This window comes from Mycobacteriales bacterium (assembly GCA_040902655.1).
In the GTDB taxonomy this organism is placed as follows: Bacteria; Actinomycetota; Actinomycetes; order Mycobacteriales; family SCTD01; genus SCTD01.
The window spans coordinates 59,298-116,071 of the sequence record JBBDWV010000028.1; the positions used below are offsets into that span (position 1 = coordinate 59,298).

Below are 56,774 nucleotides of genomic sequence, written 5' to 3' on the forward strand. Positions count from 1 at the left end.
GGGAGCGTCGGCCGCAAAGCCGTCCAGCGGCCAGAAGGGCACCATCCCTACCCGCATCATCCAAAGGACCTACGTCCCCACCTGCAGCGGTAATTCGGGTGCTGCTTCGGGGGACTTGTGTCGTTCGGCGGTGGAGAGCTGTCCGGTGGAGGGGGAGGTGCGTTTTTGGGTGTTCACCCGTGAGTTCGACGTGGTGGCCGCTGCGCCGGTGACCGGGTGGAGGCGGGTGGCGGAGCCGTCGACGGTCTGTTTGGGGCCGGAGGATCCGGTGGTCGATCCGGTGGTGGCGATTCCGGCTCTGGTGCAGCGGGAGTTCCGGCGGGTCGTGGTGGTCAAGGGTGTGGCGGAGGTGTCGCCGAGGCCGCAGACGTTGGTGAACATTGCGACGGTGTTCACGACGAGTACGCCGGGCAGCTATGACATTCCGTTGACGTTGTTGGGCCGGTCGGTGGTCATCACGGCGATGGCGCAGCGGTGGACGTGGCATTTCGGGGACGGCGGGTCGGCGGCCACGTCGGTGCAGGGGTCGCAGGGATGGGTGGAGCATGAGTACCGGCGTGCCGGTGACGTGCAGGCGTACGTGGTGATCGACTGGTCCGGTAGCTACCGGGTCGGCGGTGGACCTTCGCGGTCGATCGCGGGTGTGGCGACCACGACGGGTGAGCCGGTGCCGGTGCAGGTCCGGCAGGCCCGCGCCGAGCTGGTGCGCGAGTAGACGGCCGCGTCGCTGGTCTGCCAGTAGCCCGGATGCGCTGGACCGCGGTCAGGTAGACCAGGGCCGTGTGACCCCGGACATGCACCCGGCGACGCAGCCGCCTTCTTCCGTCGACGCTACGACGTCTGGCCGCTTCCCGCGAGCTACCACCGTGATCACGACAACCCGAAGTCGGCTGGATCATGCTTGGAGCTCGCGGGAAGTGCGGACGCGGCCTGGCGATGCGGCGCTGTTGGTGGCTGCTTGTCCACAGCGGCCCTTGCGGCGGGCGATCCGCCGCTACCCTCCCGGTCGTGAGGATCCGGGCCGCTGCTGCCGCGCTCGTCATGTCGACCGCCGTCGTGGCCTGCAGCAGCGATCCTGCGCCCAGTCCGCTGCCGGTGCTGCCGACGTCGTCGCCGACGCCCAGCGCGCTGTCGGTGCCGCCTGAGGCGCTGGCCGAGACACCGCATGGTGCTGCGGCGTTCACCCGGTACTTCTTCGACCTGCTGAACCAGGCTTTTGATAACGCTGACGCCTCTGCGGTTCGGCGCATTAGCGACTCGGCGTGCGGTGGCTGCAACAACCTGATCGAAGCAATCGAACAGGAACCAATTCCAGGTGAACGAGTAGAGGGAGGTGATTTTCAGGTGGTCTTTGCCGAGGCGCCGCCTGTAGAGGACGGTGAAGTCGTCGTTGACCTGCGCTACGCACTGGCGGAGGGTCGTGTCGTCGCTGGTGACGGCCGCATACGCGAAGTCACTCCCGCCAACCCAGGGATAGATGCGCAACTACGGCTCGGGACTGGTCCGGTAGCTACCGGGTCGACGGTGGACCTTCGCGGCTGATCGCCGGTGTGGCGACCACTACGGGTGAGCCGGTGCCGGTGCAGGTCCGGCAGGCCCGGGCCGAGCTGGTCCGCGAGTAGCCGGCCTGCGCCCGAACTGATCCGGGACGAGCCGACCGCGCCGCTGGTCGGCCGTCAGCAGGTCCGCGCCGAGCCGGTCCGCCGGCCGTCGGCGCCACCACGCCGTACGGCCTCCGACCTCTGTCACACCTTGCGCAGCACCGTGACGACCCGACCCAGGATGACGGCGTCGTCGCCAGGGATGGGGGAGTAGGCCTCGTTGTGCGGCATCAGCCAGATGTGGCCGTCGCGCTTCTTGTAGGTCTTGACGGTGGCTTCGCCCTCGATCATCGCCGCGACGATGTCGCCGTTCTCGGCATCGGGCTGCTGCCGGACCACCACCCAGTCGCCGTCGGCGATCGCTGCGTCGACCATCGAGTCACCGATCACCTTGAGCATGAACAGCGTGCCGGTGCCGACCAGCTCGCGAGGCAGCGGGAAGACGTCCTCGACGGCCTGCTCGGCCAGGACCGGGCCGCCGGCGGCGATCCGGCCGATGACCGGGACGTACGCGGGGACCGGGTGGGCGGCCCGCGCGGCGGCCTCGTCCTGCAGCTGGTTGGCGGCTGCCGTCTCGCCGGGCAGCCGCACGTCGACGGCGCGCGGACGGGACGGGTCGCGGCGCAGGAAGCCCTTCTTCTGCAGCATGGCCAGCTGGTGCGACACGCTGCTGGTGCTCGCGAGGCCGACCGCCTCACCGATCTCCCGCACGGTGGGCGGATAGCCGCGGCGCTCGACGGAGTCGCGGATCACCTCGAGCACCTTGCGCTGCCTCGGGGTCAGCCCCGCCTCGTCCGGCGGGCCGTCGGGAAGGTCGCGGACCACGCCGCCGTCGTTCGCGGCTGCCTGCTTGCGCGCCATGGGATCTCCGTCTGCTCGTGGGCCTCGCCGCCCGGGTGACGGTTGGGACGTTAACCCTCCCGAGGTCACGAATCAAACACGTGTTCGAGCGTGTCTGGTCTTTTGTCGGAGCACCTGGGTATGGTGCCGCTCAGACGTTCGAATCGAACACCTGTTCAGTCTCGATACCCGGGGAGCCCTGATGACGCCCACCACCTCCGCCCACAGCCTCCGCCTCACCCGCCGGGGCCGCGCGCTGCTCGTCCTGCTGCTGGCCGGGCTGTTGCTCGCCGCCTTCTCCCTCGGCTCGCAGGCCAGCCAGGCCTCGGACGTCGTGGCGGGTGGCGTCGACGACCGGTTCGAGCAGACGACGGTCCAGCCGGGTGAGTCCCTGTGGTCGGTCGCTCAGCGCATCGCGCCGGATCACGACCCGCGGGAGGTCGTGACCCAGATCCGGCGGCTGAACGACCTGTCGAGTTCGCAGCTCCAGGTGGGCCAGCACCTGCTCCTGCCAACTGCCGGCTGAGCGGGACGAACGATCTTGCGCCGGGTGCTACTGCTTGACCGCGCTGAGCAGCTTCAGCGTCTCCTCGAGCAGGAGGTCACCGGTGCAGCGATCGATGGCGTAGCTGTCCTCGTAGTTGACGAAGAAGTAGCCGCCGGCGAAGAAGCCGAGCCCCTGCTGGCCCACCGGGTGGATCTCGAACGATTGCGGCATGTAGCCGAGTGCGTCGTTGGTCTGCGCCAGTGGGAAGGTAATCCTACCGGTGTTCTTCTCCTTGACGGTGTTCGTGTAGTTGGCGAACACCTCGCCGGGCGCCGCGGTCAGCACGATGTCGTTGCCGATCCGGGCGGCGCTCACTGGCAGCTCCACCGACTGCGGCGACGCCGACAGGCACGGCGCCTCGGCACTTTCCCCGACGCTGACGACGGCCGGCGTCGTGCTGAACTTGCGGTCGAACAGACCCGGCGTCCCCAGCGCCGTCAGCGGGACGTTCGTCAGCGCCGAGGTGGTCGTCGTCTGCGTGACCTTGACCGTCGTGTCGTCCACCTGTCGACCGGAGCCGACAGGCGGGACGAGGTTTGCCAGGTTGGTGCCCATGGTCCGGCCGCCGGCGTTGGACAGGTTGCCCAGGCCGGTCATGAAGTGCAGGCCGATCCCGCCGAAGCGCTCCTCGAGCCGCTTCTCGAACTGGCCGGGCCAGTCGGGGTGCGCGATGCCATCGTTGGTGCCCCACGAGGTGGGGTGCGCGGCGTAGGCGCCGAGGGTGGCGATGACCCGCGGTGTGGCCGGCTCCGTCGGCTCGGTGGACGGAGTCGGGGAGGGCTCGTCCTTCCCGCGCGGCGCCCCGTCGCTGCGACCTGGTGCGGCCGGCCCAGCGGCCGGCCCAGCGGTCGGCCCCCCAGCGGTCGGCCCCCCGGCGATCGGCCCCCCGGTCGTCGTGTCATCCCCGGCCGCCGTGTCGTCCGCGGTCGCCGGGCTCGACACGGCCACCGCCCGCAGCCAGCTGAGCTGCGCCTCCTCTGCCGCCCGGTAGGTGTCCCGCCGCTCGGAGTTGAAGGCGCGCGCCTCCTGCTCGCCCGCCTCGAGCGTGGCGGGCTCCATCGTGATGACGGCCTGCTTGGCTGTGGCCTTGATGGCTTCGGTGACCTGGGCCATGTACCAGTTCGGGACGAAGCCCCAGCCGCCGATGAAGTCCGGGGCGGCGTGCGAGTGGGTGGCGTGCAGGATGTGTGAGGCGGCGGTGACGCCGCGCTGCTTCAGCTCCGGGTCCGCGGCCAAGGCCGCGTTGATCTGCTTCGCGCCGCAGTCGGTGCACTTCCTCTCGTAGTCCCACAGCCAGCCCTCACCGTCGAGGACGGTGGTGACGAGGGTCTGCGTCCCATCGCTGAAGGCCATGCTGCGTACCCAGAGCCCGTACTCCTCGTCGAAGGCCCGTACCGGGTTCACCGGGCCGAGGCTGAAGCCCCCCTGGTAGATGCAGTCCGGGTTCTCCGGCCACACCGAGCCGGGATTGGCGATGCCGTCGAGGGCATTGACAGCAGCGGTCGGCAGGTCCTGGAACCACGCCGGCTGGGTGGTCTTGCACGCGGCCGGGTCGGTCTCCCAGCGCGCGTCCGGGAAGCCCTTGCCCTGCATGAGTTCCGGCTGCGGGAGCATCGAGGTCTTGGCCGCACCGACGAGCAGCTGGCCCGCCCCCAGCGCCGCAAGATCGACACCGGCGCTCGCCGCCGCGACCGCGTCGGATTCCTCCCCGCCGGATTCCTCCCCGACGGGATCCGACTGCGACACCGCGCCGGCCGTCGGCAGCGACGGGACCGGGACCGGGACGATGCCGATGCCGGCCCAGGCCGCGGAGACCATGAGCGTGCCGGTGAGACCGGCGAGCAGGGTGGAACGGACGACGGTGCGCATACGGGCTCCAGGCTCGGTGGGTTGCTGTCGTGGTGTTCGCCGCCGCCGCGGGCCGCCCTGCTGGGCGGGGTCCGACGTCGGTGCGGCCGGGTTGTGGCAGGCCACTACTGCAGCCTCAACTCGCGCGCGTTCGTCTCGCCGTACTCGTCCCGGACGGCACCCGCGGCCACCGAGGCGGAGTCTCCGTCGGTGAGCGCGGTCCGGGCGAACCAGCGGCCGGCGACAAGCTCGGCCCGCACCTGCTCGACGGTGCCGTCGGCGCGTGTGACGGACACGAGCGCGGACACGGGTGAGCCGGTGGCCGCCCACGGCCGGAACGAGCAGGTCCGGCAGAACGCGCTCCTGCCGCCGTTGTCACCGTCGTCGCGGATCGTCCGGAAGACCGACCCGTAGCTTCGTGGATAGCGGCTGTCCGGCACCACGAACGAGACGTCACCCGCGGCGTCCACCTGCCCGTCCGTCACCTGTACACCCGTCCACGGCGTCACCCGGAACGGCTCCGAGCTGAGCGAGTACGGCGCATCCGCTCCGGTCGTACGGGAGAGGCCGTCGACGACGAACCGGTAGCTCCCCGTCGGCGTCGACCCGAGCCGGGCCGGGAACGCGTCGTACGCCTCGAAGCCTGCGGTCCACAGCCACTCCTGTTGCCCGGTGTGGGCGTCGGCAATGCCCTGTACCCCTCGTGGGAAGGCGACCTGGGTCTGCACTTCGCCGGTCATGTCCGCGAAGGCCTCCCACTGGCCGCCGACCTGCCGCTCCACGCGCACGACCGGGTTGTCGACAGCGTTGCTGCCGCCGCGCCAGGTGAACGTCGCCGCGTCGAAGCGGGAGATGTCCTTCGGTTGCTGCACCGGCTCGACCGGCCCGACGTCTGCCGGGAGCGAGGCGCGCCAGGCGTCGTAGGCAGGGCCGGAGATCTTGCCGATCGCCCTGGCCAGCGACTCCTGCCGAGCCTCGTCGGCCTGCGCGGTCGCGTCGTGCAGCTCGGGCGCCAGCTCCGGACCGCCCTTGAGGGAGCTGGCCATCCGGACCAGCCGGGTCGCCATGTAATCCGCGGTGTGCGGTCCGTACGCGGTCAGCGCCTTGCGGTAGTGGTCGCGGCTCTGGTACTCGCGATAGGAGACGGTGTAGCCGTTGTAGTCGCCGGCGTGGCCGATGCCGACCGGCAGCGCGAAGCCGCGCTCAGCCGGCAGCTCCTGCTTCGTGAAGTTGCCCAGGATCTGCGCGGGATCGGCCGGCTCGCTCGTCGCCCGGTCGAGGTTCTCCGGCGCGTCCCAACCCGCGGCGTCGTTGTGCACCTGGGCCTTCATCCGTACGACCGCTGGGTCGTCCATCGGCTTGCCGCCGCAGGTCGTCCGGCCGTCGTCGGGGCACCAGTCGTAGCCGTCGAAGATGTCGCCCTCGACGTCGTTGGCGCGGCTCTCCAGGTTGAGGATCAGGTCGACCTGCGCCTCGCAGGCGCAGGACGCGAGCAGCACCTCGCCGAAGCGGAACACCTGCAGCTTCATGCGGGTGTTCTCCTCGACAGCGGGGTAGCCCGGGGCGCCGTAGCTGTCCGGCACGGGGACGCCGTGCAGCTCGAGGTTGTTGACGACCGGGTTCTCCGACGTCGGGCTGCCGGCTCGCTCGCAGTCCGGCGCGACGCCGACGCCGGGATTGCCCTCGACCGTCGGCTCCGTCCGGCAGTTCCCGACGGACGGGTACGGGTGTGACAGCGGCCCGGGGACCCAGGCGGTGAGCGCCTGCACCTCGAAGCTGCTCGACCACGGCACCTGCGCGGCATCGCTGTCCGCCAGTTCGAAGCCCTCGACGACGGCGTCGGCCATCAGCTTGGCGCCGCGCTCCATCTGCGCGTAGTCGGCGTGCGCGAAGGCGCGCAGCGTCCCGTCCGGCAGCTCCTCGAACGTGTCCGGCCGCTCGTACGGCCCCTCGGCCGAGCCGACGTCCCCCTGGCTGAACACCAGCGGCGCGCCGACCTCGCGCTCGACGAATCGCTCCAGCGGGCCGAGGAAGTCCGAGGTGGTCAGGCCGTAGCCGTCCAGGCTCTCGGGGTGCTCGCCGAAGTTCATCCACACCGCGATCGGGGCGCCGGGGCGCAACCGGCCGCTCTCGCCGGCGGGCACCAGCGCGTCGAAGCGCATCACGACGAGGCCGAGGTCGCCGAACTCGCGCGGATAGCCGGCGGGGGAGCCGTCGTCGGCGGTGGCCGGCCCGACGACGTTGGCCTTCATCGCGCTGAACGGCACCGTCGTGGCGGCCATCCGGGCGGGCTGCAGGTCGGCCTCGGCCGCGACGACCGCGTCGCGGATGGCCCGCGCCTGGTACTCGAACATGCGCTGGTCGACGACGTCCTGGAAGATGAACACGCCCGGCGAGGTCGTCGTGTAGTACGGCGACGAGTGGTTGTGCGTGGCCATGTGCAGGATGTCGTCGTAGCCGACGCCGCTGCCGGACTCGGCGAGCAGCTGACCGGCCCGGCGCAGCAGCAGGTCCTGGGCCAGGTAGTTGTCGCTCTTGAGCAGGGCCACCCGGCGGCCGTCCAGCGCCTCGACGACGATCGCCCGTACGGACAGCCGCGAGTGCGTGCCGTAGCTCTTCTCCTTGATGCGGGAGTGGGCGTGCGGGTCGACCTCACCGCCGCCGGCGAGGTTCTCGGCCAGCGAGCTGTTCTCCGCGGAGTACTGCCCGGCCGCGGCACCGACGTTCCAGGTGGCGTCCGCGACGCCGTATCCGGCGCGGATGATGGGTTCGAGCGCAGGCGGGCCCTTGATCGCGGCGACGGCCGGTACGGCCCCGGCGACGAGGGCGACGGCGGACAGGACGGCGGGCAGACGGCGCAGGCGCATGCTGAGGACTTCGACGTCGTGCGCGTGACCTCCCGTCGGACGTCCTACGAAGTGGCGGCCGCCCGGTTGTGACGTGTCACGACTGGCCGCGCAGCACCAGCACCTGCGCGGTCTCCTGCGCCGGTCGCGGCGTAGATGCTGCCGGCCCGGTGCTCCGGCCGGCCGGTCCGGACCACGCCGGCGTGGTGCCGGCGGGGACCCGGAATCTCAGCACCTTCGTTGTGACGGCTCACGAGCCCGCGGGCCGCGTAGGGCAGAGTGCATCCCGTGCCGAAGGGGTTGTACGAGCGGGTGCAGCAGCGGCTGCCCCTGCTCGCCCGCCGGATGATCGCCACCTTTCTGGAAGAGATCCCGCTCTACGCGCTCCTGCCGCGCGAGCAGCTCGAGGGTGAGGTGCTCGCGATCTGCGAGGACAACCTGCGGATCTTCTTCGCCACCCTCATCGAGGACCGGCCGCCGACCGACGACGAGCTCGGCGAGCCGCGTGCCTCGGCGGCTCGCCGTGCGCAGGAGCGGGTGCCGCTCGCCTCGGTCCTGACGGCCTATCACGTCGGCGGCCGCATCGGCTGGGACGAGCTGGTCGCGCAGGCCCGCCCGGAGGAGACGCCGGAATTGCTGGCGGCAGCCGACCGGGTGCAGCGCTACATCCAGGCGGTGACGGCCGTGGTCGCCACCTCGTACCTGCAGGAGCAGCAGGCGATCATCGGCGAGGAGGGCGACGCGCTGCGGGCGCTCGTCGCGGCGCTGCTGGCCGGTGAGCCCGCGGAGGTGCTGGCCGAGCGGGTCGGGCGCCGGCTCGCCGGCAGCTGGGTCGTGCTCGCGCTCGACCTGGGCGTGCACCCGGACGAGAAGACGGCCGGCGCCGTGGCGGCACGGCGCAAGGTGCGGCGGGTGCAGGCCGAGCTCGACGAGCAGGCGGGCGAGCGCGTGCTCGGCCGGTTGGACGCCGCCGGCGGCCTGGTGCTGCTGCCGAACCTGCCGCGGTGGCGCGATCAGTTGCCGGAGCTGGTCCGCCGGCTGCAGGTGGCGGCCGGCACCCGGGTGCGGGTCGCCGCCGCCGAGGCCGCCGCGACCGGCGACCTGGCCGCGGCGGGGACGCTGTCCAGCGACGTGCTGCGCCTGGCCGGTACCGAGCCCGGGCTGTATGAGCTGCGTGACGTGCTGCTGGACTACCAGCTGAGTCGCCCCAGCCCGGCGCAGCCGCAGCTGGCGGGGCTGGTCGACCCCCTCGAGCGCTTCCCGGACCTGATGACGACGCTCGAGGTGTACCTCGACCAGGACCTCGACCGGCGGCGTGCGGCCGCGGCGCTGCACGTGCACCCGAACACGCTCGACTACCGGCTCAAGCGGATCGTCGAGCTGACCGGCCTGGAGCCGGGCACGACCCTCGGGCTGCAGCTGCTCGCCGGAGCCCTCGCGGTGCGCCGGCTCGCGGCCCGCTGACCGCCGGCTGGCTACCGGCTGACCGCCGGCTGGCCACTTGATGATCCACGTGAGGTTGCAGGTGGATCCGAGCTGCGGAGCCACCTCGAACCTCGCGTGGATCAAGGACGTGCGGCCGAGACAGGCGTGCGAAGGGGACGCGGTCGCGCAGCGGTGTTGTGACGGCTCACAGCACGGACCGCCAAGCTTCGGAGCCGGACCTGCAGGGGTGGCGTGCGTACGTGCCGAAGTCCGCCGGCATGAGACGTCGCGCGGTCCTCGCCACCCTTGCCCTGCTCGTCGGTCTGGTGCCCTTCCTCGGCACGGCCCAGGCTGATCCGCCCACCCACGAGCAGGGCTACATCCCGGTCGCCGTCGGCACCACGGACGAGGCGCTGCTGCACTACAAGGTGATGCTCCCGGCGGGCCCGATGCCCGCGGGCGGCTACCCGACCGTCATCGACTACTCCGGCTACGTCCCGGCGATCAACGTCTACGACGGCCTCGATGACCGCTTCATCGACCAGGGCTACGCCGTGGTCGGGCTCAACATCCGCGGTAGCGCGTGCAGCAGCGGCTACTTCGACTACTTCGAGCCCCGCCAGGCCCTGGATGGCGTCGAGGCGATCGACTGGCTGGCCGAGCAGGACTGGTCGAACGGCACGTTCGCCATGGTCGGCAAGAGCTACCCCGGCATCACGCAGCTGTTCGTCGCCGGCGCTCAGCCGGTGGACCGCGTGACGCCGCTGGTGCCGGTCCCGGAGCCGGGCGAGACGCGCACCCAGGCGTGGATCGACCAGGTCCTGGAGGACCATCTCGCCGCGATCGTCCCCGGTCACGTCTTCGCCGACCTCTACCGCGACGTCCCGTACCCGGGCGGGATCCAGAACGTCACCTTCGCCGGTGGCTGGTCGGCCCAGCGCGTCTACGAGGGGTACGCGGCCGGCCCGGAGGCGTACGCCGGCGGCACGGTGGACGAGCAGTGCCTGATCAATCAGGCGCAGCACGCGGCCAACGGGCCGTTCAACCCGTTCGTGCAGGCGCTGCAGCCGCAGAACAACTTCGACAACGAGTTCTTTCAGGAGCGCTCGCCGTTCTGGTTCGCCCACGAGATCGAGACCCCGACGTTCCTGATCGAGGCGTGGCAGGACGAGCAGGTCGGGTCCCGCGCCACGCACCTGCTCGAGCGGCTGCCGGCCACCACGCCGTGGAAGTTCCTCGGCACCAACGGCGATCACGGCGAGTACTACGGGCCCGACGTCCTCCCGCACATCTACCGGTTCCTCGACTACTACCTGCGCGGCGTCGTGCCGGCCGGCGACGAGCGCGAGATCACCGAGACCAGCACGACCACGAAGCCCCAGCTGCTGCCGAACGGCATGCCGCACCCGGTCAAGACGGTGGAGACCACCGAGACCACGACGCGACCGGAGACCTTCCAGGAGGCCCTCGCCCGCTTCGAGGCCGAGGACGACGTCGTCGTCAACTGGGAGGTCGACGCGAAGCGCAACGCGCGCTGGACCGACACCTACGACACCTGGCCGCCCACCGGCCTGACCGCCGACCGGCTGTACGCCACGGCCGACGGCGCCCTCACGCCCACCGCGCCCGCCGAGGCCGGCAGCGTCAGCTACCTCTACGCCCCTGAGGTCGGCTCGCAGGAGCGTGGCGGCTACGACGTCGCCGGTGAGCCCGCGGCGAGCTGGGACGACCGGCCGCCGGCCGGCACCTCCGCCTCGTTCACCACCGCACCGCTGTCGGAGGACAAGGTCATCCTCGGCTCCGCCAGCCTGGACGTGTTCCTGTCGTCCACCGCCCCCGACACCGACCTGGAGGTCACGCTGTCCGAGCTCCGCCCGGACGGCAAGGAGGTCTTCGTCCAGCAGGGCTGGCTGCGGGCCGGCCACGCGGCGCTGAACGAGGAGCTGTCCACCCCGACCCGGCCGTTCCAGACGCACGAGGTGACAGATGTCCGGCCGCTGGTGCCAGGCGTCGCCACCCCGATGCGGGTGGAGATCTTCCCCTTCGGCCACGTCTTCCGCGCCGGATCGCAGATCCGGGTCACGGTCGCGGCGCCGCACGTGCACCCCGACCTGTGGGGCTTCACCGCGCTGCCGACGATCGCGCAGAACACCGTGCACACCGGCGGCGCGACGCCGTCCTCGCTCGTGCTGCCGCTGCTGCCGGCCCAGCCGGTCCCGGCGGGCGTGCCGGCCTGCGGTGACATCCGCCGGCTGCGCAACCAGCCGTGCCGGGACCTCGCGTGAGGCGCCTGTCGCTGCTGCTCGCGACGGGTCTGCTGGCGGGCACGGGGGCCGTCGCGATCGCCGACGTCGAGCCGCCGGTCCTGCACGCCCAGCAGCAGCGGGGCACCGCCGTGACCTCGCCGCTGCCGGCGGTCACGCCCATGGCGAAGACCGTGGACGGGCAGACCGACGACTGGGTCGGCGAGGCTGCCGGCTTCAGCGGCCTGTCGGCCTACAGCGCCGGTGAGCTGGTGCACGCCGACTACCTGTTCGACGCGTTCGGCGCCGACGACGGCGACGACACCGAGCGGGTCGCCCGCAACGACGCGCTGGAGGAGGCGCACCCGGGCTTCTACCGGCTCGAGCCCACCTACCAGTACGACATCGGCGGCCAGGTCGGCGCACCGACCGACGAGGTGGGTCTGGCCGGCGAGACCGTCTACGGCGACGCCCAGGACACCGATGGCGGCGGCCACGTCGCCGCAGCCGACCTGCGCGAGGTGCGCGTCGCCGCTGACGACACGACGGTGCACCTGCTCGTACGCACCACCACGATGACGGCCACGCGGTCCGCCGGCGTCGTGGTGCTGGCCGACACCGTCGAGGGCAGCCCGACCTACGACGTGCCGTTCGGCAGCGGGCTGCGCACCGACCGTGCCGACGTCGCGCTGCTCATCGCCCGGACCGGTGGCGTGGCGGTCGATCTCGCGACCGACACCCGGACGACGTTCCCGGTCGGGGCCGACGACACCGGCAACGTGCTCGAGGCGGGCATTGCGCGCGAGCTGGTCGCGACGCCTGCGAAGCAGCTGCCGCCGCAGGCTCGCGGCAAGGCCAAGGTGCACCAGCCAAAGCTGCAGCTCGCGCTGGCCGCCGGCGTCTCCGACGGCGGGGAAGGTCTTGTCGACCTGAAGAGCGACACGACAGACGTCGTGAACGTGGCCAACGTCGCCTTCCGCCCCGACGAGCCGGTGCGCATCCGGTTCGACAAGCGGCAGGCCTTCGCGCTGGCCGACGCCACGATCGACCCGTTCTTCGTCGACGTGGACCTGCCCGGCCTGGTCGACGGTCGGACCGAGTCGTTGCGACCGGGCCCGGGCTACCACGAGCGGCAGTTCGAGTCCTCCGAGTCGATCAGCAACGAGGGCGATCGCGACGGGATCTGGCAGCCGTACGGCGTCTACGTCCCGAACTCCTACGACGGAGCGACGCCGACCCGCGCGACCTACTGGATGCACTGGCGCGGCGGCGACACCCATGACGCGGCCGTCGTCTCGCCGCGCACGATGCGCGACTTCGGCGAGGACGTCGACGGTCTGGTCATCGCCCCGCGCGGCCGCGGCACCGCGTCCTGGTACCTCGGCAAGGCGCAGGTCGACTTCCGCGAGGTGTGGGACGACGCGCTGTCGACCTTCGCCGTGGACGAGGATCGGGTCTACGTGACCGGCCACTCGATGGGCGGCTGGGCGTCGTACCTGCTGTCGATCCTCTATCCGGACCGGTTCGCCGCGGCGCTGCCCTACGCCGGCGTCCCGACGCAGGGCCTGTGGGCCGGCTGCGAGTTCAACGACAACTGCTGGCAGGGCACCAACGGCGGCAACGCCAAGAACCAGTGGACGACCCCGCTGCTGGAGAACCTGCGCAACGTCCCGATCGCGATCAGCCACGGTGCGCTCGACGAGCTGGTGCCGGTCTCCGGTGTCACCCGGCAGGCGGAGAAGCTCGCGACGCTGGGCTATCAGTACCGCTACTACCTGTTCCCGACCTACGAGCACTACAGCCACCCGATCCACGACGAGTGGGCCGAGGGCGCGCGCTACGCCTCGCAGTTCATCCGCGACGAGAACCCGGCGCGGGTGACCTACCTGCGGTCGATGCCGTTCGAGCGCACCGTCGAGACCGGCCCGGACCAGGGGCGGCCGTACGCAGGGCTGTCCTTCGACTTCGACTCGGCCTACTGGATGAGCGGTCTGCAGCCGGTCGACGCCGAGCGCGGGGTCGCGAAGGTCGACGCGGTCTCGCTCGCCAAGCCGGCGGCTCCGGCGCTGACGGTGCCGGAGGCCGGCGGACCCGCGGCGCTCGGGCAGCTCGGGCCCTACGCGATGCAGGGCCTGCGCTGGCAGGCCGATCCGCTGGGTGCAGCGCCCGATGCGGTCAACGGCTTCACCGCGACCCTGACCGGAGCGAGCGCCGTCGGCTTCGACCTGGCCCGCATGTCCATCTCGACCGTCGAGCCGGTGACCGGCACTGTCACCACCGACGCGCCGCTGACCCTGTCGCTGATCGGCGAGTGGACGTCGCTGCCGACAGTGAGCGGGGCGACCGGCGCGGTGCTCATCGACGGCGTGCTGACGGTGTCGCTGCCGGCCGGGACGTCGACGCTGACGGTGGGCTGAGCGTCGTGAGCCTGGACCGTCGGCGCTTCCTACGGCTGGCCGCGGGAGTCGGCGCGCTGAGCGCAGTCGGCCTGCCGCGGGTCGCGCTCGCCGGCCCGGGCGGCGAGCGGCCGGTCGGGGAGTGGATCGCCGGGGACTTCCACTGCCACTCCACCTACAGCCACGACGTGTGGGGTGGCCCCGGCGACGACAACACCGGCCCCGAGGAGTTCTACACGCACGGCCACACACCGGCCGAGCAGATCGCGCTGGCTGAGCTGCGCGGCCTGGACTTCCTGGCGATCACCGACCACAACCGGGTGGAGTCCCTGCGGGACCCCGGCTACGTCTCCAGCCGGCTGACGCTGCTGCCGGGCTACGAGCACTCGCACCCGGGCTCGGACCACTGCGGCGTGTTCCTGCACTCACGGGACCTGCTGCCCGACGTCATCCCGGCCGACGCCGGTCTGGCCGCCTGGCTGGACGAGGTGCACGCCCGCGGCGGGATGGCCGTGGTGAACCACCCCTTCTACGGCAACGAGGACGCCGGCGACGCGCTGGCGTGGGACGCCTCGGTCGCCGACTCGCTGCGCTTCGACGCGGTCGAGGTCTGGAACAGCATGTGGCTGACCCGGCACGACACGGTCCCGCCCTACGACGCCGACAACTCGCTGTCGGTGCACTGGTGGGAGTCGACCTTCGCGCCGGCCGGCCGCGGGGCCGCAGTCGGTGGCAGCGACAACCACTGGAAGCTGCTCGACCCGATGGCCGGGGTCGGTCAGCCGACCACCTGGGTCTACGCCCCGGACCGGTCACCGGCCGGGATCATCGCCGGCGTCCAGGCGGGTCGCACGACCATCTCGTGGCAGCCCCCCGCTCTCGGCGGCCCCCGGCTGCTGCTCGACGTCGTCGAGGACTGGAGCGGCCGGGCGGCGATGATCGGCGGGTCGGTGCACGGCGACGGGCAGTTGCTCGCAGTGGTCACGGCGTCGAACGCGGTCGGGCAGGTGCTGCGCCTGGTGTCCGGTGGCGAGGTCGTGCACGAGTCGCGCATCCTGCTGCCGGACCAGCGGGTCGAGATCCCGGTGGTGCTGCCGAACGGCGGCTGGCTGCGGGCCGAGCTGCTCCTGCAGGAGCGCTACGCGCTGACGGCCCTCACATCATGCGTGTACGCCGACGGCCGGGCGCCGATGCCAGCCCGCCGCGAGGTGACACCCGGCCGGCCGGTGACCTACGACGGGATGGGCTTCGCCGGGCTCCCGGCGGGGGTGCAGGGGCTGCCGGCCTGCAGCTGCGCGCACTGATCAACCTCGGCGACTCCCAGGCGGACGGCGTACGAGGTTCACAGGTGCGCGCGCGGCAGCCGCCAGCCCGCCGCCGCCACGGCCACCACCGCGACGACCAGCAGCACCGCGACCGCCGTCCGCACCGAGACGTCGGCGACGGCGAAGGGCGCAGTGTCGAACGGCGCGCCCAGGACACGGCCGGCGTACGCGCCGAGGGACAGGTTGCGAAAGGCGGTCGTCGCCCCGGCCAGCAGCCCCTCCCACAGCACGAGGTAGGCCAGCCCGACGAGCACCGCCCGCCGCAGCAGCAGCGACAGCAGCACGAAGACCCCGGCGTAGGACACCGCGGCCAGCGCGCTGCCCAGCAGCAGGCTCCAGGCGGCGGTGCCGACCGGCAGCTCGGTCCTGGTCGCCAGCAGCAGGCAGCCGAGGGTGGCGGGCAGGCAGGCGAGCCAGCTGACGGCGGCGGCCGCCGCATACTTCGTCAGCACGATGCGGCGGTGGGACAGCGTCGTGGCGAGCAGCAGGCCCAGCGTGCCCTCGTCGCGTTCGTCGCCGAAGGCGTTGACACCGAGCACGAGGCCGACCAGTCCGAGAACGAGGACCAGCAGATGGCCGCTGAGGGTGCCGTAGGCACCGGTGCGGTCGGCGTCGCCGGCGGTCACGGTGAGTAGAACGGCGACCAGGCCGACGAGCAGCGGCAGGGCGACGACGAAGGCGACGCGCCGGCCGCGCACCACCGAGCGCAGGCTCAGCGCCAGCAGGCTCATCGGCCGGCTCCCCGGGCGGAGGCGGTCAGCCGGGTGAAGACGCTCTCGAGATCCTCACCGACCGGGACGATGCGGCGCAGCAGCACGTCCGCCTGCCTGGCCAGCTGCGGCAGCCGGACGGCGAGCTCGGCGCCGTCGGTGGTGTGCACGACGAGCGCGTCGGGCAGCAGCGACACCGCGTCCACGCTGTCCTCGCCCAGCAGCAGGCCGGCCAGCCCGCGCGGGTCGTCGGTCTCGACCCGTACCGTGCGGGCGGACTGCGCCAGCAGCTCCTGGACCCCCGCCGGTGTGCCCTCGGCCACCAGCCGACCGTTGACCATGACCAGCACCCGGTCGGCCATCCGCTCCACCTCCGCCAGGATGTGCGAGGACACCAGCACGGTGCGTCCCTCGCGGCCGAGTCGGCGGATCAGCTCGACATCCGCGCGGCGCTGCGCCGGGTCGAGCCCGTTGAGCGGCTCGTCGAGCAGCAGCACCTCCGGGTCGTGCGCGAGCGCCTGCGCGAGGCGGACCCGCTGGCGCATCCCCTTGGAGAAGCCGGCGACCCGGCGGTCGGCCGCGCCCTCGAGCCCCACCACCGACAGGGCCATGGCCGCGGCCCGTACGGGGTCGATCAGGCCGCGGTGCCGGGCCAGGAACTCCACCGTCTGTCGGGCGGTGAGGAACGGCCACAGCCCGTCGTTGTCCGGTACCAGTCCGAGCCGCGCGTGCACGGACGGCTCGCGCCGCGGGTCCTGGCCGAGGATGCGCACCGTGCCCTGGCTGGGCGCGGTGAAGCCGGCGAGCAGGTCGAACAGGGTGGACTTGCCGGCGCCGTTGTGGCCGAGCAGTCCGGTCACGCCCGGCTGCGAGCTGAACGACACGTCCGACAGCGCGACCGTGTCGCCGAACCACTTGGACACCGCCGAGACCTGCAGCGCCGCGGTCACGCCGCGTCTCGTCCGGTGTAGCGGCCGGCCAGCACGCCCCCGGACAGCATTAGCACGCCGCCGACGACCGACCAGACCAACGCGTCCGGCGGCTGCCCGTACGGCTCCTCGAGGCCCGGTCCGGGCAGCAGCTCGGCGGCGGCCCGCAGTGGTGTCTGCGCGAGGTCGGCGGCGAGCACCGCCGGCCGTTCACTGAGCGCCGCCACCAGATGGCTGACCACCGGGCTCACCAGCAGCACCGCCAGCAGGCCGCCGACGGCGAAGACCCGTTTGGCGGTCAGCGCACCGGCCAGCAACCCGAGCGCGGCGAAGTAGCCGGCCATGAGCAGGCCCGCGCCGACCACGGCCGGGAGGTCGCTGCCCTCCGAGCGCAGCGCCTGCATCGGTGCCTCCGCGGTGAGGATGGAGCCGGCGAGCAGCACCAGCAGCGGGCTGAGCGTCACCAGCGATGTCCTCCAGCACGTGGGAGGACAGCAGCACCTGGATCCCGAGATCGCGCGACAGGTGCCGCAGGATCGAAAGCATCTCGCTGCGCCCGGCCGGGTCGAGCCCGGAGGTCGGCTCGTCGAGCACGACCAAATCGGGGCCGTGCACCAGCGCCTGGGCCAGCTTGGCGCGCTGCCGCATACCGAGCGAGTAGGTGTCCACCAGCCGGTGTCGCTCCTCCGCGAGCCCGACCGCGAACAACACCTCAGACGCCCGCCGCAGCGCATCCCGCCGCGGCAGCCCGCGCAGCCGCGCCAGGTGGATGCACAGGTCCTGCGCCGACATGTCGGTCGGGAGGCAGGCGTGCTCGGGCAGGTAGCCCACCCGCGCACGGATCTGCCGGCGGTCGGTCAGCCCGAGCACCTGCACCTGCCCGGCATCGGGGACCAGCAGCCCGAGCGCCACCTTCATCAGCGTGGACTTGCCGGCGCCGTTCGCGCCGAGCAGGCCGGTGGCGGGCGCCGTCACGTCGACCGTCACGCCGTCTAGCGCGCGTACGTCGCCGAAGGTCTTGACCAAACCGTCGCAGGACAGTGCCGCAGGGATCATCGCGGCACCGTATCCGGCCGGGTGCGGGCAGGCGCTGTGTGCACAGGTCCGATCTCGGCCGTCGCCGGTGCCGTGCGGGGCAGGCTCTGACAGGCTGCCGGGATGGATGCGGACGTGATCGTCATCGGAGCCGGGCTGGCCGGGCTGGTCGCCACTGCCGAGCTCGCCGACGCCGGCCGCCGGGTGCTGCTGCTCGACCAGGAGCCTGCAGTCAATCTCGGTGGCCAGGCGCACTGGAGCTTCGGCGGGCTGTTCCTGGTCGACTCGCCGGAGCAGCGCCGGATGGGCATCAAGGACAGCCGCGAGCTGGCGCTGCAGGACTGGCTGGGCACCGCGGGCTTCGACCGCGACGAGGACCACTGGCCGCGGCAGTGGGCGCAGGCCTACGTCGACTTCGCGGCCGGTGAGAAGCGCGCCTGGCTGCACGCGCAGGGCGTGCGCTGGTTCCCGGTGGTCGGCTGGGCCGAGCGCGGCGGCTACGGCGCGATCGGGCACGGCAACTCCGTCCCGCGCTTCCACGTCACGTGGGGGACCGGCCCCGGGGTGGTCGCGCCGTTCGAGCGCCGGGTGCGGCAGGCGGTCGAGCGCGGGCAGGTCGAGCTGCGCTTCCGGCACCGCGTCGACGCGCTGGGAATGTCCGGCGGCGCGGTGACCGGTGTCCGCGGCGCACTGCTGGAACCGTCGGACGCGGCGCGCGGGCAGGCCACCTCCCGCGAGGTCGTCGGCGACTTCGACCTGTCGGCGCAGGCGGTCGTGGTGACCAGCGGCGGCATCGGCGGCAACCATGAGCTGGTACGGGCGAACTGGCCGTCGCGGCTGGGCGCCCCGCCGCAGCGGATGCTGTCCGGGGTCCCCGCGCACGTCGACGGCCGGATGATCCAGATCGCCCAGGACGCCGGGGCGCACGGCATCAACCCCGACCGGATGTGGCACTACGTCGAGGGCATCGAGAACCACGACCCGATCTGGCCGCGGCACGCGATCCGGATCCTGCCCGGGCCGAGCTCGCTGTGGCTCGACGCGACGGGCAGGCGTCTACCGGTCCCGCTCTTCCCCGGCTTCGACACTCTCGGCACCCTGGCGCACCTGCGCACGACCGGGCACGACCACTCGTGGTTCGTCCTCACCCAGAAGATCATCGAGAAGGAGTTCGCGCTGTCGGGATCGGAGCAGAACCCCGACCTGACCGGCAAATCCGTCCGGCAGGTGCTGTCCCGGGCGCGGGCCGGGGCTCCCGGGCCGGTGCAGGCCTTCATGGACAAGGGCGTGGACTTCGTCGTACGCAGGAGCCTGCGTGAGCTGGTCGACGGGATGAACGCGATCAGCCCCGAGGCACCCCTGTCCCACGACACGGTCGAGGCGGAGGTGGTCGCGCGGGACCGCGAGATGGCGAACGACTTCAGCAAGGACCTGCAGGTGGTGGCGCTGCGCGGCGCACGGAAGTACCGCGGTGACAGGCTGATCCGGGTCGCGACCCCGCACCGGCTGCTCGACCCGGCGGCCGGCCCGCTGATCGCGGTCAAGCTGCACGTGCTCACCCGCAAGTCGCTCGGCGGCCTCGAGACCGACCTGTCGGCGCGGGTGCTGCGGGCCGGCGGTGAGGTGTTCGAGGGTCTCTACGCCGCGGGGGAGGCGGCCGGTTTCGGTGGCGGCGGCATGCACGGCTACCGCTCGTTGGAGGGCACGTTCCTCGGCGGCTGCCTGTTCAGCGGCCGGGTCGCGGGCCGGGCGGCGGCTGCGGCGACCGGCTGACCGTCAGCGGCGCGCGTAGAGCTTGCGCGCCCGCACCGTCGTCACCCCGTGCGCGAGAGTGCTGGCGACGACGGCGAGGGTGCCGGCCGCGAACAGCCGCGGGTCGGTGGCGCCCTCGTGCGCGCTGTGCGCGAGGTAGAACACCGCGCTGACCCCGATCGGCCCGAACCAGCCGGTGAAGACGGCGTCGCGCAGGCGCAGCCCGAGCAGCCGGCCCAGTCCGACCACCAGGGGTGGGCGGCGCAGCAGCAGCACCGCGAGCGGGAACAGCAGCGCCCCGGCCCCGAGGTCGGCCCACGCCGACCACGGCAGGACCACGCCGACGAGCAGGAAGAACGGGATCACGAGGTAGCGGTTCGCGACCTCGTCGAGGGCGTCCTGCGCCTCGCGGTCCTCGTCGCCGATCATGGCGTTGTAGGCGAGCCCGGCGACAAAGACGCCGAGCACGCCGTCGGTCCCGAGCACCCGGCAGATCCCGAGCACGGCCACCGCCAGCACCAGTGTCAGGACCAGCTCCGACGGCCGCTCGACCTCGCGCCGACCCTCGACCCTGCGCAGCGCGGTGGCGGCGGCGGCGCCGACGGCCGCGCCGATCGCCGCCGCCACCACCACCTGGTAGACCGCGTCCGACGCCGCACCGCCGACGGCCTTGCCGAGTACGGGTGCCAGCGCCAGCAACACGAGCGGCAGCGCGAGCCCGTCGTTCGCCCCGGACTCCTCCGTGAGCACCTGGCGGGTCTGCGCCGGCAGGTCCTGCTCGGCCGGCGCGCCGGTGACGACGTCGGAGGCGAGCACGGGATCGGTCGGGCACAGGCACGCGCCGAGCACCAGGCCGAGCGAGAGGGGCAGGCCGAGTAGCGCCACCCCGAGCCCCGCGGTGGCCAACGCCGCCAGCGGCATGACCACTGCGACGAGCAGCAGGACCGGTCGCAGCACCGGCCGCAGCGCGCTCACCGGGAAGCGCAGCGCCACCCCGATCAGCGACACCGCCAGCATCAGCCGCGACGCCTCGAGCAGCAGCAGGTCGCGGTGCGTCTCCGGCACGGTGACGAGGTCGAGGACCTGTGGACCGGCCAGCACCCCCAGCAGCAGCGCCAGCAACGGGCCGCTGAACGGGAGCCGGCGGATGCTGGCGCTGAAGAGCACGAGGAGCAGCGACAGGGCTCCGGCGAACAGGTAGCCGTAGTGGAGGGCGGTCACGACCGGCGCTTTCCCGAGCCGACCCGCTCTCACACGGGAAAGATCAGCTGCCTCACCCTGCGGCGGTCGTGCACCCGCCACACTGTCTGCATGACCGCCACCCGCGTGGACCTCAACAGCGACGTCGGTGAGAGCTACGGCGCCTGGTCGTTCGGCGACGACCTCGCCCTGCTCGACGTCGTCACCAGCGCCAACGTCGCCTGCGGCTTCCACGCCGGCGACCCCCGCACGATCGAGCGGACGGTCGCCGCCGCCGCCGAGCGCGGGGTCGTGGTGGGCGCGCAGGTGTCCTATCCCGACCTTGTCGGTTTCGGCCGGCGCGACATGGACGTGGCGCCCGCCGACCTGACGGCGGACGTGCTCTACCAGCTCGGTGCGCTCGAGGGCTTCGCGCGCGTGGCCGGCACCTCCGTCCGCTACGTCAAACCGCACGGTGCCCTCTACAACCGGTGCGTCGTCGATGACGTGCAGGCCCGCGCTGTGGTGCAGGCGGTGAAGCTGTACGACCGCGCGCTGCCGGTGCTCACCCTGCCCGGTTCCGCCCTCGCCCGGGCTGCGCGCGCGGCCGGGGTGTCCGTGGTGGCGGAGGGCTTCGCCGACCGCGCCTACACCGCCGCGGGGCACCTGGTGCCGCGGCGCGAGCCGGGGGCGGTCGTCGTCGACGAGGTGGAGGTCGTCGCGCGGGCCGTGCGGATGGTCGACCAGGGCCGGGTCGCGGCGCACGGCGGGGGAGAGGTCGAGATCGGCGTGCAGTCGCTGTGCGTGCACGGCGACACCCCCGGCGCGGCGCGGCTGGCCCGGGCCGTGCGTGAGGGGCTGGAGGCGGCCGGGCTGACGCTGCAGGCGTTCGCGTGAGGTCGGAGGCGACCAGCCGGACGCCGCCGGCACTCGCGTGAGGCTGCGTACCGCCGGACCGCTCGGCGTACTGGCCGAGCTGGCCGATCTGGAGACGGTGCACCGGCTGGACGCGGCGGTCCGCGCCGCTCAGCTGCCCGGGGTGGTCGACGTCGTGCCCGGCTACCGGACGCTGCTCGTCACCTCGTGCTCGGCGGCCTCCGCCGCGCGGGTACGAAAAGCCCTGCCGCTGCTGGACCTTCCCGGCCTGGACCAGGTACGGCGGACGGTCGTCGAGATCCCGGTGGTCTACGACGGGGAGGACCTGGCGGAGGTCGCCCGGCTGACCGACCTGCCCGTGGCAGAGGTCGTGCGGCGGCACACCGCGCCCGAGTACCTGGTGGCGTTCCTCGGCTTCGCGCCGGGCTTCCCGTACCTGCTCGGGCTGGACCCGGCACTGCACGTGCCGCGGCGGGCGACGCCGCGCACCTCGGTGCCGGCCGGCAGCGTGGCGCTGGCCGGTGTGCAGACCGGGATCTACCCGGCGGCGACGCCGGGTGGCTGGCAGCTGGTCGGGCGCACCGACGTCGCGCTGTTCGACGGGGACCGTGAGCCGCCGGCGCTGCTGGCGGCCGGGGACCGGCTGAGGTTCGCCGCCGCGTGATCGTCGTCCGGCAGCCGGGGCCGCTGACGACGGTGCAGGACCTGGGCCGGCCGGGCCGGCGGCACCTGGGGGTTCCGTTGGCCGGTGCGGTCGACCGGCCGGCGCTGCGGGCGGCCAACCGGTTGGTGGGCAACGCTCCTGGCGCGGCGGCGCTCGAGACGACCCTGGCGGGGCCGGAGCTGGCGTTCGAGGTCGACGCGGTGGTGGCGGTGGCCGGCGGGCGGTGCACGGTGACCATGGGGGGAGAGATCGTCGAGGTCGGCGTCGCGGTGACTGTCCGGCGTGGCCGGACACTCGTGCTGGGCCTGGTGGTCACCGGGGTGCGCAGCTACCTCGCGGTCCGCGGCGGTCTGGAGGTGCCGGCCGTGCTCGGTTCCCGGTCCAGCTGCACGCTGTCCGGGCTGGGGCCGTCACCGCTCGCCGCCGGCGACCGGCTGCGGGTGGGGGAGCAGGTCGAGGCTGCCGTCGCGGACGGTCCGGCGGTCCTGCCCGAGATCGCCGCCGAGCCGGTGCTGCGACTGGTTCCCGGCCCACGGGAGGACGCCTTTGCGCCGGAGGCGTTACCGCGGCTGACCGGCGCGCCGTACGTCGTGACGCCGAGCAGCGACCGCAGCGGGGTGCGGCTGGCGGGGGCGGCGCTGCCGCACCGGACCACCGGCGAACTCCTGTCGGAGGGCGTCGTGCCGGGGGCGGTGCAGGTGCCGCCGGACGGGCAGCCCATCGTGTTCCTGGCCAACTGCCCGACGACCGGCGGCTACCCGGTGATCGGTGTCGTCGTTCCCGAGGACCTGCCGCACGTCGCGCAGGCGCGTGCGGGTAGTGCGGTCCGGTTCGCGGTCACCGCGTTCCGGCGGTGAACCGCATCTCCGCACCCGGGCAGACGAGCCTCTCGTGGCCGTTGTCCCACCGGATGAGGTACGGCGGTCCGCCGTCCGGGCCGCGGATCTCCAGCACCTCGCCGTGCCGCTCGGGGTCGCCCACGTGGCGCCCGGGGACGGTGACGTGGTCACCCTTGCCTGCGTGCATGGGACCTCCCTGACTGGTCGGGGGACAGACCCATCCTGCTCGCACACCGGGCGCCTGCCAAGAGGCCGCGTCAGCCGTGCAGCTGCCGCTCGGCCTCGGCCGCGTGCTCCTGCGAGACCATCACCTCGTAGCTCCCGGCGGTCAGCGACTGGACCGACGAGAAGTCGCGCCGTCCACGCAGCGCGGCGTGCCCCGCCGCGCCGAACACCGCGCCGAACACCGCGCCGATCACCAGGCCCACCAGCAGCGGGCCGAGGATCGAGGTGCTGAACAGGCTGAGGAGCAGCCCGACGAAAAGGCCCCACCAGGCGCCGGCGCCGGCGCCGAACAGCGCCGACCGGGCGGTGGTCACCCGCCCGGTCACCTGCTCGACGGTGCGTAGGTCGGTGCCGACGATGGCGAGGGTGGCGACGTCGAAGCCGTCGTCGGACAGCTGGTCGACCAGGCGCTGCGCCTCGGGATACGTCGGGAAGCGGGCGAGCGTGTGCCGGGCGGTCGTCGAGCCGGTGTCCTCACCGGGGTAGACGGCTTGGTTCAGCGAGATGTCCGGGGTCATGGTTCCTCCTCGTTGTGCGCGTCCTCTGGAGCGTGCCCGGTGGGCGGTCGGCGACACCGGGTGGACGGCTGGGGCCATGCGGGGCGGTGCAGGTCGCCTTGTCGCATGCAACGCTCGCCGCCGCGCCCAGGCGGGCTCACACACCAGGCCCCGTCAGGTAGCGGTCGAGCGTGCCGCCCACCGCCGGCGCCAGCACGTCGGCCGGTGCCGAGGCCACCGGCTCCAGGCGTACGACGTAGCGCGTCACGGCGATGCCCAGCATCTGGGAGGCGGCCAGCGCGGCGCGCAGCTCCGCGTCGTCGCGGGAGCCGGCGGCTTCGACCAGCGGGGTGAGGACGGCGCGGGTGAGGAAGTCGCGCAGCGTGCTGGCCGGCGCCTCGTCCGAGACGGCACTGCGCAGCAGGGCGAGCATCGGCCCCTGACCGGGGGTGGCGTCCCAGATCCCGAGAAAGGTGCGGACGACCCGCTCGCCCAGTCCCTCGAGGCCCTCGGCGAGTAGCCCGGCCACGACGGTCGACGGGTCGAACGGGAGCTCCAGCGCCGCGGCGAACAGACCGTCCTTGTTGCCGAAGAAGTGGTGCACCAGCGCGGGATCCACGCCGGCGGTACGGGCGATTCCGCGGATGGTGGTGCCGGCGTAGCCGGCGGTGCCGAAGCTGGACCGGGCGGCCTGGAGGATGGCTGTCCGGGTGCCGCTGTCACCCGGCCGGCGGCCGCCACGTCGCGACGCGGTCAATCGCTGCGCCGGGGGAGCGTCGCGGCGCCGAGGGCGATGAACAGCACGACGCAGCCGGTGATGACCCCCAGGTCGGTGAGCAGCCCAGAGGTGATGTCGGCCGACGCGCTGACCCGCTGCATCCCCTGCACGGCGTAGGTCAGCGGGAAGGCCTCGGACAGCCACTGCAGGGGCGTGGCCATCGCCTGACGCGGCACGAAGAGCCCGCACAGCAGCACTTGTGGCAGCACCACCGCCGGCAGGAACTGCACAGCCTGGAACTCCGAGCGGGCGAAGGCCGACAGCAGCAGGCCGAGGGCGGTGCCCAGCAGCGCGTCGAGAACGGCGAGCAGCACCACCAGTGCCGCCGAGCCGGCGACCTCCAGGCCGAGCGGCCCGAGCGCCGTACCGGCGGCGAGCGACGTCTGCACCACCGCCACCAGGCCGAAGGCGAGCGCGTAGCCGGTGAGCAGGTCACCCTTGCCGACCGGCATCGACAGCAGCCGCTCGAGGGTGCCCGAGGTGCGCTCGCGCAGCATGGCCACCGACGTCACGAGGAACATCGTCGTGAAGGGGAACAGGGCCAGCAGCGGGCCACCGATCCGGTCGAAGGTCGCTGGCTGGTCCTGGAAGACGTAGCGCAGCAGGGTCAGCAGCACGACGGGGACGACGAGCAGCATTGCGACGGTGCGGTGGTCTGCGCGCAGCTGCTGCAGGACCCGGCGTGCGGTGGCCAGGGTGGCGCGGGCGCTCATGCCGCGGTCGCGAGCTGGAGGAACGCGGCCTCCACGTCCGCGGTGCCCGTACGGTCGAGCAGGTCCGCGAGCGTGTCGTCGGCGACCAGGTGACCGTCGCGCAGGAGCAGCAGCCGGTCGCAGCGGGAGGCCTCGTCCATGACGTGGCTGGAGACGAGCAGGGTGGTGCCGGCCGCGGCGAGATCCCGGAAGAGCTGCCAGAGGTCGCGTCGCAGCACCGGGTCGAGGCCGACGGTCGGTTCGTCGAGCACGAGCAGCTCAGGGCGGCCCAGCAGCGCGGCGGCGAGCGAGACCCGCGCCCGCTGCCCGCCCGAGAGAGTGCCGACCGGCTGGTCCGCCTGGCCGGTGAGGTCGACGTCGGCGAGCACCTCCTTCGTACGGTGCCGGTCCGCGCCGAGGACGTCGGCGAAGTAGTCGAGGTTGGCGCGCACCGACAGGTCGCCGTAGACGGCGGGGCTCTGGGTGACGTAGCCGATGCGGGCGCGGTTCGCGCGTGCGCCGGCGGGTCGCTGCAGCACCTCGAGGCGGCCGGTGACCCCCGCCTGGACGCCGACCACGGCCCGCATCAGCGTCGTCTTGCCGCCGCCGCTCGGGCCGAGGAGCCCGGCGACGACGCCGGCGGGGACGTCGAAGGTGAGGCCGTGCAGCACCTCGCGGCCGCCCCGGCTGACGCGCAGTTCGCTGGCCGCGACCGGACAAGTCATCATGCGTTGATTTGTAGGCCTCTGGGGCGCCGCCGTCAACGGTGCGCCACCCGCTCGACCGAGCCCGCTGTCAGCTGAGCACGCTGACTGCACAGCGAATCCCCGGTGCCGCTGCGAGCCGACCGTCCGCGGTGACGAGCTCCACGCCCAGCACCTCGGCGAGCGCGACGTACGCCGCGTCGTAGGAGGTCACGTTGTCCCGCAGCTCCCAGCAGCGGGCCAGCAGAGGGAGGTGCGCGACCCGCTCGAGCGGGAGCTCGACCAGATCGGTCAGCGCAAGCTGGGCCCGGCGTACGTCCAGCCGGCCCGCTGCCAGCTGTCGGCGCAGCACCGAGAGCACCTCCAGATCGATCAGGTCCGGTGCGGTGAGAGTGCGCCCACGCAGGCGTGCGCGGGCCGTGTCGCCGGAGGCACTGTCGTCCGCCAGGGCAGGAACGAGGACGCTGGCATCAACGACGAGCACGGTCGTCCTGCAGGACCCGCACAGCCTCCTGGAAGGACACGGCACCTCCGGCGCGCCCGCCGGCGCGGTTCAGCACCTCGTCCACGGTGGGGCGCCGCGCTTCCTCGACGAGTCGGCTCCGCAGGTACTCCTGGAGCGACTGTCCCGCCTCGGCAGCTCGACGCCGCAACACGGCGTGCGTCTCCGCAGGAACGTCCTTGATCTGTACGCTGGGCATGGCGCCATAGTGGCGCCGGAGGCGGTGGAACACAAGTCTCCGCTGCGCGCGCATCTTGACGTCAGCCACCAGGGTCTCCGCTACGACCCGCTGGCGGACCTGCTGCAGAACGTTCACCGTTTCTGTCACAGGTCGCTGCCACGGTGGAAGCCGTGCGTACCGGACTCCTGCAGACCTGGGTGCCGTCGCGGCGGCGGCGCGACGGGCGACACGCCCGGGCTGCGGCAGCAACACGCGGTGTGACCTGCGACTTCGCCTCCACCGGCGCGTTCTGCTTGCCACCGCCGTTGTGCCGCTCTACTGTCGCCGACACAACATCTAGGGATGACACCGGTGTAATTCTCCACATGCTGTGGGAACGGTGTGCCACAGATGTGGACAACCCGATGCGACAGAGGGGACCGGACCGTGCGCTGCCCGTTCTGCCGACACCCCGACAGCCGGGTCGTGGACAGCCGCGAGACCAGCGAGGGCGATGCCATCCGGCGCCGCCGCTCGTGCCCGGAGTGCGGCCGCCGCTTCACCACGGTCGAGGAGATGTCGCTGTCCGTGGTCAAGCGCTGCGGCGTCACCGAGCCGTTCAGCCGGGCCAAGGTGGTCAACGGCGTCCGCAAGGCCTGCCAGGGTCGCCCGGTCGACGAGGACGCGCTCGCGCTGCTCGCCGCCCGCGTCGAGGACGCCATCCGGGCCGCCGGCAAGGCCGAGATCCCGGCCGACGAGGTCGGCCTGGCGATCCTCGAGCCGCTGCGTGAGCTGGACGAGGTGGCCTACCTGCGCTTCGCCAGCGTCTACCGGGCGTTCGAGTCCCTCGCCGACTTCGAGGCCGAGATCACCGCGTTGCGGGCCAGCGTCGGGACCGGGGTGCAGGACGACCACGAGACCGGCCCGCCGGACCGGCTGGCCCCGGCCCGCTAGCTCCTCGTACGACGAACAAAATCCCCCACAGACGAATGCCGCGGACGCCGCGGTTGTTGGACCTACACAGAGACGACTGGAGACTGAGCATGACGGAGACGGTCAGCGGCGCCACCCACCGGCAGGTCCGTGGCGAGCCCAAGGCCCCTGGGCTGCGCCTCGAGCGGGTCTTCACCCGGGCGGGCGTGCACCCGTACGACGACGTGACGTGGGAGCGCCGCGACGTCGTGCTGACGAACTGGCGCGACGGCTCGGTCAACTTCGAGCAGCGTGGGGTGGAGTTCCCGGACTTCTACAGCGTCAACGCCACGAACATCGTCACCAGCAAGTACTTCCGCGGCGCCGTCGGGACCCAGCAGCGGGAGTGGTCGCTCAAGCAGATCATCGACCGGGTCGTCGACACCTACACCAGGGCCGGGCTGGAGAACGGTTACTTCGCGACCGAGCAGGACGCGGAGATCTTCGACCACGAGCTCAAGCACCTGCTGGTGCACCAGTACTTCAGCTTCAACTCACCCGTCTGGTTCAACGTCGGCACGACGTCGCCGCAGTTCGTCAGCGCGTGCTTCATCCTCGCCGTCGACGACACCATCGACTCGATCCTCGACTGGTACAAGGAGGAGGGGCTGATCTTCAAGGGCGGCTCCGGTGCGGGCGTCAACCTCTCCCGCATCCGGTCCTCCAAGGAGCTGCTCTCCTCCGGCGGCACCGCCTCCGGGCCGGTGTCGTTCATGCGGGGTGCGGATGCCTCCGCCGGGACCATCAAGAGTGGCGGCGCGACCCGCCGCGCCGCGAAGATGGTGGTGCTCGACGTCGACCACCCGGACATCGAGGAGTTCGTCGAGCTCAAGGCGCGCGAGGAGGAGAAGATCCGCGCGCTGCGCGACGCAGGCTTCGACATGGACCTCGGCGGCCGCGATATCACCAGCGTGCAGTACCAGAACGCGAACAACTCGGTCCGCGTCACGGATGAGTTCATGCGCGCCGTGGAGGAGGGGACGGACTTCGGGCTGCGGGCCCGGCTCGACGGGTCCGTCCTCGAGACGGTCGATGCTCGCTCGCTGTTCCGGAAGATCGCGAAGGCGGCGTGGGAGTGCGCCGACCCCGGCATCCAGTACGACGACACGATCAACGACTGGCACACCAACCCGGAATCCGGGAGAATCACGGCAAGTAATCCGTGCAGTGAGTACCTCAGCCTCGACAACTCCTCCTGCAACCTGGCGAGTCTGAACCTCATGCGCTTCCGCGGCGCCGACGGAGTGTTCGACGCCAAGCTGTTCGGCAAGGCGGTCGAGCTCATCATCACCGCGATGGACATCTCCATCTGCTTCGCCGACTTCCCGACCGACAGCATCGGCCAGACCACGCGCGACTACCGCCAGCTCGGCATCGGCTACTGCAACCTCGGCGCGTTGCTGATGGCCAACGGTGTGGCGTACGACTCCGACGCAGGGCGTGCCCTCGCGGGCTCGATCACCAGCTTGATGACCGGCACCGCGTACAAGCGGTCCGCGGAGTTGGCCGGCATCGTCGGCCCCTACGCCGGTTTTGCGAAGAACGCTGCAGCGCATGCACGGGTGATGCGCAAGCACGCTGCGGCCAACGACGCCGTGCGGGCGTTCGGCGCGGACGACTCCCGGGTGCTGCACGAGGCGACCCAGGCGTGGCAGGACTGCCTGGCCATCGGCGAGAAGAACGGCTGGCGCAACGCGCAGTCCTCGGTACTCGCCCCCACCGGCACGATTTCGTTCTTCATGGATGCGGACACCACGGGTGTCGAGCCGGACCTGGCGCTCGTGAAGTACAAGAAGCTGGTGGGTGGCGCATCGATGCAGATCGTCAACCAGACCGTCCCGCTCGCGCTGCGCAAGCTGGGCTACGCCGAGGAGACGGTCGAGGCGATCGTCGAGTACATCGCCGAGCACGGCATCGCTGCCGGCGCACCCGGCCTGAAGACCGAGCACTTCACCGTCTTCGACTGCGCGATGGGCGAGCGGTCCATCACCTGGATGGGCCACGTGCGGATGCTTGCGGCTGTGCAGCCGTTTTTGAGCGGCACGGCGAGCAAGACGGTGAATCTTCCTGCCGAGGCCACGGTGGAGGACATCGAGAAGGCCTACGTGGAGGCCTGGAAGCTCGGGCTGAAGGCGCTCGCGGTCTACCGCAACAACTCCAAGGTCGGCCAGCCGCTGTCGGAGAAGCCAAAGGCCGCCGAAGCTGTGGTGGTGGCAACGCGGCCGACGCGCAAGCGCCTGCCGAAGAAGCGCCGGTCGCAGACGATCTCTTTCGCCGTCTCGGGTGCTGAGGGCTATATGACGGCCGGCGAATACGACGACGGCACCCTCGGTGAGGTCTTCATCAAGATGAGCAAGCAGGGCTCGACGCTTGCCGGCGTCATGGACGCCTTCTCGGTGTCGATCTCGATCGGACTGCAGTACGGCGTGCCGCTGGAGGCGTTCGTCTCCAAGTACATCAACATGCGGTTCGACCCGGCCGGCATGACCGACGACGCCGACATCCGCATCGCGCAGTCGGTGATGGACTACCTGTTCCGTCGCCTGGCGCTGGACTACCTGCCGGTGGAGACCCGGGCAGAGCTCGGCATCTTCACGGCCGAGGAGCGCGCGGCTGCGGTCGCCACCGGCGGCTACAGCGGGTCATCGGATTCGCCGTCTGACCTGGACGTCGAGGGGCTGGCGCAGTCGGTGCCGGTGCAGACCACGTCGGTGGCGGTGGTCGCGCCGGCGCAGGTCGGTTCCTCGACTGAGCTCATCGAGTCGCAGCAGGGGACTGCCGCGGATGCTCCGCTGTGCATGACCTGCGGCGTCAAGATGCGGCCGGCCGGTTCTTGCTACGTCTGCGAGAGCTGCGGGAGCACCAGCGGCTGCAGCTGATGTTGTCGAACAGTCTTTGACGTCGTCAGATCGGCCGACGATGTCCGCACGGTGAATGCCGTTCGTTAAGTGTCGTGGTGCACCGCCTGCTGGATCTCCTCACCACTTGCCGCACCGCAAAAGACGCCGCAGTGACGGCCCCCCGGGCCGGAGGCCAGCTGTCCCGCCTCGTCCTCCTGACGAGACCCGCTCACGGCAGAGCGTGGAGCACCTCGTGCAGCGAAAGCCGGTCGACGTCGTCGGCGGGCCGGGAGAGGTAGAGTTCGGCGTGGTAGCGGCCATCGGCCTCCAGGCTCGGGTCCAGACCCCGGGCGGCGACGTCTCTGAGCGCGGCGTCCTGCTCCTCCACGCTGGCGAACCGCCGTTGCGGGAAGGTCACTCCCTCGAGCTTCTCGGTCGTGAGGCCGTGCTTGTCAAGCGTCGCTGCGATGTCGTCGTACGGGAACAGGCGCAGCACCATGGCCAGCACCCACGGGCCCCGGACGTCGCGCTGGGGTCGCAGCAGCCGGTCGAAGGTCCGTTCGGTGATGTAGCCGACTCCGCCCGTCGTGGTGATCAGATCCACCCGCGCCAGCTCGGCGGCCAAGCCCGGCGAGGGGTCCGCCGCCTCGAGGTCCTCGGCCCAGCCCTGGTCGAGCAGGCCCACGCGGCAGGCGTAGTCGATGGCGTTCTGCGCGACGTCCAGGCCCGCCACCCACGCCGTCGCTGTCCGGCGAGCAGCGAAGAAGAGCGCATCCTGCTCGGTGACCTCGGTCGGCGTGAGCGTCGCGAGCACCTCGCTCGAGTAACGGTCGTACAGCTGCGCCAGCGTGACGTCGGTGCGCAGGAGGGCGGCGTTGACGCCGTATGAGCAGCAGACGTCGAGGACACGCAGCGGAGCGGGCGCCTGCCCGGCCTGGTCGCGCAGTGTCGCCATCACCGACTGCACTGCCGGCTGAGCCACCTGCGGAATCTCGTAGTCGAGGGCCCCCAGCGTGCGGAAGTAGGCGCGTGGGTCAAGGCTGTCGTAGATGTCATCGAAGCGGGCTTTGGCCTGTCCTGGCGCATCCTCTTCGGACATGCAGCCTCCTGGTCGCAGATGCGGCGAGCCGTCGCATGGCCAGCCAGACGGCCACCATATCCATGGGCGGCGCCCAACTTCGGCACTCCACCACTGAGCGCTCCGGCCGGGTTTGAGCGCACTGCCTGCACCGCTCGGGCTGGCCTCGCGATCGAACCCACGGACGGGACTGCACCCGCAGCAAGCCCGCCATCGACGACGTCCGCTTCTGCCGCCTTGCGCGTGCCCCGTTGGTGCTTGCGAAGGGAGAGTGGTCAGATTAGTCTGACCAACATGACCACACACAATGTGGCGGACGCCAAGGCGCACCTATCTCAGCTGCTCGATGCAGCTCTGAAGGGCGAGGATGTCATCGTCGCGCGTGCCGGCAAGCCCCTGGTCCGGCTCGTGCCGGTGAACGCGCCCGCCGCCCGCGTCTTGGGGTTCCTCGACCTGCCCTCGCCCGATGAGCGTTTCGATCCGCTCGACGAGACCGAACTCGCTGCCTGGTCGTGACGATCCTGCTGCTGGACACCCACGCCTACGTGTGGGCGCTCACTGACCCCGACCGACTGTCACGCCGCGCCCGAGCCGCGATCGAGGCACCGAGCAACGACGTGCTCGTCTCCGCCGCGACCGCGTGGGAGATGGCGATCAAGCACCGCGCCGGAAAGTGGCCGGAAGCCGAAATCCTGCTGGCCCAGCACGACGACCTCACGAGCAGACTCGGCGCGCAGACGCTCGACATCTCCGCCGCCGACGCGATCCGCGCGGGGAGCCTCGACTGGGACCATGCCGATCCGTTCGACCGGATGCTTGCCGCCCAGTCACTACTCCACCAGGCCGCGCTCGTGACCCGCGACGCAGCGTTCGGCCACCTGCGCGGACTGACCATCATCTGGTGACGACGCGGGCGCCAGGCCAGAGGAGCGCCCAGCCGCGCCGGGGCAACATCCTCATCTGCCGCAATGCGCTCCTGCCGCCGCGCCAGCCCGAAGGACGCGTCGGTGGAGTCGGCGTTCGCACGAGGCATTCCTATGGCGCGCGACGAAGGCGGGCAACGTCACCGCGCAGTCGCTGACTGCTCGCCCTCCGGGCAGCGGAGAGCCGTCCGCGCGCTGGCGGGCGGCGATTCCGTCGGTGGTCGGCGGAGGGGAGGTGATGCGAACGCTGTATGAGTATCGCTAAGCGCGATCTCGCCCTCGACGACGCTGCGAAGGCGCTGGCTGACACAGGTCGGGCGCCTGGGATTGGGTCGTCACCCGCGTCTAGGGACGGACGTCGGGCGAGAACGCGACGTGCACGTCGGTGTAGCCGAGCGTGCCGAGCAGGCCGGTGAGCATGGAGCGGGTGTTGTCCTCGGCCCGCTTCTGCAGCCCGCCGGCCTTGGCCGCCTCGCCCATCTGCGTCTGCGCGGCCAGGTACAGCTCCCGCTCGCTGGTGGGGTCGTCGGAGAAGACCCCACCGAGGCGGTCAAGCACGCCGCGCTGGCGCGAGTAGACCCGACTCTGCTCAGGGTCGACCCGCGCGTCCGACAGGGCCGCGGGCGGCAGGACGACGTCGACCCGCTTGCCGTCGGCGGAAACCGTGACCGCGTCCTTGCCGATCCCCGTGAAGTCGACGTAGGCGTCGACGCTGCCCTGGGCCACGAACAGTGTCCGCTCGCCGGCCACCAGCGATGGCAGCTTGCCCACGTCCTTCTCGATGTCGACGATCACCTGGAAGCTGCCGGTGGCCGCCTGGAAGCGCGCCAGATCGGCCAGCGAGGTGAGCAGCACAGGGGCGCTGCGGTCGACCGTCTTGGTGCCGAAGGGGTTCGACAGCGACGGCAGCGACGGCAGGTTCACGCTCTGCAGTCCGATCGCGAGCAGCACGACGACGACAGCGGTCAAGCTCACGCTGCGCCAGCGGCGGTCGCGGCCGCGCACGACGCTCGGGTGCTCAGCCATGGCGGCTACCTGCCCGGACGGACCTGCGCTCAGTCCTGGCGAGCCTGCAGCAACGTCCGCCGTCAGTTCCGCATGACGAGGTGCTGGAGGAGCTCCTCGAGCACGCCGGGGTGGCGAGCAGATCGGTGAGAGCTTCGGCCTCGCCTAGATCACGGCCGCGCTCGTTCAGCCGCTGCTTGCCACGCCTGGTCGGCGCAGGACCAGCACCTACGTGCCGGACCCGACCTGGCCAGGCCGAGCACCGGCCACCAGCTCGTGATCGGCAGCACGAGGCCGAAGCCAGGAAGGCCACCGTCAGCGCCACCTTCGTGAGCGACTGGTGCACTTCGTGGATCGGCTCGTACAGCTTCTCGGGCACGCCTCGCTGAACACCCGCCCTCCGACGAAGGCGGCGAAGATGCCGGTGCCACGCCGAGCTGTCGTGTTGCCTCGAGGGCGAACGTGCCGACCGCCTCTCCCGCCGGTGCGGTGGCGAGCGCACCGACCAGCAGCACGAAGGGCAGGGCGAGGCCGTCGTTGGCCGCCGCCCACGACGAGCAGGAGTCGATCCGCGGTGATCATGTGGCGCTGGTTCCCGTGCTGCTGCGGCTCCTCCTGTTCTGCTGCGCCTCCACCTCAGCGGGATCCTCGGGCTTGCTGCGGACCTGCAGCGGCGCCGCTCGAGGAAGAGGAACTCGCGTGGCACCCGCCTGCGACTCCGGTAGTTCTCCCGGTCGGCTGTGCGCCGGCCCGGTCAGCCGGCGTCGTCGCGGCGAGCCGCCTGGTCCCGGCTCCGGTAGGACGCCACGGCCTGCTCGTGCGCCGCGTCGCCCTCCTGGCCGGGGGGTCGCTCCGCGAGCGCCGGTATGGCGTCCTCCTCGCCGTACACCACCAGCCGGTCGCCGTCCTCCACGACGGTGTCCATGCGCGGCACCCCGAGGTAGAGGCCAGACCGGCGGTAGATGCCGAGCACCATGACGCCCTCGTCGCGCAGGCGGAGATCCCCGAGGGTGCGGCCGGTCAGCCAGTCGCCCGTACGGATGTCGATCTCGGCGACGCTGTAGTCGTCACTGATGTGCAGCAGCTTGTCGTAGTCGCGCACGTTCAGGCTGGTGTACCGCCGCAGCGCCCACTCGGTGAGGCGGGTCAGCCCGCGGTCGACCAGTGAGCTGCCCGCGAGGACGCGCAGCGCGACCAGACCGCCTCCCAGCACCGCGATCCGGGTCGCGGTCTGCGAGCTGTCGGCGTCCGCGAACGACAGCAGCAGCGACGTCAGGCTTGTGACGACACCGGCGGCACCGAGCAGCATCAGCTGCAGCACGATGCGGCGCCGCACCGGGTGGTTGACCACCGACTCGGACTCGTTGGTGGTGAAGCCGGCGCCGCTGAACGCCGACCGCGCCTGGAAGCGCGCGATGTCGCGAGACAGGCCGGTGGCGGTGAGCATCACCGTCGCGACACGGGTGACGACGATCGACAGTGTGATGATCGCGAGCAGCGAGACGATAGCGACCTTCCGCGGCACCTCGCCGCCGAAACGGGCGGCGGTGGGTCAGGAGTCGGGCTCCGGCGGCCCGAGTAGGTACGCACCACGGTCTCGCGCAGGTTGATCTCGATAGCGGTCCCTCGATCTCGACCGCGTCGCCTGTGCGGAAGGGGGCGCGGAACAGCAGCAGCGGCGCCGTACCCCCGCCGATCAGCCGCTTGAGCAGCAGCAGGACGAAGAGCGTGCCGATGCCCGCAGCGATGCGGGGGGCGGCGTCGGTCAGCGTGTCGGGCACCGGCTGGCCTGTCGTCGGTACAGCCGTTTCTGTTCCCGATGCTCGGCTCCGGCTCGACGTGCGTGCGTGACGATCGCGTGACGACGTGTCGCCCAGCGCTGTCAGTGGGTAGCAGCACCCGGTCGGAAGGAGGCGAGCGGATGCTGCTGGAACAGCTCGGCACGAGCGGGATTCATCTGATGACGGTAGTTCTGTCGGAAATCGGCGCGTACGCGGGGGTCATCGCGTTTGCGCGGCTCGCCGGCGAGCCGTTCGACGACGAGCTGCTGCAGGGCGTGCAGGGCGTCGAGGCGGGCGAGATCCAGACGGCTGCGGGTAGTCGCCGGCAGCAGTCGTTGATCTCCTCAGCAGGCGGGCCGTTGCTGCTGCGTACGGCCACAGCCACCTTTCGGATTTCGCGGAGCGCGCTCCTTCAGCAGGTACAGCAGCGTGCCGAGCACGGACAGCGCGCTGTCGACCGCCACGAGCGGCGGGTCCCGCCGCAGCGCAACCACGAGGAACATGACGCTGCCCACGAGCTAGGCCGTGCAGGCGAGCCAACGCTTACCGCTCTGCGCCGACCCGCGCGTGCTCGACTCGCCGCGGCGGCGTGAACGTGCCCGGGCCGGTCGGCTCGCTGCGCAACCCCTTGACCAGCGCGACGAGCGTCAGCAGGAGCACCAACGAGAAGGGGAACGCCGCGACGATGGACGCCGTCTGCAGCCCCTGCAGCCCGCCGCTGACCAGCAGCACCGCGGCCGATGCGGAGATGATCAGGCCCCAGGCGACGGTGACCGGACGAGCGGGGTCGGCGCCTCCCTTCGTGCTCAGCGAGCCCAGCACGAACGTCGCCGAGTCGGCGCTGGTGATGAAGAAGGTGACGATGAGCAGCATCGCTGCCAGCGACGCGAACAGCCCCAGCGGAAGGGTGTCGAACAGCCCGAACAGCTGCGACTCGGTCGCCATCTCGGACAGCCCGGCGCCGTCCTGCTCGGCGAGGATTCCGGCGGCGCCGAACACCGAGAACCACAGGCCGCTGACGAGCGTCGGCACGCCGAGCACGCCGATGACGAACTCCCGCACGGTCCGCCCGCGGGAGATGCGGGCGACGAAGGTGGCGACGAACGGCGACCAGGAGATCCACCAGGCCCAGTAGAAGACGGTCCAGCCGTTGATGAACTCGCTGCGGGTCTCGTCGAACGGCCCGGCCTGCAGGCTCAGGACCGGCAGCTCGCTGAGGTAGCTGCCCAGCGTCGTGGTGAAGGCGCCGATGAGCTTGCCGGTCGAGGCGGTGGCCAGGACGAACGTGAAGATCGCAACGGCCAGTGTGATGTTGACCAGGGACAGCCACTTGATGCCGCGGTGGATACCGGTCAGCGCGGAGACGAGAAAGAGCATCGTGACAACGGCGATGACCGCCAGCTGCACGGCCGAGGAGATCTCGACGCCGTCGAAGACCGACGCCAGCCCGCCGTTGACCTGCGCCGCGCCCAGCCCCAGCGAGGTCGCGACGCCGAAGACGGTGGCCACCACGGCGAGCGTGTCGATGAGCGACCCGACAGGGCCGTCAGCCCGGTCCCCGAGCAGCGGACGGAGGGCGCCGCTGATCGTCGCTTTCCAACCGCGGCGGAAGCGGGCGTAGGCCAGTGCGAGGGCGAGGACTGAGTAGATCGCCCACGGGTGCAGGCCCCAGTGGAAGAAGGAGTACTGCAGCGCGTCACGCGCCGCCTCAGCGCTGCCGGCGTCGGCCGTCGCAGGGCTGGTGAAGTGCGACACCGGCTCAGCCACGCCCCAGAACACGAGCCCGATGCCCATGCCCGCGCTGAACAGCATCGAGAACCAGGCAAGGGTGCTGAACTCCGGCTGCTCGTCGTCCCCGCCCAGCCGCACCCTCCCGAAGCGGGAGGCGGCGAGGGAGATGACGCCGATCAGCAGGACGGTCGCCGTCACGAGATAGAACCAGCCGAACTGGTCGACGACGAAGACGCGAGCATCGTCGGCAGCCGCGGCGAGCGACTCCGACGCCAGGGCACCCCACAGGACGACGGGCAGCACGAGGCTCAGCGAGGCCCAGAAGACAGGGGAGGTCTTCCGCATGGAGGTGGTCAGCTCCTCGGATCGTGGGTCGACGGCGGGCACAAATTATGACAAGCCAGCCACACCCGCTTTGCGTTCCCGACGTGACGGGACACACGTGGGACGCGTTCGGCTGGGTGTGGGCACCTGCGACGGCAGCCTGCGCTGCGACGCCTATCGGGCGCTTCGACCTCACGCTGCCGGGCCGTCCGCCCAGACAGCAGCAGCGATCGGCAAGGCTGGCCAAGGGACCACCCGCGTCCCAGGAGTGACCGAGCCGGATCAGGCGGCAGGTCTGCCTCGGGGCGGGCGTACGGACGCACTGGTGACGCCAGGCTCGGCCCTCCACAGCGCCTCAGCCGGGATCTGCCGGAGCGCCACCGGGTGAACGTCCAGATCCGCCACCACGAACACCCGCCAGTTGACCTCCGGGGCCAGCGCCTCGAGCTGCCCCGGCAGGTAGCCGTTGACGGCGGTGCGCTGGTCGCCCGCGGACAGCACGAAGTCGAGGTAGATCTCCTTCTGCATCCCGTCCGGCCGCGGCCAGTCCGGACGGTGACTGCGGACCCCCGTCTCGTTCGCCTGTAGCCAGATGCCGTAGTCGAGCGCTTGTAGCACAACCTTGGGGTCGTGGCCCACCTTCGTCTCGACGACGTGGAGCCGGCCCGCACCGTCGCAGCCGAGGAAGTCGATGAACCCGGGGCGTCCTGGTCCGCGGTAGGCCGGGTACTCCCGCGCCAGGAAGGGCAGCCCGAGCGCCGCTGGCGGCGACATCCCGATGCTCGCCTGCAGCCGGTGCTCGGTCTGGCGCGTGGTGAGTGAGCCGCCCGCGCTCACCGATGCAGCCACGGCCTCCAGGATCTCACTCAACTCGGTGTCGGTCATGGGACCTTTCAGCACCACGTTGACCACCTTGTGTCCCGGCTGCGGACGGCTGTACTGCACACCGGCCTGCACCCGAAGGCCACTGCGCGTCTGGGACAGCCGCAGGACCTGCAGGCCGCGGTGGTGCCAGGACAGATAGTTCGCCCGGCCATGCGCCTCGAGGCCGTCGAGGCCGGGATCCGCCAGCAACCGCTCGACCCACGCCGCCCTCCTGTTGTCGAGGACGAACGGCTCCACCGTGCGTTGCTCGAGTGCCGCAGAGGTCGTGAGGACCTCGGATCTCGACAGGGTGAAGGGCTCGCCGGTGAGGGTCCGGACGGTGACAGGTGTGTCGACCCAGGGCAGGCGGCGAGCGACCTCGCGCGCGTGCTGGTCCGACAGGACGAGCACGAGCTCCCGGTCGTGCTGCCACGCCAGGGCGTAGGCCAGCACCTCGTCGGTAGCGGTCGGGACCTCCGTCGGCGCGGACGACCGCGAGCAGCGTGGTCGCGTCAGCGTCCTCGTACCACCATGCGAAGCTCGTCATCGCGCGCGGCGCGAAGGGACGAGCACCGGCGCCGAAGACCTCGTCGGCCAGCCGCTGGGCCTCGGGCGCGAACGCGTCGTGCACGTTCTTGGCCTGACGCGCCTTCGACAGCGGAGCTCCGGCGGCGGCCTGCATCTCCAGCCCCATCGCAGCCAGCAGGTCCTGCTCGTCGCGGATCACGTCGTTCGGGTCCATGACGCCCAACGTAACGCCGGCTGCTCCCGGTCACTGGTCATCGTCGGCCTCCAGCTCCTCCTCGTACTCGCGCTGCAGGCGCTGGGCCGTCCGGTGCAGCAGGCTGACGGGGAACGGGTAGCTGAGCCGGTAGCCGACGTGGCCGAGCTGGACCTCGACCCCGTCGTCCAGCTGGAGCAGGTCACCGTCGAAGTCGTCGTCGCTGTAGAGGATGTCCTCCAGCTCGAGGAGACTCTCCGCGCCGGTCGCTGCCAGCAGGGACGCCTCGTCCAGGACGACGTCGGGCGCGTGACGCAGTGCGTACTCAGGCGAGGTGATGTCCTCGTCGAGGAACAGCTCGCTGTCCAGCGGGACGAACCGGTCGGGGTGGCGCATCAGCTTGGACCACACCTCGGTCACGCTGTCGCCCAGCCCGCGGTGCGCCGGCTGGAGCGACTGCTGGTAGGCAGTGTTGCCGCCCGGCGACACGTGCACCACCCGGACTCGGTCCGCGCCGTGTGCCCGATCCTTCTCGAGCGCGTGCGCGAGCAGCTGCTGACGGACCAGCTGGTAGAGCGGCTCCTGCAGGATCTGCTCGAAGGGCAGCGCCGGCAGGATCGGGCCGTCGGGGTCGCTCCAGGCCGCGCCGTACCGCTCCCACCGGGTCTGGTCCTTGACCGGCTCGGCGGGGCGGGTCCGGTAGGACTCGGTGTACTTCCACTCGACCAGGACGAGCTCGACGAGACCGTCACGCGTGCGGTGGAGGAAGGCGGCGTCGACGCTCGTGCAGTGGGCGCCGCGGACCCGGGCGCCGGTCGGCGCCTCGTTGAAGTAGTCGGTGGGCCCGATGTACTCGAACGTCAGGAAGCGGCCCGGCTCGATCTCCAGCACGTCCTGCGTCCCCAACACGTCGGCGAAGGCGAGCCGCAGCCGCTCCGGGTCGTGCACCATCTGGCCGAGCGCGTTGACGCACTGCACCTGTGAGGACAGCAGATGGTTGCTCGGGCCGCCGTCGATGCCGGCGTGCCAGGGGATGCCCAGCTCGGCGAACAGCGCCAGCGCCGGCTCACGCACCTCGGGGAGCAGTGAGAGGGCGGCGTGCTCGCGGGGGAGGCAGAAGTCGTACGCCGGGCCGCGGCTCGCGCCGGTCTTGTCCTCGTACGGGGCAGGCTGCTTCGCCTCGGGCGGCAGCGTGGTGGTGGAGCTCTTCCAGGTCGTGGCCTGGAGGCGTTGTTGTTCGGTGTAGGTGGTCATCTTCTTCGACGGTAGAGGCGGGGTCCGACAGTTTCTGTGGACGCGGGCCTGCGACAGGTTCACGATCTGCCGGTGGAGAAGGTCCTGTCGGAGGTCGATGGCAACCTGGTGGCAGCGGCCGCCGAGGACGGCGTCCGACGAGGATTCATCGAGGACAGCATGACCGTGACCGAGCAGCCGGAGCTCTTCCGTACCGCGACGGGCGACCGGCTGCGCATCCGGCCCTGCCCGCACCTCCGCTGCGTCGACAACGTCTTCGTACGTACCTGACTCCGATGGGTATCCGCCACCTTCGTGGTGACCTGTTCGCGCTCGGGCTGCCCGCCCTCGCACACGGCTGCAACTGCGCCGGTTCCATGTCCGGCGGCATCGCACGGGCCTTCCGGGCGATGGACGAGGCGATGCACGCGGAGTATCGCCGGCTGTGCAGCGAGGGAGAGTTCCGCCTCGGCGGCTTCCTGCGCTGGAGGCTCGACGACGGCACCCTCGTCTACAACCTCGCCACCCAGCAGCGGCCCGGGGCCGACGCCCGGCTGGGCGCCATCGCCGACTCGGTGACGGCCATGCTCGCCGACGCCGAGCAGCAGGGCATCCGTGAGGTCGGCGTGCCGCACCTCGGGGCCGGCATCGGCGGCCTCGCCTGGGCGGATGTTCGCCAGGTGCTGGAGGAGGCAGGTCAGGCCAGCCCGGTGCTGCTCACGGTGGTGGCGCGAGGCTGAGTGACCATGTCAGGCGAGGTGCGTCGTCGCTCACAGTGCTGCAGGCGCCGTCCGGACCCCCTCAGCGCGGGCAGCGGCGTGCAGGCGTCTGTCCCACACGGCCAGGAGCGGGCTCGCCTGCTTCAGGGTCAGGGCGCTGGCCAGATGGACGGCGTCGGCGCCGCTCAGCGCAGACGTCACGGTCAGCTCTGCTGCCTGCAGGGCCAGCGAGGACGTCAGCTCCACGAGGCGAAGAGCGGGCCGGTAGCCGGCCCAGGCAGTCAGGGCCCGCGCCAGCGCATCATCATCCAGTCGCTGGTTTCGGCGGGCGGCGTGCAGAGCGGCGGCCACCTCCGGCACCACCAGCCGGCTCGCCACCAGGACGTCGGCGTCGTCCCACAGCCGGGCGATCACATGGCTGCCGTCCTCCTCCACGAGCAGCTTGATCAGCGCGCTGCTGTCGAGGCAGAGCAGCACGGTTCAGTGTCGGAGCTCAGAGATGAGGTCAGCCACGGGTCCTGTCGCCTCCGCGCGGAGGGTGCCGCTCGCGCGGGGCCGCGGAGCCGACGCAGGGCTGATGACGCCCTCGCGCTCCAGCTGCTCGAGGAGCGGTGCGGCATCCACGGCGACCAGCCGCGCCACCGGCCGTCCGCGCTCGGTCAGGACCACGTCCTCGCCCCGCCGGGCCCGGTCGACGTACGCGCTCAGAGCCGCCCGGAACTCCGTGATGGCGACCTCCACAGCGGTAAGCGTACATCCTTTCATCCTCGATGTGTACGGTGGCGGGACCGTCAGCAGGCGGAGGTGTGGCAGCTGCGCGGATCCGCTCCTCCGTCACCTCAGCCGCTCCGTGACGCGGACCAGCGTTCGGCCAGTGAGCCGCTGTGCATCCGGTGGCGCTGAGAGCAGTAGACCGGGCGGGTCTGGTCAGGCTCAGGGCCTGGTGGAGAACGTCACGCTGGTGATCTCGGACAGCGAGATGAGCGCGATCAGCGGGCTGCGACTGAGATGGTGAGGCGGTGACCCCGGCCCGGCGCACACCTGTTGCCGGTGTTCGTCCCTACGCTGACCAGCGGCGGCACGACGGGGCCGGAGAAGGGGGCCGGGGTGGACCACGAGACGATCGAGGCGCTGCGGGACCGGCATCCCGCCTGGCGGCTCCTGCGCGCGCAGCACGCAGCCCTCGTGCTGTCCTTCCTCGGCCGTCACTTCGTGGACGGCAACCAGGGGGCGACGCCCGCGATCAGGCTGGTCGAGGCGCTCGAGGAGCATCTCGACGCGCTCAATGCCGGCACCCACGAGCCGCGTTTCCCGCGGACGCCGGAGGCCTATCTCGAGGCGTGGTCAGGTCCTGAATCCGGCTGGTTGCGTCGCTTCTACCCGGCCAGCTCCGACGAGGTGCACTACGACGCCACGCCTGCCTTCGAGAAGGCCTACGGTTGGATTGCGGGGCTGCGGGTCCGCGCCTTCGTCGGCACCGAGTCGCGACTGAACACCGTCGTGGACCTGCTCCGGCAGATCGTCCACGGCACCGAGAGCGACCCGGAGACCCGCCTGGCGCTGCTGCACGCCCAGCGCGCCGAGATCGACCGGCAGATCGAGGAGACCGAGGCCGGCAACGTCGCCGTCCTGACCGACACCGCGGTCCGGGAGCGTTACCAGCAGTTCGCTGCCACGGCCCGCGAGCTTCTCTCGGACTTCCGCCAGGTCGAGGAGAACTTCCGCGCGCTGGACCGCGGCGCCCGCGAGCGGATCGCGGCGTGGGAGGGCTCCAAGGGCGAGTTGCTCGCCGAGCTGGTCTCCAGCCGCGCCGACATCAGCAGCTCCGACCAGGGCGCGAGCTTCCAGGCCTTCTACGACTTCCTGCTCTCCGAGGCCCGTCAGGACGAGCTCGCCGACCTGCTGGCCAGCGTCCAGCAGCTGACGCCGATCGAGACCGACCGCCGGCTCCGCACGATTCACCACGACTGGTCGGAGGCCGCCGAGCGCACCCAGCAGACCGTCCGGCAGGTCTCCGAGCAGCTGCGCCGTTTCCTCGACGACCAGGTGTGGCTGGAGAACCGCCGGGTGCTGGAGCTGGTCCGCTCGATCGAGTCCGCCGCGCTCGCCTGCCGGGACGCGCCGCCGGATCTGGGGCTGGACGTCGGCGTCCCCGGCATCGGCATCGCGCTCGCCTTCGAGCGGCCGCTGTACGACGCGCGGCCGGCCACCCGGGTCGAGAGCATGGTGGACCCGGGGGAGCAGGAGCTCATCGACGTCTCGACGCTGTTCACCCAGACCTTCGTGGACCAGGCCCGGCTGGCCGACAACATCCGCACGATCCTGCCCGAGCGCACGTCCACGCTGCTGACCGACATCCTCGACTTCTACCCGGTCGAGCACGGCGTCGCCGAGATCCTCGGCTACCTCTCGCTGGCGGAGGAGGACCTGGCCGTCACCCTGGACGAGGCCGAGGAGATCGTCGTGGACTACCGCGACCCGGACGGCGTCGGCCGCCGCGCCCGGCTGCCCAGGGTGACGGTGAGCCGGCGATGAGGACCGCTGAGGAGCACGCCGTCGCGGTAGCGATCATCGAGCTGATGCGCGGTGTCGTCTACCGCGAGCAGCACGAGGACGCGTGGGCGACGCTGGACCGGCACGCCGGCTCCGTGCGTGATCACTTCGGCGCCATCGGCGTCGAGGTCGTCGTGGACGACACCGAGGGCTACGCCTACCTGCGCAGCCGGGAGCAGGACGCCGACGCCGAGCCGCTGCCACGGCTGGTCAAGCGACGCAGCCTGACCTACAACGTCAGCCTGCTGCTGGTGCTGCTCCGCAAGCGCCTCGTGGAGTTCGAGACGACCGGAAGCGAGGGCAAGCTCGTGCTGTCCCGGGACCAGATCGTCGAGATGCTGCGCGTCTTCCTGGCCGACACGACGAACGAGGCCCGGGTGATCGACCGCGTCGACAGCACGCTGAAGCAGGTGGCCGAGCTGGGCTTCCTGCGGCAGCTGCGGGGGCAGCAGGACCACTGGGAGGTGCGCCGCATCCTCAAGGCGTACGTCGACGCGCAGACCCTGTCCGACTACGCCGGCAAGCTCCGGGAGTATGCCGAGACCAGCACCGGAGGCAAGGCCGATGAGTGACGCACTCTTCTCCGCCGTGCAGCTCTCGGGCTCCGGCCGGGCCGGCTACCGGCTGCACCATCTCGAGGTCTTCAACTGGGGCACGTTCGACCGGCGGGTCTGGCGGATGACGCCCGGCGGCGACACCTCGCTGCTCACCGGCGACATCGGCAGCGGCAAGTCGACCCTGGTCGACGCGGTCACCACCCTGCTGCTCCCCGCGCACCGGATCACCTACAACAAGGCCGCCGGCGCGGAGTCCCGGGAGCGCAGCCTGCGCAGCTATGTCGAGGGCCACTACAAGTCCGAGCGGGTCGAGAGCACGGGCACCTCCAAGGCCATCGGGCTGCGCGACCACCGCACCTACTCCGTCATCCTCGGTGTCTTCGTCAACGAGGGGTACGACGAGACCGTCAGCCTGGCCCAGGTGTTCCACCAGCGGGACCGTTCGGGTCAGCCCGACCGGTTCTTCGTGACCTCGGACAAGCCGCTGTCGGTCGACGCCGACTTCACCGACTTCGGCTCCGACCTCCACTCGCTGCGCCGGCGGCTGCGCGCGACCGGCGCGACGATCAGCCCCGGCTTCCCCGACTACTCCCGGCACCTTCGCCGGCTGCTGGGCATCCGGTCGGAGCAGGCGCTGGAGCTGTTCCACCAGACCGTCTCGATGAAGTCCGTGGGCAACCTCAACGACTTCGTCCGCAGCCACATGCTCGAACCGGTGGACGCCTCCGACAAGGTGGCCGGGATCGTCAGCCACTTCGAGGACCTGCGCAAGGCGCACGAAGCGGTCCGCCGCGCCGAGGACCAGCTCGCGGCACTGGAACCGCTGGTGGCCACCGCCGACAGGTATGACGCGGCCCTGCAACGGCGTACCGCGATGGAGCGCGAGCGCGACGCCGTCCGGCTGTACTTCGCCGAGCTTCGGGTCCGCTTGCTGTCGGCCGAGAGCGAGGTCAACGAGGCGGACCGGGAGCGGCTCGGACACGAGGCTGCGGAGGCCGAGGTCTGCCGCGCCGAGCTCACCGGGGACCGGGAGCGCCTGATCGGGGAGCGGGCCGCGGCCGGCGGCGATCGGGTCGGCGAGCTGGAGCGGATCGAGCAGACGGCGCGGGGCGAGGTCGAGGCGCGGCGGGCCAGGCGGGACCGGTTCGCCGGGCTCGTCGTCGACGCCGGGCTCAGCCCGATCGGGGACGCCGCCGCCTTCGCGACCCTGCCCGGCCGCGTCGCCGGCGAGCTGGAGCAGCTGCAGGGCAGCCGCCGCGGCCTCGACGAGCGGCTGACCGAGCTGGCGGGTCGACGCCGGGAGCTGGACCGGCTGGGGAGCCAGACGAGGGCCGAGCTCAGCAGCCTGGCCGGGAGGCGCAACAACCTGCCGCGCAGCCACCTCGACGTCCGGGTACAGCTCTGCCACGACCTCGGCCTCGACCCTGACGCTCTGCCGTTCGCCGGCGAGCTCGTCGACGTGGCCGACGGCTTCGAACGATGGCGGGGAGCTGCGGAGCGGGTGTTGCGGGGCTTCGCCCTGTCGCTGCTGGTGCCGCAGGAGCACTACCCAGCAGTCACGCTGTGGGTCGACGAGCGCCGCCTCACCTACCGCCGGGACGACGGGGACCGGCGGGGGATGCGGCTGGTCTACGAGCGGGTGCCCCGCCGGCACGTCGCGCTGCAGCCACCGAGCAGCAGCGACGGCCTGCTGCTGGCCCAGACCCTCGAGCTGGCCCCCGGCCCGTTCGAGGGCTACCTGCGCGACCAGCTCGCCAGGCGGGCCGACCACCGGTGCACGGAGTCGCTGCAGGAGTTCCAGCAGGCCTCCCGAGCGGTCACTGCGCAGGGCCAGGTCCGCTCCGGCGACCGGCACGAGAAGGACGACCGCTCGCGGATCGACGATCCCCGCACCTGGGTCCTCGGCTGGGCCAACGAGCGCAAGATCGAGGCGCTCACCGCTGAGCTCCGCGAGCAGCAGGTCGAGTTCGCGGCGGTCCAGGAGGAGCTGGAGCAGGTCGCTGCCGAGCGGCAGCGCATCGCCGACCGTACGACCGTCCTGGCGAAGCTCGAGGAGTACCCCACCTGGCGCGACCTGGACTGGCTGGACGCCCAGGCGCGGGCCGATGCCGCACAGCAGGAGCGGGCGCGGCTGGTCGCGGGCTCCTCCCGACTCGAGGAGATCGAGCGCCAGCTGCGGGACAACGAGGAGCGCCGCGAGCAGCTCGACCGGCGCCTGGAGCAGGTACGCGGACGCGTCTCGGTGCTGGGCGAACGGATCGCTCGGGCGAGCAAGGCGCGCGAGCTCGAGAGGGCGTACGTCGACGGTCAGCCGGCCGACGTCCTGGCGCAGGCGCGTGACACCTACGGCGCCCTGACGGCGCGGCTGGACGGTCACCTGCCCGACGACGCCGAGGACTGCCAGCAGGCGGCGTCCGAGCTGACCACGCAGCTGCAGGCGGGGATCGACCGGGTGGCGCGGGAGCTCGACCGCTGTGCGCAGAGCCTGCTCGGGGCGATGAACGACGTGCGTCGCCGCTGGCCGGAGGCGACGACGGAGATGGACGCGAGTGTGGAGGCGCGCGGGGAGTTCCGCGCGTTCCGCGACCGGGTGGCCGAGGACGACCTCCCGGCGTTCGAGCAGGAGTTCAAGCGTCAGCTCAACACCAACACCATCCGCGAGCTCGCGGGCTTCAACAGCTGGCTGCGCCGGCAGGCCGGCGAGATCCACGCCCGGGTGGACCGGATCAACGAGGCGCTCGGCGCGATCGACTACAGCCCCGGGCGCTACATCACGCTGGTCGCCGAGCGCACCGTCAACCAGGAGGTACAGGCATTCCGGACGGAGCTGCGCGCGGCCACCGACGACACGCTCGGGCCCGACGACGACCGGTACTCCGAGCAGCGTTTCCTGGACGTGCAGCGCATCATCGAACGCTTTCGCGGGCGCGAGGGCCACGCCGAGACGGACAAGGCGTGGACGAGGCGGGTCACCGACGTGCGGAACTGGTTCACCTTCTCGGCCGCCGAGCGGGACAGGGAGAGCGGCGAGGAGTGGGAGCACTACCGGGACTCCGACGGCAAGTCCGGCGGCCAGAAGGAGAAGCTCGCCTACACCATCCTGGCCGCCTCGCTCGCCTACCAGTTCGGGCTCGAGTGGGGCGTCGAGCGCGCGAGGGACTTCCGGTTCGTCGTCATCGACGAAGCCTTCGGCCGAGGGTCGGACGCCTCCACCCGCTACGCGCTGGACCTGTTCGGCAAGCTGGGCCTGCAGCTGCTGATCGTCACTCCGCTGCAGAAGGTCCACGTCATCGAGCCCTACGTCCGGGCGATCGGCTTCGTCGACAACCCCACCGGCAGCTACTCGCGGTTGCAGACGCTGACGATCGAGGAGTTCCGGGCCCGCCGGGAGGGTGCGGCGCCGGCCACATGACCCGTGCCTGGACGACGTACGCCGACCTGCAGGCCAAGGTGCGGCGACGCTGGGCCGACGGTTCCCTGCTGGCCGCCCTCGCCGACGGCGGGCCCTTCCCGCCGCTCGACCTGCCCGTGCACGGCCCCCGGACGGGAGAGATCGGCGACGACGTGTCGGCGGTCCGCCGCTGGGTCGGCGAGCTGGAGGCGGGCAGCGGCGACGGCCGGCGTTACGACCTCCACTACGTCGAGATCGGCGGCCGGCACTTCGGCCGCAACCGGCTGCCGGCGCGCGCCCGGCTGGCGACGTACGACCAGGCGTGGCGACTGCTCGGCGTGACCGGGCAGGTCGCGGCCTACCGCCGGGTCCTGGATCTGAGCACCGACCTGCCTGCGGTACGCGCCTGGGTGACGGAGCAGCCGCTGCGGGCGCTGGAGGCCGCGGACGAGTGGGAGCAGATGGTTGCCGCCTACCGCTGGCTGGACGCCTCCCGCGGATCCGGTCGCTACCTGCGTGAGATCACCGCCCCGGGGGTCGACACGAAGTTCGTCGAGCGGCACCGGACGGTGCTGGCGCAACTGCTCGGCACCGACCGGAGCGCCACCGGGTTCCTGACCTGCCTGGGCCTGGCTACCAAACCGGAGTCCCTGCGCCTGCGCTTCGACCCGATCGTGCTGGGGCTGCCGGGTCCGCTCTCGGAGGCCACCTTTCGGGTCGAGGAGCTCGCCGCCGTGTCCGCGGCTGTTCGTACCGCCGTCATCGTCGAGAACGAGATCACCTACCTCACCACACCGGTCCCCGCCGGCGGTGTCGTTCTCTGGGGCAAGGGCTTCGAGGTCAGCCGGGTCGCAGCGCTGCCGTGGTTGCGCGACGTGGCCGTGCACTACTGGGGCGACCTCGACACGCACGGTTTCGCGATCCTGTCTCAGCTGCGCGCCTGGCTGCCCCAGTCGCAGTCCTTCCTCATGGACCGGGAGACACTGCTGGAGCACCGGGACCGCTGGGGCCGTGAGCCCGCGCCGACGGCGGCCAGGCTGGACCGGCTGACCTCTGCCGAGGCCGCCTTGTACGCGGACCTGGTGTCGGACCGGCTGGGCGATGCGGTGCGTCTGGAGCAGGAGCGGATCGACTGGGCGTGGGTGCAGCAGCGGCTACCTCGGCCCTGACGTGTCCCGGGTGCACCTACCCGGACGAGCCCGGACGAGCTGTCCCCTCGACCGTCCGCCGGCTCCATCTCGTGGCGGCTGCCTGCGTTGCGGTGCGGGGTGAGCCGGGTAGGCACCGTCCGATAGTCCCGCTGCCGAAGACCAGGAGTGCCCGATGCCGACGCCCACGGACGACCGACGCGACCTGCTGACCGTCATCGCGAACATGAAGGCCAGAGCCGGCAAGGAGGGCGAGCTGCGCCAGGCGCTGGAGGGGCTCGTCGAGCCGACCAGTCGCGAGAACGGCTACGTGAACTACGACCTGCACCAGGCCGTCGACGACCCCGGCGTCTTCTACCTCTACGAGAACTGGGAGTCCGAGCAGGCGCTGGACGTGCACCTGTCCACGCCGCACCTCGAGCGGTTCAAGAGCGTCATGGACGACCTGCTCGACGAACGCGGGCTGACGATCGCCCGGCTGAAGCGGATCGCGTGATGGCGCTCGACGTCCGGGTCGTCGGTCCCGACGAGCGTGACAGCGGCACGGCGCAGACCCCGGGGCTGCAGCGCTGGTCCGGGGTGTCAGCCGCGCTGACCGGGTCGCAGAAGATGTGGATGGGGTACGCCGTGCTCGAGCCCGGCGGTAAGACGGGGGTGCACCACCACGGCGAGTCCGAGACGGCCATCTACGTGATCAGCGGCGTCACCCGCTGGTGGGTCGGCGACCGGCTGGACGAGGTGCGCGAGGCCCGGGCGGGCGACTTCATCTTCATCCCCCCGGGCATCGTCCACTGGGAGCAGAACGCCAGCGACACCGAACCGGTCGAGATGGTGGTCGCCCGCAGCACCCAGGAGGCGATCGTCGTGCCGGTCGAGGGGCACCCGCATGCCCCGGATCATGCGGGCTGATGCCTCGACGGGTACGCCGCCCGTCCGGCAGAGTGCTCACCGGCGCACTGCCCACCGCGGCGTTCGGCGCGGCGGCAGGCGTCATGACCGAACCGTAGGCGGGCTCGCCCCGCCCTGTTCCTGAGGAGGGTCCTTGATCTTCATCACTGCCAAATTCCTGGTGAAGCCCGAGCACGCCGATCGCTGGCCGGAGATCAGCCGTGCCTTCACGCAGGCCACGCGCAGCGAGCCGGGGTGCCTGTGGTTCGACTGGTCGCGCAGCCTCGACGACCCGAACGAGTACGTGGTGGTCGAGGCCTTCCGAGACGGCGCCGCCGGAGGTGAGCATGTGCAGTCGGAGCACTTCCGGGCCGCGCAGGAGGAGCTGCCGCAGTACCTGGCAGCGACACCGAAGATCGTGCACTTCGAGGTCGACCAGGACGGCTGGTCCGAGCTGGGGGAGCTGAGTGTCCGAAGCTGACAGGCGCATCGAAGCCCGACAGGTACGCCACTGAACAGGGCGCGGGACGACAGTGGGCCCCTCCCGGCGTAGCTGGGAGGGGCCCACTGTGTCAGGGATCGACCAGTGTCAGGGTCTGATCAACGCAGGTCGAACCGGTCCAGGTTCATGACCTTGTCCCAGGCGTCGACGAAGTCGCGGACGAACTTGTCCTTCGCGTCGTCCGCCGCGTAGACATCGCACATGCCGCGCAGGATCGAGTTCGACCCGAAGACGAGGTCCACAGCCGTCGCGGTGCGCTTGACCTGGCCCGAGCTGCGGTCCACCCCCTCGTACACGCCCTCGTCCGCGGTGGAGGTGCGCCACTCCGTGCCGGCGATGTCGAGCAGGTTGACGAAGAAGTCGTTCGACAGCGTGCCCGGTCGGTCGGTGAAGACGCCGTGCTGTGCGCCGCCGTGGTTCGCGCCGAGAACGCGCAGGCCGCCGACGAGGACGGTCATCTCCTTGGCCGTCAGCTCGAGCATGTATGCGCGGTCGACGAGCAACGTCTCCGGCGAGAGCTTCGAGCCGGGGAGCACGTAGTTGCGGAACCCGTCAGCCCTCGGTTCCAGCACGGCGAACGACTCGACGTCGGTCTGCTCCTGCGAGGCATCCGTACGGCCCGGCGCGAACGGCACGGTCACGTCGGACCCGGCGTCCTTCGCGGCCTTCTCCACCGCTGCGCAGCCGCCCAGCACGATCAGGTCGGCGAGCGAGACCTTCTTGCTGAAGGACGACCGGATCTCCTCGAGCCCGGAGATCACTTCGGCGGTCCCGGCGTTGACGGCCCAGCCCTTCTGCGGCGCGAGGCGCAGGCGCGCGCCGTTGGCGCCGCCGCGCTTGTCGGTGCCACGGAAGGAGGCCGCCGCCGCCCAGGCGGTGGAGACGAGCTGGGGGACAGACAGCCCGGAGGCGAGAATCGTGCGCTTGAGCTCGGCGATGTCGGACGCACCGATCAGCTCGTGGTCCACCGGCGGGACAGGGTCCTGCCAGAGCTGGGGCTCTGGCACCCACGGGCCGAGGTAGCGAGCGACAGGTCCCATGTCCCGGTGCAGCAGCTTGTACCAGGCGCGGGCGAAGGCGTCGGCGAGCTGGTCGGGGTTCTCGTGGAACCGCTGCGAGATCTTCTTGTAGACCGGGTCCGCGATGAGCGCGAGGTCGGAGGTCGCCATCATCGGCGCGTGCTTCACGCCCTCCTGGTGCGCATCCGGGACGAGCTCGGCTGCTGCCGGGTCCTTCGGCTTCCACTGCTTGGCGCCGGCCGGGCTCTCGGCGAGCTCCCACTCCCAGCCGAACAGCGTCTCGAAGTAGCTGTTGTCCCACTGGGTCGGCGTCGGGGTCCACGCGCCCTCGAGGCCGCTGGTGATGGTGTCCTTGCCCTTGCCGGTACCGTGCTCGCTCTTCCAGCCGAGACCCAGGTGCTGTACGGGGCAGCCCTCGGGCTCGGGACCCACCAGGCTCGGGTCCCCGGCCCCGTGGGTCTTGCCGAAGGTGTGGCCACCGGCGATGAGCGCGACGGTCTCCTCGTCGTTCATCGCCATCCGGCCGAAGGTCTCGCGGATGTCGCGGGCGGAGGCCAGCGGGTCGGGGTTGCCGTTCGGGCCCTCGGGGTTGACGTAGATGAGGCCCATCTGCACGGCGCCGAGGTTCTCACCGAGCTCGCGATCGCCGCTGTAGCGCTCGTCGCCGAGCCAGCTGTCCTCCGGGCCCCAGAACATCTCCTCGGGCTGCCAGGTGTCCTGGCGCCCGAAGCCGAAGCCGAACGTCGGCAGGCCCATGTCCTCGATCGCGACGTTGCCGGCCAGGACGAGCAGGTCGGCCCACGAGACCGATTGGCCGTACTTCTGCTTGATCGGCCAGAGCAGCCGGCGCGCCTTGTCGAGGTTGGCGTTGTCCGGCCAGCTGTTCAGGGGGGCGAAGCGCTGCGCCCCCTCGCCGGCGCCCCCGCGGCCGTCGCCGATGCGGTAGGTGCCGGCGGCGTGCCAGGAAAGCCGGATGAACAGCGGCCCGTAGTGGCCGTAGTCGGCCGGCCACCAGTCCTGCGAGGTGCGCATGACCTGGACGACGTCCTGCTTCAGTGCCTCGACGTCGACGGACTCGAAGGCCTTCTGGTAATCGAACTCCGGGCCCAGCGGGTCGGAGTCACGCGCCGGCTTGTTCAGCACCTGCAGGTCGATCTGATTCGGCCACCAGTCACGGTTGGTCCGGGGACGGTTCGTCGGCGCGGGCGTCGGGGCGTCGATCGCCGGGTTCTCGCTCTCGCTGACGCTGTCGGTCGGTCGCTCTGTCACGTCGGTCCTCTCCTGTCCTGCCGCTCCTGGCGAGGAGCCGGCCGTCTTCTCTCGGTTGCTGTCAGAGTCCTGCTTGTTCAGTGATCGATCACGCTCCCGACGACGACGACGCCGTCGCCGGCTCGCACCCGGGGCACCGGCCCCAGTAGACGACCTCGGCCTCGTCGATCGTGTAGCCCGCGTCGTCGGAGGCCGTCAGGCAGGGAACGTCGCCCACGGCGCAGTCCACATCGGCGATGGCTCCGCAGAACCGGCAGACGACGTGGTGGTGGTTGTCCCCGACCCGCGCCTCGTAGCGCGCCACCGAACCCGGCGGCTGGATCCGGCGTACCAGACCAGCGTCTGTCAGTGCACGCAGCACGTCGTAGACGGCCTGGTGGGACACCGCACCGACGCGTGCACGCACCACGCCGATGATCGTGTCGGTGTCGGCATGAGGCCGTTCGTGCACCGCGGACAGCACCGCCACCCGCGGCTTCGTCACACGCAGAGCGGCCCGGCGCAGCAAGCGCACGGCGTCCACGTCGTTCGGCATGCGTCGGAGTCTCACCCATCTTCTGGAATCAATCAAGTACAGCGCGGTCAGTGCCCGCCGGCGCGCCCCTCGCGGATGCTGCGCACGACGTCGAGCGGGTTCTCCTCCCGCCAGGCAGCGAGGGCGGCGTACTGGTCGGCGGCGGTGCGCTCGTCGAGGTCGGTACGGGCGTGGTGCCAGGCGAGGGCGTCCTCGGCGTACCAGACATTGGCCTGCGGGCGGGCGACCCGGATCGCGGTCATCGCCTCGACCGGGTCCCAGCCGAGGGCGAGCAGGACGGCGAAGCCCAGTGACGGGCCTCGGTTGATGCCCATGTGGCAGTGCGTCAGCACCACCGCGTCCGGGTCTTCCTGCCAGGCCGCCTCGATCCAGCTGACTGCATGCTCGAACCACTCGGCGGGCACGGCCTGCCCGGCGTCGTCCATCCCGTGGTGGAGGTAGCCGATCTGCGGTGCCCGCTCGGCGAAGGTGTCGAGATCGGACCACTCGAGCCGGACGTCGACGATATGCGTGACGCCGAGCGAGCAGATCTCGGTGAACTGCTGCTCGGCCAGCTCGTCGTCGAACCCGCAGAGGTCGCCGCCGACGGCGAGCTGCGGGGTGACGAAATGCAGGTTGGCGGACTCGGCGACCGGCAGGGTGTGCATCGGGCAGCTCCTTCTGTATGCTGGTGGCAGAGTAGCCATCGTGAGAATAGTTGACACAAAGGGCAGATTCCGCATGGGCCGAGAGCTGGGCCGCTTCCTCGAGCACCGGCGGCGCGAGCTCGGCCTGTCCCGGCGCGAGCTCGCGGACCGCTCCGGTCTGTCCTACCCCTACATCTCGCAGCTCGAGACCGGGATGCGTGAACCGGCACTGAAGGCGATGCGCGCCTTGGCGCCGGTGTTGGACGTCCGACCTGAGGAGCTCGCCGCGCTGGTCGCCGGCGGGGACTGGTCCACGACAGGAACCAGCACGTACACCTCGACGCCGTTGGTCGCGCTGAGCAGCCTGTCGGGGGGCTCCTCGTCCTACAACCGGGACAAGGTGCTGCTGTCGCTGGAGCGCCGGCTGCGCGACGTGCCGCCGCTGGAGCGGATCGCGCTGCTCAACGAGCTGATCGCGGCAGCGGTGGAGGAACTGGCGAGGAACAGCTGATCCGAAAGGTGCATGAGCACCGCCGACCAGCGTCGCCTCGCCCGGCGCCGAAGTCAGCTCGTCGGGGTCCCCGCCGGCATGCCACGGGAGCGGCGTGAGCGGATCCGCGCCGCTGCCGCCGTCGCGAGCAGCACGACGGCCAGGGCCGCCCCGGTCTGCGACAGTCCGGTCGCCGGCAGGGCGGCGGTAGCCGGCCGGACGGGCGCGGCCGTCGGTCGCGGCGCCACCGCACCCCGGCGCTCGACGTCCACGACCGCGAGCTGGTTGTAGGTCCCACGATTGAGAAACGGGTGCGGGTCGACCTCGAGCAGCCCCAGCGACTGGTAGCGGGTCAGCACCGCCGGCCCGCGCCAGGTCTCCGGCACTCCGTCGTACTCCTCGCCGAGTCCGGCCACTGCTGTCGCGAACGCCGACCGGATCACTTCGTCAGGCGACGCGCCGTTGAGCCAGTCGTACTCCGCCTCCAGCGGCGCCTGGTCGCCGAGCAGGATCTTCAGCAGGATCGTGGAGTAGAGGTGGTAGTGCGCCGGAGCGAAGGTCGGTCCGAGCCGGGTCGCTCCGTCGTAGTAGGGATCGCCGAGGTCGTCGGCGAGCACCGTGCGCTGCAGCTGCTGGATCCACGCGTCGAAGATGGTGGTGGCCGCGTCCTCGTAGCGCCAGCTGCCGTCCTCCTGCTGCGTCGCCGTCCGCTGGCCGTCCCACGCGGAGAGCAGGCTCAGCGCGATGCCTCCGGGGGTGCCGATGGCCGGCTGCGCACTTCCGGATGCGTGGGCACTCTCCAACAGCGGCAGAAAGTCGTGCCAGCGCCCGTCCTCGACGGCGGCCTCGCGGTTCACCCGCCACAGGTCGTCAGGGGTGACGCGGCCGCGCTCGACCAGCGCCTCCATCCGGCGCGACAACATCTCCACGCGCTGCAGGTCGCCCCAGTAGTTCTGGTCGCCGTTGTGCCAGCCGCGGCCGACCTGGTTGTTCCAGTTCGCGGTGAAGCCCTGCGCCGGGTCGATCGCGTGCGGGATCCGGTCGAGCGGCACGACGCCCTGCCAGTCGTAGCGCCCGTCGCCGAGCGTCGGCAGCCGCCCGTCCGTGCCGTTCGCGCGGATCGGCGGACGCGCGACGTGCCAGAAGCCGGCGTGACCGCGGTCGTCGACGTAGTTGACGTTCAGGCTGATCGTGAAGTCCTTCTGTGCCGCGCGGAACTGATCGATCGTCGACGCCGTGTTGAAGGCCAGGAACGGCTTGCCGTTCGCGATCTCCTGCATCCAGTGGCCGCGCATCTTGACCACCGCGTGCGGCTTGCCGTCGACGTTCACGACACCGGTGACGGGGCCGTAGTCCGGCACGCGCTGGACCTGCACGTCGGTGGAGCCGGCCGGCAGCCCGTCGCAGGTCGCCTCGCGCGGTGCGGCGCCGGTCAGGCCCACGGCGTAGGTGCGGCAGGTCACCGGCGAGGTGTAGGTCTGCAGCTCCCGGCTCTGCCCGCCACGCAGGTAGTGCGTCTCGGAGCGCTCCGGGTCCAGCGGTACGAGGAAGGTGTCGACCTGGTCGGTGTAGCCGTAGGTGATCGACCAGGCGTGCGTCGGGGACTTGCCGATCAGCACGATGCCGGCCGTCCCCGCGAAGCCGATGCCGCGCGCGTCCTGGCTGGGGGAGTGGACCTCGAACTCCCAGAAGATGCCGGGTGCGAGGTACTGCAGCTGCGGGCCGCCGAGCAGCATCGGTCGGCCGTCCGCGCTCCGGTCCGGCGTGACGGTGACGGCGTTGGACGCCTGTCGGCGGGCGAGGCCCACCTGCTCCAGCGCCGTCAGCACCGCCGCGTCGCGGGCGGCGACGGCCGCGGCCGCCCCGTCGGCGTCCGGCCGGACCACGCCCGGGGCGTCCAGCCCCTCGAAGCCGCCTCCCGGATAGGGGAAACGACCGGACGAGGCAGGGGCGGTCGTGTAGGCGCCGGGATCACGGTGGAAGCGGATGTCGCCGAAGGCCCGCCGTCCCTCGGCCGAACCGAGCCGCGTCTCGAGGTCGGCGAGCAGGGTCGCGTTGTCGAGCTCCTTGCCGAAGCCCTCCACGGAATCACGGGCCTGCAGGACGAAGATCGCCAGTGAGTGGCGCAGCTCGAAGTGCTCGGGCACGATCTGCAGCGCGGCGTACTCCGCCGGCAGCTTGGTCGGGTCGAGCAGCGCTTCGTCGATGTAGGCGTTGATGCCGTCGAGATAGGCCTGCAGCAGCCCCTGCTCGCGCTCGTCGTAGTAGCGGTCCATCATCGCGAGCAGCTCGTCGTCGGTGTAGAACTCCTGCCGCCACGCGCGGTCGTAGTCGTACCACTCCTGCCCGCCGAGGAACTGCGCCATTTCGCCCCGCGCCACGTGCCGGAAGATGTCGGCCTGGAACAGCCGGTCCTGCGCCATCGCATAGCCGACGCCGAACTGTGCCGCCTCGTCGCTCTCGCCCACGATGCGGGGCACTCCCCACCCGTCCCGCCGGACGCTGACGTCGCCGCGCCCACCCGGGGAGTAGGGCGCGCCCAGCGCATCCTTGCCCGCGCCGCCGCTGCCGCCGTCGGTCGGCGCGAAGGACCAGTCCTTGCGCCCCCAGTCGACGTAGAGGTCGCGCTGGTCGTCGGCATTCTCCGGGCGGTAGGCGCCGGACAGGGCGGTGGCGAGCTCGGTGGCGGGCACGTGTCCGGTGTTGCCGGGAGGCACGACGTTGCCGCCGCGTACGTGGTCGACGTACGGCGCCGGCGCGCCCTGGGCGCCGGCCGGGCCGGCGGTGGCGGCCAGGAGCGCGAGGACGGGCAGGCAGGCGAGCAGGCGACGGCGCACGGATCCTCCGCGGGCAGGGCTGTGGGTGGCTACCTCTTCGTCGCGTGCGGTGTGTTCCCTGCCTCGGCTCGCGTCGGCACCCGCCGCTGTCACCCGACACGCGGTCCGGCGGGACAGCTACCCGCTCACCAGCCGTGTCCGTCGTCGAGGGCCAG

54 protein-coding genes (1 of these 54 only partly in view) are annotated in these 56,774 nt (G+C 71.5%); 27 read left to right on the plus strand and 27 right to left on the minus strand.

Annotated elements, in window-relative coordinates; genetic code table 11:
* The first annotated feature begins 157 nt into the window (after positions 1-157).
* Complete coding sequence (locus WD794_08840) at positions 158-715, plus strand: hypothetical protein (GenBank protein ID MEX2290414.1); 558 nt, start codon at positions 158-160, stop codon at positions 713-715.
* 293 nt (positions 716-1,008) lie between these two features.
* Entirely contained in the window at positions 1,009-1,542 is a 534-nt protein-coding gene (locus WD794_08845) for a DUF6318 family protein (protein MEX2290415.1), read from the plus strand.
* Positions 1,543-1,745: 203 nt separating this feature from the next.
* Here WD794_08845 and lexA read toward each other — a convergent pair whose 3' ends face one another.
* A complete protein-coding gene (lexA, locus tag WD794_08850) occupies positions 1,746-2,426 on the minus strand; it encodes a transcriptional repressor LexA (protein MEX2290416.1) in 681 nt (226 codons plus the stop codon).
* A gap of 217 nt (positions 2,427-2,643) precedes the next feature.
* Between lexA and WD794_08855 the strand changes: the two genes are divergently transcribed.
* Complete coding sequence (locus tag WD794_08855; GenBank protein ID MEX2290417.1) at positions 2,644-2,967, plus strand: LysM peptidoglycan-binding domain-containing protein; 324 nt, start codon at positions 2,644-2,646, stop codon at positions 2,965-2,967.
* Positions 2,968-2,994: 27 nt separating this feature from the next.
* Here the strand turns inward: WD794_08855 and WD794_08860 are convergent, their stop codons facing one another.
* A complete protein-coding gene (locus WD794_08860) occupies positions 2,995-4,857 on the minus strand; it encodes a hypothetical protein (GenBank protein ID MEX2290418.1) in 1,863 nt (620 codons plus the stop codon).
* A 104-nt stretch (positions 4,858-4,961) separates the two neighbouring features.
* Positions 4,962-7,703, minus strand: a complete 2,742-nt coding sequence (locus WD794_08865; protein ID MEX2290419.1) for a hypothetical protein — start codon at positions 7,701-7,703, stop codon at positions 4,962-4,964.
* Between the two features lie 267 nt (positions 7,704-7,970).
* Here WD794_08865 and WD794_08870 point away from each other — a divergent pair, with 267 nt between their 5' ends.
* The 4 genes from WD794_08870 to WD794_08885 all read left to right on the plus strand — a co-directional run bounded on the left by WD794_08870 (position 7,971) and on the right by WD794_08885 (position 15,050).
* Complete coding sequence (locus WD794_08870) at positions 7,971-9,146, plus strand: helix-turn-helix domain-containing protein (protein MEX2290420.1); 1,176 nt, start codon at positions 7,971-7,973, stop codon at positions 9,144-9,146.
* Positions 9,147-9,385: 239 nt separating this feature from the next.
* On the plus strand, positions 9,386-11,392 hold the full coding sequence (locus tag WD794_08875; protein ID MEX2290421.1) for a CocE/NonD family hydrolase: 2,007 nt from the start codon (positions 9,386-9,388) through the stop codon (positions 11,390-11,392).
* Complete coding sequence (locus WD794_08880) at positions 11,389-13,767, plus strand: prolyl oligopeptidase family serine peptidase (protein ID MEX2290422.1); 2,379 nt, start codon at positions 11,389-11,391, stop codon at positions 13,765-13,767. The genes WD794_08875 and WD794_08880 overlap by 4 nt, the downstream gene beginning before the upstream one ends.
* A 5-nt stretch (positions 13,768-13,772) precedes the next feature.
* Positions 13,773-15,050: a CehA/McbA family metallohydrolase gene (locus tag WD794_08885; protein ID MEX2290423.1), complete on the plus strand. Its 1,278-nt coding sequence runs from the start codon at positions 13,773-13,775 to the stop codon at positions 15,048-15,050.
* A gap of 38 nt (positions 15,051-15,088) precedes the next feature.
* Here the strand turns inward: WD794_08885 and WD794_08890 are convergent, their stop codons facing one another.
* From WD794_08890 to WD794_08900, 3 genes are read right to left on the minus strand one after another with little or no spacing between them, the layout of a single operon-like run.
* Entirely contained in the window at positions 15,089-15,802 is a 714-nt protein-coding gene (locus tag WD794_08890; protein MEX2290424.1) for an ABC transporter permease subunit, read from the minus strand.
* Positions 15,799-16,731, minus strand: a complete 933-nt coding sequence (locus WD794_08895; protein ID MEX2290425.1) for an ABC transporter ATP-binding protein — start codon at positions 16,729-16,731, stop codon at positions 15,799-15,801. The genes WD794_08890 and WD794_08895 overlap by 4 nt, the downstream gene beginning before the upstream one ends.
* Positions 16,728-17,174: a hypothetical protein gene (locus WD794_08900; GenBank protein ID MEX2290426.1), complete on the minus strand. Its 447-nt coding sequence runs from the start codon at positions 17,172-17,174 to the stop codon at positions 16,728-16,730. Before WD794_08900 ends, WD794_08895 begins: the two co-directional genes overlap by 4 nt.
* A gap of 19 nt (positions 17,175-17,193) precedes the next feature.
* Here WD794_08900 and WD794_08905 point away from each other — a divergent pair, with 19 nt between their 5' ends.
* Together WD794_08905 and WD794_08910 are read left to right on the plus strand one after the other, a co-directional pair.
* Complete coding sequence (locus WD794_08905; GenBank protein ID MEX2290427.1) at positions 17,194-17,706, plus strand: hypothetical protein; 513 nt, start codon at positions 17,194-17,196, stop codon at positions 17,704-17,706.
* A 162-nt stretch (positions 17,707-17,868) separates the two neighbouring features.
* Complete coding sequence (locus WD794_08910; protein ID MEX2290428.1) at positions 17,869-19,518, plus strand: FAD-binding dehydrogenase; 1,650 nt, start codon at positions 17,869-17,871, stop codon at positions 19,516-19,518.
* 3 nt (positions 19,519-19,521) lie between these two features.
* Here the strand turns inward: WD794_08910 and WD794_08915 are convergent, their stop codons facing one another.
* Entirely contained in the window at positions 19,522-20,718 is a 1,197-nt protein-coding gene (locus WD794_08915) for a cation:proton antiporter (GenBank protein ID MEX2290429.1), read from the minus strand.
* A 90-nt stretch (positions 20,719-20,808) separates the two neighbouring features.
* On the opposite strand from WD794_08915, the gene WD794_08920 reads away from it, so the two are divergent.
* Genes WD794_08920 through WD794_08930 form a run of 3 tightly spaced genes read left to right on the plus strand, consistent with a single transcriptional unit; the run spans position 20,809 to position 23,073 of the window.
* Positions 20,809-21,573 carry a 5-oxoprolinase subunit PxpA gene (locus WD794_08920; GenBank protein MEX2290430.1) on the plus strand — a complete coding sequence of 255 codons (765 nt, stop codon included), beginning with the start codon at positions 20,809-20,811 and terminating at the stop codon, positions 21,571-21,573.
* 37 nt (positions 21,574-21,610) lie between these two features.
* Complete coding sequence (gene pxpB / locus WD794_08925) at positions 21,611-22,216, plus strand: 5-oxoprolinase subunit PxpB (protein ID MEX2290431.1); 606 nt, start codon at positions 21,611-21,613, stop codon at positions 22,214-22,216.
* Entirely contained in the window at positions 22,213-23,073 is an 861-nt protein-coding gene (locus WD794_08930) for a biotin-dependent carboxyltransferase family protein (protein MEX2290432.1), read from the plus strand. Before pxpB ends, WD794_08930 begins: the two co-directional genes overlap by 4 nt.
* On the opposite strand, the gene WD794_08935 is transcribed toward WD794_08930, so the two are convergent.
* The 7 genes from WD794_08935 to WD794_08965 all read right to left on the minus strand — a co-directional run bounded on the left by WD794_08935 (position 23,054) and on the right by WD794_08965 (position 26,652).
* Positions 23,054-23,242 (minus strand): DUF1918 domain-containing protein, encoded by a 189-nt coding sequence (locus tag WD794_08935; protein ID MEX2290433.1) that lies wholly within the window; start codon positions 23,240-23,242, stop codon positions 23,054-23,056. The genes WD794_08930 and WD794_08935 overlap by 20 nt on opposite strands.
* 70 nt (positions 23,243-23,312) lie before the next feature.
* Entirely contained in the window at positions 23,313-23,798 is a 486-nt protein-coding gene (locus tag WD794_08940) for a general stress protein (GenBank protein MEX2290434.1), read from the minus strand.
* 136 nt (positions 23,799-23,934) lie between these two features.
* Positions 23,935-24,534, minus strand: coding sequence for a TetR family transcriptional regulator (locus WD794_08945; protein MEX2290435.1), 600 nt, complete (start codon positions 24,532-24,534; stop codon positions 23,935-23,937).
* Entirely contained in the window at positions 24,531-25,268 is a 738-nt protein-coding gene (locus tag WD794_08950) for an ABC transporter permease (GenBank protein MEX2290436.1), read from the minus strand. The genes WD794_08945 and WD794_08950 overlap by 4 nt, the downstream gene beginning before the upstream one ends.
* The gene (locus WD794_08955) at positions 25,265-25,972 is read right to left on the minus strand and encodes an ABC transporter ATP-binding protein (GenBank protein ID MEX2290437.1); all 708 of its coding nucleotides are present in this window, start codon (positions 25,970-25,972) and stop codon (positions 25,265-25,267) included. The genes WD794_08950 and WD794_08955 overlap by 4 nt, the downstream gene beginning before the upstream one ends.
* A gap of 70 nt (positions 25,973-26,042) precedes the next feature.
* Positions 26,043-26,435, minus strand: a complete 393-nt coding sequence (locus tag WD794_08960; protein MEX2290438.1) for a type II toxin-antitoxin system VapC family toxin — start codon at positions 26,433-26,435, stop codon at positions 26,043-26,045.
* Positions 26,422-26,652: a hypothetical protein gene (locus WD794_08965; GenBank protein MEX2290439.1), complete on the minus strand. Its 231-nt coding sequence runs from the start codon at positions 26,650-26,652 to the stop codon at positions 26,422-26,424. Before WD794_08965 ends, WD794_08960 begins: the two co-directional genes overlap by 14 nt.
* Positions 26,653-27,060: 408 nt before the next feature.
* On the opposite strand from WD794_08965, the gene nrdR reads away from it, so the two are divergent.
* A complete protein-coding gene (gene nrdR, locus WD794_08970) occupies positions 27,061-27,567 on the plus strand; it encodes a transcriptional regulator NrdR (protein MEX2290440.1) in 507 nt (168 codons plus the stop codon).
* Positions 27,568-27,656: 89 nt separating this feature from the next.
* A complete protein-coding gene (locus tag WD794_08975; protein ID MEX2290441.1) occupies positions 27,657-30,464 on the plus strand; it encodes a vitamin B12-dependent ribonucleotide reductase in 2,808 nt (935 codons plus the stop codon).
* A 190-nt stretch (positions 30,465-30,654) separates the two neighbouring features.
* Here WD794_08975 and WD794_08980 read toward each other — a convergent pair whose 3' ends face one another.
* Positions 30,655-31,524 (minus strand): class I SAM-dependent methyltransferase, encoded by an 870-nt coding sequence (locus WD794_08980; GenBank protein ID MEX2290442.1) that lies wholly within the window; start codon positions 31,522-31,524, stop codon positions 30,655-30,657.
* Between the two features lie 273 nt (positions 31,525-31,797).
* Between WD794_08980 and WD794_08985 the strand changes: the two genes are divergently transcribed.
* Both WD794_08985 and WD794_08990 read left to right on the plus strand, forming a co-directional pair.
* Positions 31,798-32,019 (plus strand): type II toxin-antitoxin system prevent-host-death family antitoxin, encoded by a 222-nt coding sequence (locus WD794_08985; protein ID MEX2290443.1) that lies wholly within the window; start codon positions 31,798-31,800, stop codon positions 32,017-32,019.
* Positions 32,016-32,408, plus strand: a complete 393-nt coding sequence (locus WD794_08990) for a type II toxin-antitoxin system VapC family toxin (protein MEX2290444.1) — start codon at positions 32,016-32,018, stop codon at positions 32,406-32,408. Before WD794_08985 ends, WD794_08990 begins: the two co-directional genes overlap by 4 nt.
* Before the next feature lie 363 nt (positions 32,409-32,771).
* Here the strand turns inward: WD794_08990 and WD794_08995 are convergent, their stop codons facing one another.
* Both WD794_08995 and WD794_09000 read right to left on the minus strand, forming a co-directional pair.
* On the minus strand, positions 32,772-33,452 hold the full coding sequence (locus tag WD794_08995; GenBank protein ID MEX2290445.1) for a DUF4230 domain-containing protein: 681 nt from the start codon (positions 33,450-33,452) through the stop codon (positions 32,772-32,774).
* Positions 33,453-34,185: 733 nt separating this feature from the next.
* Positions 34,186-34,956 carry a TrkA C-terminal domain-containing protein gene (locus WD794_09000; GenBank protein MEX2290446.1) on the minus strand — a complete coding sequence of 257 codons (771 nt, stop codon included), beginning with the start codon at positions 34,954-34,956 and terminating at the stop codon, positions 34,186-34,188.
* Positions 34,957-35,352: 396 nt separating this feature from the next.
* On the opposite strand from WD794_09000, the gene WD794_09005 reads away from it, so the two are divergent.
* Positions 35,353-35,805: a hypothetical protein gene (locus WD794_09005; GenBank protein MEX2290447.1), complete on the plus strand. Its 453-nt coding sequence runs from the start codon at positions 35,353-35,355 to the stop codon at positions 35,803-35,805.
* Here WD794_09005 and WD794_09010 read toward each other — a convergent pair.
* The 3 genes from WD794_09010 to WD794_09020 all read right to left on the minus strand — a co-directional run bounded on the left by WD794_09010 (position 35,756) and on the right by WD794_09020 (position 40,106).
* The gene (locus WD794_09010) at positions 35,756-37,288 is read right to left on the minus strand and encodes a BCCT family transporter (GenBank protein ID MEX2290448.1); all 1,533 of its coding nucleotides are present in this window, start codon (positions 37,286-37,288) and stop codon (positions 35,756-35,758) included. The genes WD794_09005 and WD794_09010 overlap by 50 nt on opposite strands.
* 261 nt (positions 37,289-37,549) lie before the next feature.
* A complete protein-coding gene (locus WD794_09015) occupies positions 37,550-38,584 on the minus strand; it encodes a hypothetical protein (protein MEX2290449.1) in 1,035 nt (344 codons plus the stop codon).
* A gap of 319 nt (positions 38,585-38,903) precedes the next feature.
* On the minus strand, positions 38,904-40,106 hold the full coding sequence (locus WD794_09020) for a hypothetical protein (GenBank protein ID MEX2290450.1): 1,203 nt from the start codon (positions 40,104-40,106) through the stop codon (positions 38,904-38,906).
* Positions 40,107-40,178: 72 nt separating this feature from the next.
* On the opposite strand from WD794_09020, the gene WD794_09025 reads away from it, so the two are divergent.
* On the plus strand, positions 40,179-40,376 hold the full coding sequence (locus tag WD794_09025; GenBank protein MEX2290451.1) for a hypothetical protein: 198 nt from the start codon (positions 40,179-40,181) through the stop codon (positions 40,374-40,376).
* A 5-nt stretch (positions 40,377-40,381) separates the two neighbouring features.
* The gene (locus WD794_09030) at positions 40,382-40,825 is read left to right on the plus strand and encodes a macro domain-containing protein (GenBank protein ID MEX2290452.1); all 444 of its coding nucleotides are present in this window, start codon (positions 40,382-40,384) and stop codon (positions 40,823-40,825) included.
* Between the two features lie 30 nt (positions 40,826-40,855).
* Here the strand turns inward: WD794_09030 and WD794_09035 are convergent, their stop codons facing one another.
* Both WD794_09035 and WD794_09040 read right to left on the minus strand, forming a co-directional pair.
* Entirely contained in the window at positions 40,856-41,281 is a 426-nt protein-coding gene (locus tag WD794_09035; GenBank protein MEX2290453.1) for a type II toxin-antitoxin system VapC family toxin, read from the minus strand.
* A 3-nt stretch (positions 41,282-41,284) separates the two neighbouring features.
* A complete protein-coding gene (locus tag WD794_09040; GenBank protein ID MEX2290454.1) occupies positions 41,285-41,545 on the minus strand; it encodes a type II toxin-antitoxin system prevent-host-death family antitoxin in 261 nt (86 codons plus the stop codon).
* A gap of 366 nt (positions 41,546-41,911) precedes the next feature.
* Here WD794_09040 and WD794_09045 point away from each other — a divergent pair, with 366 nt between their 5' ends.
* The 7 genes from WD794_09045 to WD794_09075 all read left to right on the plus strand — a co-directional run bounded on the left by WD794_09045 (position 41,912) and on the right by WD794_09075 (position 49,822).
* The gene (locus tag WD794_09045) at positions 41,912-43,339 is read left to right on the plus strand and encodes a DUF3375 domain-containing protein (GenBank protein MEX2290455.1); all 1,428 of its coding nucleotides are present in this window, start codon (positions 41,912-41,914) and stop codon (positions 43,337-43,339) included.
* Positions 43,336-43,929 carry a DUF4194 domain-containing protein gene (locus WD794_09050; GenBank protein ID MEX2290456.1) on the plus strand — a complete coding sequence of 198 codons (594 nt, stop codon included), beginning with the start codon at positions 43,336-43,338 and terminating at the stop codon, positions 43,927-43,929. The genes WD794_09045 and WD794_09050 overlap by 4 nt, the downstream gene beginning before the upstream one ends.
* Positions 43,922-47,326, plus strand: a complete 3,405-nt coding sequence (locus WD794_09055) for an SbcC/MukB-like Walker B domain-containing protein (GenBank protein ID MEX2290457.1) — start codon at positions 43,922-43,924, stop codon at positions 47,324-47,326. Before WD794_09050 ends, WD794_09055 begins: the two co-directional genes overlap by 8 nt.
* Entirely contained in the window at positions 47,323-48,474 is a 1,152-nt protein-coding gene (locus tag WD794_09060) for a Wadjet anti-phage system protein JetD domain-containing protein (GenBank protein MEX2290458.1), read from the plus strand. Before WD794_09055 ends, WD794_09060 begins: the two co-directional genes overlap by 4 nt.
* Positions 48,475-48,628: 154 nt before the next feature.
* Complete coding sequence (locus WD794_09065; protein MEX2290459.1) at positions 48,629-48,949, plus strand: putative quinol monooxygenase; 321 nt, start codon at positions 48,629-48,631, stop codon at positions 48,947-48,949.
* Positions 48,949-49,362 carry a cupin domain-containing protein gene (locus WD794_09070; protein ID MEX2290460.1) on the plus strand — a complete coding sequence of 138 codons (414 nt, stop codon included), beginning with the start codon at positions 48,949-48,951 and terminating at the stop codon, positions 49,360-49,362. The genes WD794_09065 and WD794_09070 overlap by 1 nt, the downstream gene beginning before the upstream one ends.
* 133 nt (positions 49,363-49,495) lie before the next feature.
* On the plus strand, positions 49,496-49,822 hold the full coding sequence (locus WD794_09075) for a putative quinol monooxygenase (GenBank protein MEX2290461.1): 327 nt from the start codon (positions 49,496-49,498) through the stop codon (positions 49,820-49,822).
* Positions 49,823-49,941: 119 nt separating this feature from the next.
* Here the strand turns inward: WD794_09075 and katG are convergent, their stop codons facing one another.
* The 3 genes from katG to WD794_09090 form a co-directional block, all read right to left on the minus strand.
* Positions 49,942-52,131 (minus strand): catalase/peroxidase HPI, encoded by a 2,190-nt coding sequence (gene katG, locus WD794_09080; GenBank protein ID MEX2290462.1) that lies wholly within the window; start codon positions 52,129-52,131, stop codon positions 49,942-49,944.
* 88 nt (positions 52,132-52,219) lie between these two features.
* Positions 52,220-52,666, minus strand: coding sequence for a Fur family transcriptional regulator (locus WD794_09085; GenBank protein MEX2290463.1), 447 nt, complete (start codon positions 52,664-52,666; stop codon positions 52,220-52,222).
* A gap of 47 nt (positions 52,667-52,713) precedes the next feature.
* Positions 52,714-53,313 carry a dual specificity protein phosphatase gene (locus tag WD794_09090; protein ID MEX2290464.1) on the minus strand — a complete coding sequence of 200 codons (600 nt, stop codon included), beginning with the start codon at positions 53,311-53,313 and terminating at the stop codon, positions 52,714-52,716.
* A 73-nt stretch (positions 53,314-53,386) separates the two neighbouring features.
* On the opposite strand from WD794_09090, the gene WD794_09095 reads away from it, so the two are divergent.
* Positions 53,387-53,803 carry a helix-turn-helix transcriptional regulator gene (locus WD794_09095; GenBank protein MEX2290465.1) on the plus strand — a complete coding sequence of 139 codons (417 nt, stop codon included), beginning with the start codon at positions 53,387-53,389 and terminating at the stop codon, positions 53,801-53,803.
* A gap of 53 nt (positions 53,804-53,856) precedes the next feature.
* On the opposite strand, the gene WD794_09100 is transcribed toward WD794_09095, so the two are convergent.
* Together WD794_09100 and WD794_09105 are read right to left on the minus strand one after the other, a co-directional pair.
* Positions 53,857-56,619, minus strand: a complete 2,763-nt coding sequence (locus WD794_09100; protein MEX2290466.1) for a penicillin acylase family protein — start codon at positions 56,617-56,619, stop codon at positions 53,857-53,859.
* 125 nt (positions 56,620-56,744) lie between these two features.
* Positions 56,745-56,774: the final stretch of a hypothetical protein gene (locus tag WD794_09105; GenBank protein ID MEX2290467.1), read on the minus strand. 1,920 nt of this gene lie beyond the right edge of the window; 30 of the gene's 1,950 nt are visible here — the last part of the coding sequence; its start codon lies beyond the right edge, outside the window; the stop codon is at positions 56,745-56,747.

What these genes read in the sequence shown, in the direction of transcription:
- WD794_08855 (MEX2290417.1), top strand. Translation starts at nt 2,644, where the DNA reads ATGACGCCCACCACCTCCGCCCACAGCCTCCGCCTCACCCGCCGGGGC.
- WD794_08860 (MEX2290418.1), bottom strand. Translation starts at nt 4,857, where the DNA reads ATGCGCACCGTCGTCCGTTCCACCCTGCTCGCCGGTCTCACCGGCACG.
- WD794_08865 (MEX2290419.1), bottom strand. Translation starts at nt 7,703, where the DNA reads ATGCGCCTGCGCCGTCTGCCCGCCGTCCTGTCCGCCGTCGCCCTCGTC.
- WD794_08875 (MEX2290421.1), top strand. Translation starts at nt 9,386, where the DNA reads ATGAGACGTCGCGCGGTCCTCGCCACCCTTGCCCTGCTCGTCGGTCTG.
- WD794_08890 (MEX2290424.1), bottom strand. Translation starts at nt 15,802, where the DNA reads ATGAGCCTGCTGGCGCTGAGCCTGCGCTCGGTGGTGCGCGGCCGGCGC.
- WD794_08910 (MEX2290428.1), top strand. Translation starts at nt 17,869, where the DNA reads ATGGATGCGGACGTGATCGTCATCGGAGCCGGGCTGGCCGGGCTGGTC.
- WD794_08920 (MEX2290430.1), top strand. Translation starts at nt 20,809, where the DNA reads ATGACCGCCACCCGCGTGGACCTCAACAGCGACGTCGGTGAGAGCTAC.
- WD794_08935 (MEX2290433.1), bottom strand. Translation starts at nt 23,242, where the DNA reads ATGCACGCAGGCAAGGGTGACCACGTCACCGTCCCCGGGCGCCACGTG.
- WD794_08940 (MEX2290434.1), bottom strand. Translation starts at nt 23,798, where the DNA reads ATGACCCCGGACATCTCGCTGAACCAAGCCGTCTACCCCGGTGAGGAC.
- WD794_08950 (MEX2290436.1), bottom strand. Translation starts at nt 25,268, where the DNA reads ATGAGCGCCCGCGCCACCCTGGCCACCGCACGCCGGGTCCTGCAGCAG.
- WD794_08955 (MEX2290437.1), bottom strand. Translation starts at nt 25,972, where the DNA reads ATGACTTGTCCGGTCGCGGCCAGCGAACTGCGCGTCAGCCGGGGCGGC.
- WD794_08965 (MEX2290439.1), bottom strand. Translation starts at nt 26,652, where the DNA reads ATGCCCAGCGTACAGATCAAGGACGTTCCTGCGGAGACGCACGCCGTG.
- WD794_08975 (MEX2290441.1), top strand. Translation starts at nt 27,657, where the DNA reads ATGACGGAGACGGTCAGCGGCGCCACCCACCGGCAGGTCCGTGGCGAG.
- WD794_08980 (MEX2290442.1), bottom strand. Translation starts at nt 31,524, where the DNA reads ATGTCCGAAGAGGATGCGCCAGGACAGGCCAAAGCCCGCTTCGATGAC.
- WD794_08985 (MEX2290443.1), top strand. Translation starts at nt 31,798, where the DNA reads ATGACCACACACAATGTGGCGGACGCCAAGGCGCACCTATCTCAGCTG.
- WD794_08995 (MEX2290445.1), bottom strand. Translation starts at nt 33,452, where the DNA reads ATGGCTGAGCACCCGAGCGTCGTGCGCGGCCGCGACCGCCGCTGGCGC.
- WD794_09005 (MEX2290447.1), top strand. Translation starts at nt 35,353, where the DNA reads ATGCTGCTGGAACAGCTCGGCACGAGCGGGATTCATCTGATGACGGTA.
- WD794_09010 (MEX2290448.1), bottom strand. Translation starts at nt 37,288, where the DNA reads ATGCGGAAGACCTCCCCTGTCTTCTGGGCCTCGCTGAGCCTCGTGCTG.
- WD794_09020 (MEX2290450.1), bottom strand. Translation starts at nt 40,106, where the DNA reads ATGACCACCTACACCGAACAACAACGCCTCCAGGCCACGACCTGGAAG.
- WD794_09030 (MEX2290452.1), top strand. Translation starts at nt 40,382, where the DNA reads ATGGGTATCCGCCACCTTCGTGGTGACCTGTTCGCGCTCGGGCTGCCC.
- WD794_09050 (MEX2290456.1), top strand. Translation starts at nt 43,336, where the DNA reads ATGAGGACCGCTGAGGAGCACGCCGTCGCGGTAGCGATCATCGAGCTG.
- WD794_09055 (MEX2290457.1), top strand. Translation starts at nt 43,922, where the DNA reads ATGAGTGACGCACTCTTCTCCGCCGTGCAGCTCTCGGGCTCCGGCCGG.
- WD794_09060 (MEX2290458.1), top strand. Translation starts at nt 47,323, where the DNA reads ATGACCCGTGCCTGGACGACGTACGCCGACCTGCAGGCCAAGGTGCGG.
- WD794_09065 (MEX2290459.1), top strand. Translation starts at nt 48,629, where the DNA reads ATGCCGACGCCCACGGACGACCGACGCGACCTGCTGACCGTCATCGCG.
- WD794_09070 (MEX2290460.1), top strand. Translation starts at nt 48,949, where the DNA reads ATGGCGCTCGACGTCCGGGTCGTCGGTCCCGACGAGCGTGACAGCGGC.
- WD794_09085 (MEX2290463.1), bottom strand. Translation starts at nt 52,666, where the DNA reads ATGCCGAACGACGTGGACGCCGTGCGCTTGCTGCGCCGGGCCGCTCTG.
- WD794_09090 (MEX2290464.1), bottom strand. Translation starts at nt 53,313, where the DNA reads ATGCACACCCTGCCGGTCGCCGAGTCCGCCAACCTGCATTTCGTCACC.
- WD794_09095 (MEX2290465.1), top strand. Translation starts at nt 53,387, where the DNA reads ATGGGCCGAGAGCTGGGCCGCTTCCTCGAGCACCGGCGGCGCGAGCTC.